This is a genomic window from Antricoccus suffuscus (assembly GCF_003003235.1).
GTDB classification, from domain to species: domain Bacteria; phylum Actinomycetota; class Actinomycetes; order Mycobacteriales; family Antricoccaceae; genus Antricoccus; species Antricoccus suffuscus.
In genome coordinates, this window is the sequence record NZ_PVUE01000007.1 from 1 (window position 1) to 56,977 (window position 56,977).

Annotated in this window: 53 protein-coding genes, 1 tRNA gene and 1 riboswitch (1 of these 55 cut by a window edge); of the genes, 27 read left to right on the forward strand and 27 right to left on the reverse strand. The window is 64.7% G+C overall.

Going from position 1 to position 56,977, the window contains the following annotated elements; all coding sequences use genetic code 11:
- Positions 1-235: 235 nt before the first annotated feature.
- Positions 236-826, forward strand: a complete 591-nt coding sequence (locus tag CLV47_RS09715) for a hypothetical protein (protein WP_106348848.1) — start codon at positions 236-238, stop codon at positions 824-826.
- Between the two features lie 58 nt (positions 827-884).
- Here CLV47_RS09715 and CLV47_RS09720 read toward each other — a convergent pair whose 3' ends face one another.
- Positions 885-3,173, reverse strand: a complete 2,289-nt coding sequence (locus CLV47_RS09720) for a CaiB/BaiF CoA-transferase family protein (RefSeq protein ID WP_106348849.1) — start codon at positions 3,171-3,173, stop codon at positions 885-887.
- A gap of 162 nt (positions 3,174-3,335) precedes the next feature.
- Here CLV47_RS09720 and CLV47_RS09725 point away from each other — a divergent pair, with 162 nt between their 5' ends.
- Complete coding sequence (locus CLV47_RS09725; RefSeq protein WP_170111021.1) at positions 3,336-3,962, forward strand: histidine phosphatase family protein; 627 nt, start codon at positions 3,336-3,338, stop codon at positions 3,960-3,962.
- On the opposite strand, the gene CLV47_RS09730 is transcribed toward CLV47_RS09725, so the two are convergent.
- The 3 genes from CLV47_RS09730 to thiM all read right to left on the reverse strand — a co-directional run bounded on the left by CLV47_RS09730 (position 3,963) and on the right by thiM (position 6,924).
- The gene (locus tag CLV47_RS09730; protein ID WP_106348851.1) at positions 3,963-5,468 is read right to left on the reverse strand and encodes a bifunctional hydroxymethylpyrimidine kinase/phosphomethylpyrimidine kinase; all 1,506 of its coding nucleotides are present in this window, start codon (positions 5,466-5,468) and stop codon (positions 3,963-3,965) included.
- Positions 5,465-6,118, reverse strand: coding sequence for a thiamine phosphate synthase (thiE, locus tag CLV47_RS09735; protein WP_106348852.1), 654 nt, complete (start codon positions 6,116-6,118; stop codon positions 5,465-5,467). Before thiE ends, CLV47_RS09730 begins: the two co-directional genes overlap by 4 nt.
- Positions 6,115-6,924 carry a hydroxyethylthiazole kinase gene (gene thiM, locus CLV47_RS09740; protein WP_106349017.1) on the reverse strand — a complete coding sequence of 270 codons (810 nt, stop codon included), beginning with the start codon at positions 6,922-6,924 and terminating at the stop codon, positions 6,115-6,117. Before thiM ends, thiE begins: the two co-directional genes overlap by 4 nt.
- A riboswitch (TPP riboswitch) is annotated at positions 6,918-7,012 on the reverse strand. Its footprint overlaps the gene before it by 7 nt.
- Positions 7,013-7,110: 98 nt before the next feature.
- Between thiM and CLV47_RS09745 the strand changes: the two genes are divergently transcribed.
- The gene (locus CLV47_RS09745; RefSeq protein WP_106348853.1) at positions 7,111-8,007 is read left to right on the forward strand and encodes an MBL fold metallo-hydrolase; all 897 of its coding nucleotides are present in this window, start codon (positions 7,111-7,113) and stop codon (positions 8,005-8,007) included.
- Positions 8,008-8,070: 63 nt separating this feature from the next.
- On the forward strand, positions 8,071-9,165 hold the full coding sequence (locus CLV47_RS09750) for a TIGR03617 family F420-dependent LLM class oxidoreductase (RefSeq protein ID WP_106348854.1): 1,095 nt from the start codon (positions 8,071-8,073) through the stop codon (positions 9,163-9,165).
- A gap of 71 nt (positions 9,166-9,236) precedes the next feature.
- Here CLV47_RS09750 and CLV47_RS09755 read toward each other — a convergent pair whose 3' ends face one another.
- Positions 9,237-10,679, reverse strand: a complete 1,443-nt coding sequence (locus tag CLV47_RS09755; RefSeq protein ID WP_106348855.1) for an HNH endonuclease signature motif containing protein — start codon at positions 10,677-10,679, stop codon at positions 9,237-9,239.
- A 213-nt stretch (positions 10,680-10,892) separates the two neighbouring features.
- Between CLV47_RS09755 and CLV47_RS09760 the strand changes: the two genes are divergently transcribed.
- The 3 genes from CLV47_RS09760 to CLV47_RS09770 all read left to right on the forward strand — a co-directional run bounded on the left by CLV47_RS09760 (position 10,893) and on the right by CLV47_RS09770 (position 14,198).
- Positions 10,893-11,672 carry an SDR family NAD(P)-dependent oxidoreductase gene (locus CLV47_RS09760; RefSeq protein WP_106348856.1) on the forward strand — a complete coding sequence of 260 codons (780 nt, stop codon included), beginning with the start codon at positions 10,893-10,895 and terminating at the stop codon, positions 11,670-11,672.
- A gap of 321 nt (positions 11,673-11,993) precedes the next feature.
- The gene (locus tag CLV47_RS09765; RefSeq protein WP_202862490.1) at positions 11,994-13,259 is read left to right on the forward strand and encodes an alpha/beta fold hydrolase; all 1,266 of its coding nucleotides are present in this window, start codon (positions 11,994-11,996) and stop codon (positions 13,257-13,259) included.
- Positions 13,260-13,664: 405 nt separating this feature from the next.
- Positions 13,665-14,198, forward strand: coding sequence for a PadR family transcriptional regulator (locus tag CLV47_RS09770; protein WP_106348857.1), 534 nt, complete (start codon positions 13,665-13,667; stop codon positions 14,196-14,198).
- A gap of 35 nt (positions 14,199-14,233) precedes the next feature.
- Here CLV47_RS09770 and CLV47_RS09775 read toward each other — a convergent pair whose 3' ends face one another.
- The 5 genes from CLV47_RS09775 to CLV47_RS09795 form a co-directional block, all read right to left on the reverse strand.
- Entirely contained in the window at positions 14,234-15,217 is a 984-nt protein-coding gene (locus CLV47_RS09775) for an NAD(P)H-dependent flavin oxidoreductase (RefSeq protein WP_106348858.1), read from the reverse strand.
- A 98-nt stretch (positions 15,218-15,315) separates the two neighbouring features.
- The gene (locus CLV47_RS09780; RefSeq protein WP_106348859.1) at positions 15,316-16,251 is read right to left on the reverse strand and encodes a PfkB family carbohydrate kinase; all 936 of its coding nucleotides are present in this window, start codon (positions 16,249-16,251) and stop codon (positions 15,316-15,318) included.
- Positions 16,248-17,738, reverse strand: a complete 1,491-nt coding sequence (locus CLV47_RS09785) for a purine-cytosine permease family protein (RefSeq protein ID WP_106349019.1) — start codon at positions 17,736-17,738, stop codon at positions 16,248-16,250. The genes CLV47_RS09780 and CLV47_RS09785 overlap by 4 nt, the downstream gene beginning before the upstream one ends.
- Before the next feature lie 54 nt (positions 17,739-17,792).
- Positions 17,793-18,794 carry an ADP-ribosylglycohydrolase family protein gene (locus CLV47_RS09790; RefSeq protein ID WP_106348860.1) on the reverse strand — a complete coding sequence of 334 codons (1,002 nt, stop codon included), beginning with the start codon at positions 18,792-18,794 and terminating at the stop codon, positions 17,793-17,795.
- On the reverse strand, positions 18,791-19,510 hold the full coding sequence (locus CLV47_RS09795; protein ID WP_106348861.1) for a GntR family transcriptional regulator: 720 nt from the start codon (positions 19,508-19,510) through the stop codon (positions 18,791-18,793). The genes CLV47_RS09790 and CLV47_RS09795 overlap by 4 nt, the downstream gene beginning before the upstream one ends.
- Before the next feature lie 199 nt (positions 19,511-19,709).
- Here CLV47_RS09795 and CLV47_RS09800 point away from each other — a divergent pair, with 199 nt between their 5' ends.
- Positions 19,710-21,218, forward strand: coding sequence for a hypothetical protein (locus CLV47_RS09800; RefSeq protein WP_238145306.1), 1,509 nt, complete (start codon positions 19,710-19,712; stop codon positions 21,216-21,218).
- Between the two features lie 5 nt (positions 21,219-21,223).
- Positions 21,224-21,766, forward strand: coding sequence for a DsbA family protein (locus CLV47_RS09805; protein ID WP_106348862.1), 543 nt, complete (start codon positions 21,224-21,226; stop codon positions 21,764-21,766).
- Here the strand turns inward: CLV47_RS09805 and nhaA are convergent.
- Positions 21,725-23,161: a Na+/H+ antiporter NhaA gene (gene nhaA, locus CLV47_RS09810; protein ID WP_202862491.1), complete on the reverse strand. Its 1,437-nt coding sequence runs from the start codon at positions 23,159-23,161 to the stop codon at positions 21,725-21,727. The two genes, CLV47_RS09805 and nhaA, sit on opposite strands and share 42 nt — an antisense overlap.
- Positions 23,162-23,336: 175 nt before the next feature.
- On the opposite strand from nhaA, the gene CLV47_RS09815 reads away from it, so the two are divergent.
- The 3 genes from CLV47_RS09815 to CLV47_RS09825 are packed head-to-tail and all read left to right on the forward strand — an operon-like array spanning position 23,337 to position 26,541.
- Complete coding sequence (locus CLV47_RS09815) at positions 23,337-24,095, forward strand: alpha/beta fold hydrolase (protein WP_106348863.1); 759 nt, start codon at positions 23,337-23,339, stop codon at positions 24,093-24,095.
- A 53-nt stretch (positions 24,096-24,148) separates the two neighbouring features.
- Positions 24,149-25,477 carry a cytochrome P450 gene (locus CLV47_RS09820; RefSeq protein ID WP_106348864.1) on the forward strand — a complete coding sequence of 443 codons (1,329 nt, stop codon included), beginning with the start codon at positions 24,149-24,151 and terminating at the stop codon, positions 25,475-25,477.
- A 56-nt stretch (positions 25,478-25,533) separates the two neighbouring features.
- Positions 25,534-26,541, forward strand: coding sequence for a zinc-binding dehydrogenase (locus CLV47_RS09825; RefSeq protein WP_170111022.1), 1,008 nt, complete (start codon positions 25,534-25,536; stop codon positions 26,539-26,541).
- A gap of 20 nt (positions 26,542-26,561) precedes the next feature.
- Here CLV47_RS09825 and CLV47_RS09830 read toward each other — a convergent pair whose 3' ends face one another.
- The gene (locus CLV47_RS09830; protein ID WP_177557522.1) at positions 26,562-27,206 is read right to left on the reverse strand and encodes an NUDIX hydrolase; all 645 of its coding nucleotides are present in this window, start codon (positions 27,204-27,206) and stop codon (positions 26,562-26,564) included.
- A 131-nt stretch (positions 27,207-27,337) separates the two neighbouring features.
- On the opposite strand from CLV47_RS09830, the gene CLV47_RS09835 reads away from it, so the two are divergent.
- The 4 genes from CLV47_RS09835 to CLV47_RS09850 all read left to right on the forward strand — a co-directional run bounded on the left by CLV47_RS09835 (position 27,338) and on the right by CLV47_RS09850 (position 30,290).
- Positions 27,338-27,778 carry a nitroreductase family deazaflavin-dependent oxidoreductase gene (locus CLV47_RS09835; protein WP_106348866.1) on the forward strand — a complete coding sequence of 147 codons (441 nt, stop codon included), beginning with the start codon at positions 27,338-27,340 and terminating at the stop codon, positions 27,776-27,778.
- A gap of 49 nt (positions 27,779-27,827) precedes the next feature.
- On the forward strand, positions 27,828-28,967 hold the full coding sequence (locus tag CLV47_RS09840) for an alkaline phosphatase family protein (protein ID WP_202862508.1): 1,140 nt from the start codon (positions 27,828-27,830) through the stop codon (positions 28,965-28,967).
- 121 nt (positions 28,968-29,088) lie between these two features.
- The gene (locus tag CLV47_RS09845) at positions 29,089-29,715 is read left to right on the forward strand and encodes a class I SAM-dependent methyltransferase (RefSeq protein ID WP_106348867.1); all 627 of its coding nucleotides are present in this window, start codon (positions 29,089-29,091) and stop codon (positions 29,713-29,715) included.
- Entirely contained in the window at positions 29,712-30,290 is a 579-nt protein-coding gene (locus CLV47_RS09850; RefSeq protein WP_106348868.1) for a TrmH family RNA methyltransferase, read from the forward strand. Before CLV47_RS09845 ends, CLV47_RS09850 begins: the two co-directional genes overlap by 4 nt.
- On the opposite strand, the gene CLV47_RS09855 is transcribed toward CLV47_RS09850, so the two are convergent.
- Complete coding sequence (locus CLV47_RS09855; protein WP_146135345.1) at positions 30,273-31,763, reverse strand: dolichyl-phosphate-mannose--protein mannosyltransferase; 1,491 nt, start codon at positions 31,761-31,763, stop codon at positions 30,273-30,275. The two genes, CLV47_RS09850 and CLV47_RS09855, sit on opposite strands and share 18 nt — an antisense overlap.
- A 23-nt stretch (positions 31,764-31,786) precedes the next feature.
- On the opposite strand from CLV47_RS09855, the gene rsmI reads away from it, so the two are divergent.
- Complete coding sequence (gene rsmI / locus CLV47_RS09860) at positions 31,787-32,674, forward strand: 16S rRNA (cytidine(1402)-2'-O)-methyltransferase (RefSeq protein WP_106348870.1); 888 nt, start codon at positions 31,787-31,789, stop codon at positions 32,672-32,674.
- A gap of 9 nt (positions 32,675-32,683) precedes the next feature.
- On the opposite strand, the gene CLV47_RS22610 is transcribed toward rsmI, so the two are convergent.
- From CLV47_RS22610 to CLV47_RS09910, 11 genes are all read right to left on the reverse strand, one after another.
- On the reverse strand, positions 32,684-32,875 hold the full coding sequence (locus CLV47_RS22610) for a CorA family divalent cation transporter (protein ID WP_106348871.1): 192 nt from the start codon (positions 32,873-32,875) through the stop codon (positions 32,684-32,686).
- 4 nt (positions 32,876-32,879) lie between these two features.
- The gene (locus CLV47_RS09870; RefSeq protein ID WP_106348872.1) at positions 32,880-33,146 is read right to left on the reverse strand and encodes a hypothetical protein; all 267 of its coding nucleotides are present in this window, start codon (positions 33,144-33,146) and stop codon (positions 32,880-32,882) included.
- Positions 33,143-34,414: a PKD domain-containing protein gene (locus tag CLV47_RS09875; protein ID WP_106348873.1), complete on the reverse strand. Its 1,272-nt coding sequence runs from the start codon at positions 34,412-34,414 to the stop codon at positions 33,143-33,145. Before CLV47_RS09875 ends, CLV47_RS09870 begins: the two co-directional genes overlap by 4 nt.
- An 81-nt stretch (positions 34,415-34,495) precedes the next feature.
- The gene (locus CLV47_RS09880; protein ID WP_106348874.1) at positions 34,496-35,326 is read right to left on the reverse strand and encodes a phage major capsid protein; all 831 of its coding nucleotides are present in this window, start codon (positions 35,324-35,326) and stop codon (positions 34,496-34,498) included.
- Positions 35,327-35,611: 285 nt separating this feature from the next.
- The gene (locus CLV47_RS22025) at positions 35,612-35,776 is read right to left on the reverse strand and encodes a hypothetical protein (RefSeq protein ID WP_170111023.1); all 165 of its coding nucleotides are present in this window, start codon (positions 35,774-35,776) and stop codon (positions 35,612-35,614) included.
- A 106-nt stretch (positions 35,777-35,882) separates the two neighbouring features.
- Positions 35,883-36,278 (reverse strand): hypothetical protein, encoded by a 396-nt coding sequence (locus tag CLV47_RS09885; protein ID WP_106348875.1) that lies wholly within the window; start codon positions 36,276-36,278, stop codon positions 35,883-35,885.
- A 435-nt stretch (positions 36,279-36,713) separates the two neighbouring features.
- Positions 36,714-37,265 carry a hypothetical protein gene (locus CLV47_RS09890; protein ID WP_106348876.1) on the reverse strand — a complete coding sequence of 184 codons (552 nt, stop codon included), beginning with the start codon at positions 37,263-37,265 and terminating at the stop codon, positions 36,714-36,716.
- Complete coding sequence (locus tag CLV47_RS09895) at positions 37,262-38,593, reverse strand: phage portal protein (RefSeq protein ID WP_202862492.1); 1,332 nt, start codon at positions 38,591-38,593, stop codon at positions 37,262-37,264. The genes CLV47_RS09890 and CLV47_RS09895 overlap by 4 nt, the downstream gene beginning before the upstream one ends.
- Positions 38,587-40,062, reverse strand: coding sequence for a terminase large subunit domain-containing protein (locus CLV47_RS09900; protein ID WP_106348877.1), 1,476 nt, complete (start codon positions 40,060-40,062; stop codon positions 38,587-38,589). Before CLV47_RS09900 ends, CLV47_RS09895 begins: the two co-directional genes overlap by 7 nt.
- A gap of 521 nt (positions 40,063-40,583) precedes the next feature.
- Positions 40,584-42,122 carry a recombinase family protein gene (locus CLV47_RS09905; RefSeq protein WP_106348878.1) on the reverse strand — a complete coding sequence of 513 codons (1,539 nt, stop codon included), beginning with the start codon at positions 42,120-42,122 and terminating at the stop codon, positions 40,584-40,586.
- 24 nt (positions 42,123-42,146) lie between these two features.
- Positions 42,147-43,145, reverse strand: a complete 999-nt coding sequence (locus tag CLV47_RS09910; protein ID WP_106348879.1) for a magnesium and cobalt transport protein CorA — start codon at positions 43,143-43,145, stop codon at positions 42,147-42,149.
- A gap of 139 nt (positions 43,146-43,284) precedes the next feature.
- On the opposite strand from CLV47_RS09910, the gene metG reads away from it, so the two are divergent.
- The 7 genes from metG to CLV47_RS09945 all read left to right on the forward strand — a co-directional run bounded on the left by metG (position 43,285) and on the right by CLV47_RS09945 (position 51,561).
- Complete coding sequence (gene metG / locus CLV47_RS09915) at positions 43,285-44,847, forward strand: methionine--tRNA ligase (protein WP_106348880.1); 1,563 nt, start codon at positions 43,285-43,287, stop codon at positions 44,845-44,847.
- Positions 44,847-45,701 carry a TatD family hydrolase gene (locus CLV47_RS09920; protein WP_106348881.1) on the forward strand — a complete coding sequence of 285 codons (855 nt, stop codon included), beginning with the start codon at positions 44,847-44,849 and terminating at the stop codon, positions 45,699-45,701. The genes metG and CLV47_RS09920 overlap by 1 nt, the downstream gene beginning before the upstream one ends.
- A 130-nt stretch (positions 45,702-45,831) precedes the next feature.
- Positions 45,832-46,737 (forward strand): hypothetical protein, encoded by a 906-nt coding sequence (locus tag CLV47_RS09925; protein ID WP_146135346.1) that lies wholly within the window; start codon positions 45,832-45,834, stop codon positions 46,735-46,737.
- A gap of 337 nt (positions 46,738-47,074) precedes the next feature.
- Positions 47,075-48,190: a resuscitation-promoting factor gene (locus CLV47_RS09930; RefSeq protein WP_146135347.1), complete on the forward strand. Its 1,116-nt coding sequence runs from the start codon at positions 47,075-47,077 to the stop codon at positions 48,188-48,190.
- A 129-nt stretch (positions 48,191-48,319) separates the two neighbouring features.
- Entirely contained in the window at positions 48,320-49,603 is a 1,284-nt protein-coding gene (locus CLV47_RS09935) for a resuscitation-promoting factor (RefSeq protein WP_106348884.1), read from the forward strand.
- Positions 49,604-49,672: 69 nt separating this feature from the next.
- The gene (gene rsmA / locus CLV47_RS09940; RefSeq protein ID WP_106348885.1) at positions 49,673-50,581 is read left to right on the forward strand and encodes a 16S rRNA (adenine(1518)-N(6)/adenine(1519)-N(6))-dimethyltransferase RsmA; all 909 of its coding nucleotides are present in this window, start codon (positions 49,673-49,675) and stop codon (positions 50,579-50,581) included.
- 59 nt (positions 50,582-50,640) lie between these two features.
- Positions 50,641-51,561, forward strand: coding sequence for a 4-(cytidine 5'-diphospho)-2-C-methyl-D-erythritol kinase (locus tag CLV47_RS09945; RefSeq protein ID WP_238145309.1), 921 nt, complete (start codon positions 50,641-50,643; stop codon positions 51,559-51,561).
- Positions 51,562-51,594: 33 nt separating this feature from the next.
- Here CLV47_RS09945 and CLV47_RS09950 read toward each other — a convergent pair whose 3' ends face one another.
- From CLV47_RS09950 to CLV47_RS09960, 3 genes are all read right to left on the reverse strand, one after another.
- Entirely contained in the window at positions 51,595-52,518 is a 924-nt protein-coding gene (locus tag CLV47_RS09950; RefSeq protein ID WP_106348886.1) for a siderophore-interacting protein, read from the reverse strand.
- A gap of 123 nt (positions 52,519-52,641) precedes the next feature.
- Positions 52,642-53,250, reverse strand: coding sequence for a TetR/AcrR family transcriptional regulator (locus CLV47_RS09955; RefSeq protein ID WP_106348887.1), 609 nt, complete (start codon positions 53,248-53,250; stop codon positions 52,642-52,644).
- An 80-nt stretch (positions 53,251-53,330) separates the two neighbouring features.
- Positions 53,331-54,311 (reverse strand): acyl-CoA desaturase, encoded by a 981-nt coding sequence (locus CLV47_RS09960; protein WP_106348888.1) that lies wholly within the window; start codon positions 54,309-54,311, stop codon positions 53,331-53,333.
- Positions 54,312-54,441: 130 nt separating this feature from the next.
- Between CLV47_RS09960 and CLV47_RS09965 the strand changes: the two genes are divergently transcribed.
- The 3 genes from CLV47_RS09965 to CLV47_RS09975 form a co-directional block, all read left to right on the forward strand.
- Positions 54,442-54,517, forward strand: a tRNA-Gln gene (locus CLV47_RS09965).
- Positions 54,518-54,543: 26 nt separating this feature from the next.
- A complete protein-coding gene (gene glmU / locus CLV47_RS09970) occupies positions 54,544-56,007 on the forward strand; it encodes a bifunctional UDP-N-acetylglucosamine diphosphorylase/glucosamine-1-phosphate N-acetyltransferase GlmU (protein ID WP_238145310.1) in 1,464 nt (487 codons plus the stop codon).
- 28 nt (positions 56,008-56,035) lie between these two features.
- A protein-coding gene (locus tag CLV47_RS09975) for a ribose-phosphate diphosphokinase (RefSeq protein ID WP_106348889.1) crosses the window boundary here: on the forward strand, positions 56,036-56,977 show its 5' portion. Its footprint extends 39 nt past the window's final position; 942 of the gene's 981 nt are visible here — the first part of the coding sequence; the start codon lies at positions 56,036-56,038; its stop codon lies beyond the right edge, outside the window.

A 56,977-nucleotide genomic window follows, 5' to 3' on the forward strand; every position in this document is an offset into this window, starting at 1 on the left:
GTCTGATCACTGCCTCACGCGCGTCTACCTCGATACCCATACCGGCCTCGATTCACGGTTTCAGGGTGTTGCGACAATCCCTTGACCGCACAGTCGCGTATGTCCCATGGTCCGTCACGAGTGTCTCGCGATCCGTCACGTATGTCCCGCGATCCGTCGCGTATGTCCCATGGTCCGTCGCGGCACCACCCCGCTGCGGTAGCGATCTGCGCCTTCGGTGCGACATGATGACCATGTGCTGTTTCCCAACTATGTGCTTACCGGCATTGTCACGGGCGAGATCGACCTGGCCTTTCGTCGATGGAAGCGTCCAATGCACGTCGCGGGCGGATCACAACGTACGTCGGTTGGGGTGATCGGCTTCGTCGCGGTCGATGCGGTCGACATCGACGAGATAAGCGAAGACGATGCAGGCCGCGCCGGAACCGACCTTGCCGACGTACGCGCGCTATTGGAGCGCAAGGCAGAAGGTCAGGTTTACCGAATCGAGGTCCGGTACGCCGGCCCCGACAAACGCGTCGCGCTGCGTAGCGAGGGCAAGCTGACCGCCAGCGAACGAAAGCAGATGGCACAGACGCTCGCGGGCATGGATTCGCGCAGCAAACGAGGTCCTTGGACGCGTCAGTACCTCGAGTTGATCAAGGCCCATCCCGGCGAGCTGGCCGAGACGATCGCGCACAGCATCGGCCGCGAGAAGCGCCCGTTCAAGGCCGACGTACGGCGCCTCAAGGAACTCGGACTGACGGAGAGCCTGCCGGTTGGCTATCGTCTATCGCCGCGCGGCATCGCCGTCCTACGCCACCTGCAGAAGCTGAGCTCTGCGTAGGGTCATACGTCCCGGTCGCTATGACCACCGGAACGTATGAGCTTATTCAGACCGGCCGTTAGCGGTAGCTGACGAAGGTCTCCAGCGCCATCGGCGGCCCCTCGATTGCCGCGCCGGTGCGCAGCAAAGTTTCGATCTGCGACTCGTCGTACCCGGCGTCGGCGAGAATCGCGCGGGTGTGCTCGCCGAGTCCGGGTGGCGACATCGCTCCGTCGCGCTGCGTGCGGCTGAAGAATGCCAGCCGTCCCGGCGCGAAATAGGGCTTGCCGTTGGGGCGGGTCTGCTCCTGCATCAGCTCGACGTCCATGATCTCGGGTTGATTCAGAAGTTCCGAGGTCGTACGTGCGCGTGCGACGGGTACGCCGCGGGCGGTGAGGGCGTCAACCACTTCGTCGCGGGACCGGTCGGCGAAGCTCTGCTCCAGTTCGCGTTCAGATACCGCGCCTTGAAGCAGACCCAACTCGACTAGTGCGGGCACGTGCTCCTGCGTCGCCTGGAGTCGGAGCCAGCCGTCTTTCGCGGCGTACAGCCGGTCGAGTGGTTCGGGACCGCGGTAGTCTGCGCCGCCGATGCGCGCCGGCGGACGGCCATCAAAGCGAGTCAGCTCACCGGACTGCATGGCTACTGAAGTGCCAGCCAGCGACCCCCAGATCCGCTGGCCGCGGCCGCTGTCGCGCCGCCGGTACAGCGCGAGCGCGACGCTGAGCGCGCCGAAAACGGCACTGGTGATGTCGTTGACCGCGACAGTGAGGAAAACCGGTTCGCTATCGCCGCCCTGCGCGGACATCATGCCGCTAGTGCCCTGCAAGATCGGATCGAAGCCGGGCTTGTTGCTGAGCGGGCCACCCTCGCCGTACCCGGTGAAGGACAAACAGATGATGCCCGGGTTGATCTTCGCGAGTGTCTCGTGATCGATCTTCAAACGCTGCAGTACGCCGGGGCGGTAGTTGTCGATCACTACGTCGGCGGACCGGACCAGCTCGTAGAAGGCGTCAAGGGCATCTTCATTACGCAGGTCGAGCGCGATCGAGCGCATGCCGCGGTTGTAGGCAAAGCCCTTGACGCGGAAGGAATCGCCGGCCGGTGGCTCGATCTTGAGTACGTCGGCGCCGAGTTCACAAAGTAGGTTTCCAGCGAGTGGTCCGGCGAGCACGGTGCCCAGGTTGAGCACCTTCAGCCCGGCGAGCGGGCCGGCCGATGCCGCGTCGTTAGCGGCCGCCGGTGTCTGTGACGGCCAGTCGACGGTGACCTCGGCCTGGGCGCGGTTGGGGGCGGGGGTACGCACCGCTCCCGGGCTTTCGGTGAGGACCATTGGTACGCCGGGCATCACGACCTTTCCGCGCTCGGGGTCGTCGACTTCGACGTGCATGCCGATCGCGCGGACCTGCGGATGGTCGAGCCAATCGTCACGTAGTTGCAAGGGCCCCGCCGGTACGTCGACCCGCTCGAGGGTGTCGAGCCATTCGCTGCGCGGTTTAGTGGCGAATACGTCGGCCAGTTTGGTGCGGACCCACTCCCGGTTGTCCACCAGGAGCATCCCGTCGAGGTCGCCACCAAGCCGCGGATCGGTCACGATGTCGGAGACACCGAGCGCATCAAACGCGGCGAGCTGGAACTTCTCGGTGAGCGCGCCGAGGAACAGCCATTCGCCGTCGCCGCACTGGTACCTCGTGTACGTCGGATTCGGGCCGCCTGGCCCGGCCGGTGGTGTGGCCGCGATCTGCGCCGGATCGATAATGAGCGTGGCGTAGCCGGCGATGGTCGCGCCGTGCGCTCCGCCGACGGTCACCGTTTGTCCGCGGCCGGACTCGGCGCGTTCGGACAGCGCCGCAACGGTGCACGCGGCGCTCCAGAGTCCCTGCAGGTAAAGGATGTGCGTGTAAACGGGATCGACCGGACCATCGGCGAACGACGACTGACGTAGCGATACGCCGAGTTCCGCGCTGAGCATCTCGTTGGACTCGTGACCGCCTGCCCACGGGCATTCGCCCAGGAATGCTGGCATCTCGACCCGGATTAGGCGGTCGTTGGCGGCGTCGTCGATCAACTGGCTCAAGGACGCAGGATCAACGACCTCACCTGGCAACCGGCCCGATACGCAAACGTCGGCACCGGCGACGAGCTTGGCCAGATTCGCGCGGCCGTCATCCGAAGTCGGGTCCACTACGACGAGGCGCTTGTTGCGATCCCACGTCGCGAAACCAGGGTTGTCACGAGGTGCGGCCCCGTCCGCAGGCTCGACACGTACGACGTCGGCGCCGTAGTCAGCGAGGTGCATAGTCGTAGCTGCGCTGGCGATACCGGTCGAGAAGTCGACGACGCGCAGGCCGTCAAGTGGTGCTACCACTTAGGTGTCCTTTCACTGGGGCCGCAGCCGACGGATGCATGAATGCCCGACGACTACCTGACACTCTCGCACGATCAGTGCCGGTGGCAAGCCGGCGCCTCAATCCTGCGGTGTAGACAGGGTGCCGCGGCGTACGCATGCGCCCTGCGATTGAATACCATCATGCAACTTCTGCTTATTCGTCATGCACTCCCGGTCCATCAAAAAGTCGATTCCGGGTCGGCCGACCCGGAGCTCGCGCCACACGGGCACCTGCAGGCGCAGGCGCTGGCCGACGGCCTCAGCAACGAGACGATCGACGCGATCTACTCCAGCACCATGGCACGCGCTAAGCAGACGGCAGCGCCTCTGGCCAAACTGCGTGACCTCGAGGTCACGCTTGATGCTCGTTTGGTAGAGGCGGACTCGAAGTCATCGCAATACACGCCGGTGCATATTTTGGCTAAGACCGATCCGGCGAAATGGGAGCGGATGAAGCAGGGCGCGCCGCCGGAGATGGAGGACTTCGGGAAGTTCAAGGAACGTGTCGTCGCATGCATGGAGTCGATCATCGCGGCGCACCCCGGCCGGCAGACCGTCGCGGTCTTCGCGCACGCGTGGGTGCTCAACGCCTACCTCGGGCACATCCTGAAAATTGACCAGTACCTTCCGTTCGTGATCGACTACACCGGCTTGTCCAAGGTGATCGCCACTCGTGGCGGCCGGCGGGTCACGATCGCGATCAACCAGTATGCCTACGGTTGGGGCTGCTCTGACTCGCCCGTGACGGTCCGCCCCGACGAGGAGTAGCTATTCAACGGCAGCGTGCGGCGCGGCGAAAAATGCGAGCTCGTGGTCGGCCGACGTGCGAAACGCTTCCCACATTGCCTGCTGCGTAGCGATATCCGCGCGCGCCGCCAGCCCGGTGACGATCTCGACCGCCTGCTTGCTGAGTGCCGCGAACTGCGGATCGGCGTAGGTCTGCAGCCAGGACCGATATGGGTGACCGGGCGTGGCCAACGGATGTAACCGCGCACCGACGTCGTCATAGATCCAGAAGCAGGGGAGCAGCGCGGCGATGAGTACGGCGTAGTCGCCGCGAGCCGCGCAGGCCAGCAGGTGGTTGAGGTACGCCGTTGTGGTCGCGCTTGGCGGCGTGTCGAATGTGTGCTCCGGCCCGAGCCAGCCTTCATGCAGCTGTAGCTCGGTCGCGAGCGCGCCATGCGCGTTAGCTGCCCAGAACGTCTGTTCGTCGGTAGTGGCCGCGAGTGCGCTGGCGTGGGCCAGCACTCGCGAGTAGTCACGAAGATACAGGGCGTCTTGTGCCAGGTACCAGGAAAACTGGTCGTGCCCCAGCGTGCCGTCGCCCAGCCCGCGCACGAAGGGAAGTGCGTCGATACCGTCTCGGACGGACCTAATCCCGGTCCACCACTTCTTGGCTACGTCGTCGGCGGTCGATCTGGTCACCGTTCCGCCGCGCGACCACATGCCGGCAAAGTGATGGACCGGCCCGTGCCCGTGGCCGACGTGCAGCCCGGCGCCGTTCGCGATGCTCTCCGTCAGCCAGGCTTTCACTTGTGCGACGGACTTCTCCCAGTTGCCGGTTTGCGGCTGCACCGTAGCCAGCGCTGAGGACAGAGAGCAGCCTGTGCCGTGCGTGTGTTTGGTCTTGATGCGCCGCCCTGGGAATTCGACGACCGTTCGCCGGCCGGACAGTGCCGCGGACGCGTCGACGAGGGCGTCTGGTGCCGCATCACCGTCGAGGTGCCCACCTTTTGCCAGAACGATCACGCTATGCGCCGCCGAGACACGGGTTGCTTGCGCTAGGACCGCTTCCCACGTCAACGCAGCGTCCTCCTCCGCTAGTACGGCGAGCTCGGGGATATTGGGCGTCACGAGGTCTACCCGGCTCAGCAGCGCACGCATCGCCGCCTCGGCTTCTGCATCGAGCAGCCGGTCGCCACTGGTGGCAACCATCACCGGGTCGAGTACGACGATCGGCGGGCGTGCCCTGTCGAGCCATCCGCGGACCGTATCGATGATTTCGACGTTGCCGAGCATCCCGATCTTGACCGCATCGATCGCCACGTCGTCGCTCACCGCGTCGAGCTGCTCGGTCAGGAACGATGAGGGTGGGACGTGCACCGACCGGACTCCCGTGGTGTTTTGGGCGACCAGCGCGGTGACGACGGCCATGCCGTAACCGCCGTTGGCGGCGATGCTTTTGAGGTCGGCTTGTATGCCGGCCCCGCCGGTGGGATCGGTCCCGGCGATGCTGAGCACGCGGGGAATCGATGTCGGGTTGTCGGTATTCATTCTGCGCCATTCCACCTTTGAGAGAGCTCGCGAGCGGCCACTTCGGGGTCCTCGGCGGCGCAGATGGCCGAGACGACGGCCGCGCCCGCGGCGCCGTTCGCCCGCAACAAAGCCATATCTGACGCCGTGATCCCGCCAATCGCGACGGCCGGCAAATCGATGAGACTGGCCAGCCGGGCGAACTCCTCGATGCCCAGTGCGTCGGGTGCGTCCGGTTTGGTGCTGGTCGGGTGTAGCGTGCCGATACCGACGTAGTCCACGCGCGCTGGATCGGCCGCCGCGGCCGCTAGCTGCTCGTCTGTGCGAGCACTGAGCCCGATTATGGCGTCGTCGCCGATGGCGCTCCGCACCGCTGACACGGTCTGGTCAGACTGCCCGACGTGTACGCCGCTCACCCGTATGCCGCGGGCCTGCGCTGCAAGGAAGACCTCCACGCGATCGTTGACAAACAATGCGACTGTCGGTGGCAGCGCCGCTGCTACTCTCGTCACGACGTCCAGAAACTCCTTGTCCGACGCGGTTTTTTCGCGGATTTGTACGGCGGTGACTCCGCCGGCGACGGCGAGCGAGACCGTGTCGACGATGTCGCGTCCACGCGCACGGGACTGCGCCGAGTCGGTCACCAAGTAGAGGGAGAGGTCGACCTTCACAAGATCGCCGCCCTCTGGGCGATCGCGTCGCCGTCGATCGCGGCCAGAGCATCGATAAAGCCGACCGCGAACGAACCGGGCCCGGTGCTTTTTTCGGCGGCAAGCTCCGCGGCAATCGTGTAAACCATGATCGCTGCGATCGTGGTGGACAGTCGATCTTCATCCACTGCGGCGAACGCGGCCATTACGGCGCCCAACGCACAGCCACCACCGGTCACCTGAGTCAGCAGCGGACTTCCGTTGGCGATCCGCACGGCCGACGTACCGTTGGTGACCAGGTCCACCGGCCCCGAGACCGCGACCACGCTGCCCGTCTGCGCTGCGAGCGCGGTGGCAGCGGGTAGTGCAGTCTCGACGTCATCGGTCGCATCGACGCCGCGGCCACCGGCGCCATCGCCGGCGAGGGCGATGACCTCGGAGGCGTTGCCGCGGATGATTGTTGGACGAAGGTCGCGAAGTTGGTAGCTGAACGGCGTGCGCACGGGCATCGATCCGATGGCGACCGGGTCCAGTACCCACGGCGTACCGGCCGTATTGGCGGCCACGGCTGCCTCGGTCATCGCCTCCCGCTGTTCGGCACGCGGAGTACCGAGGTTGATCAGTAGGCCCGACGCGATGCTGGCGAACGCGCCTGCTTCCTGTGGGATGTCCGCCATGGCAGGAGATGCGCCCAGCGCGAGCATTGCGTTGGCGGTGAAGTTGACGACGACGCTGTTGGTGATGCACTGGACGAGCGGCGCATCGGCGCGCACTCGGCTTAAGGCCGTTTGGGTAAAGCTGATGGGGTCTTCCGGCGTACGCGTCATATGCGCGACATCCCTTCGCTAGCACGAACTAGATCAGGTTCAACGGGTTTGTTCTCAGCCCGGCGAGCGGGCACCCCGTGTCACAAGGTATGAACCACTGTATACGGTCGGCGAGGCGCGATATGGGCGCGGAGCACTCACCAGCGATCAGGGCCGTAGGCAATACTGCAGCGAAAGGCAAACCCGATGACTCACACGGACACCTCTTATATCACTGAGCAGTACGGCGAGGTGACGGTGCTGGTTGGCGCGCAATCGGGCGCGTATCCGTTCGCCAACTCGCTATTAATACCTGGTGCCGATACAACAGCAGTCATCGATCCGTCGCTGTCGCTTGTCGGCAGCGCGCCGCCGGCAGATCTGGTACTGATCACTCACGCGCATGAGGACCACATCGCTGGCGTCGGCAAATATGATGTCCCGGTCCACGTGCATGATCGAGACCGTGAGCGGCTGCAATCGCCCGAAGCGTTGATCACCGGATTCGATACACCGCCGGACTCGTTCGAGTCATCGGTCGCCAAGATGCGCGACTTCTTCCATGTGGAAGGAATCCCGGACGCGCAGGGCTTTGAGGACGGGACCGTGTTCGACCTCGGCGGCCGTACCGTCACGGTCATCCACCTGCCCGGCCATACCGCGGGCCATAGCGGGTTTCTCATTGAGCCCGACGGATTCTTGTTTGTGGGTGATATCGACCTGACCGGGATCGGCCCGCTGTATTCCGATGTGGGCAGCAGTCTCACCGATTTCGAAGCGTCGGCTCGACGCTGCGTCGATATCGACGCACAGTGGTACGGCACATCGCACCAGAAGGGAGTGATCGACGGCGCCGGTGAGTTCCGGCGTCGGCTCGACGCATACATGGGCGTGGTCCAGCGCCGCGATGACACAATGCTGGCTTTTCTCCGCGAGCCCGCCTACTTTGACGAGATCGCCGAGCGGCGGCTCGTCTACCGCCCGCACGTCGAAGGAGCCCATGTTGCGCCAGTCGAGCGGTCCACGGCTCAGCAGCACCTCGAACGGCTGATCGGCCAAGGGCGAGTCGCGGAGGTCGAGCCCGGGCGATTCCGCGCCGTTTAACTTTGCGCGACGTCAGGGTCGGCAGTCGTGCATTCGGCTCGACATGAGAGAAGGATGTGCGATATGAGACTCGAGACGCTGCTTCCGCTTGGCAAGGTCGATCCCGGGTTGCGGGCCCCGGAGATACCGTTCGACATTTCGCAGGTCGGGCAAAGCGCGAAGCTGTTGGAGGATGCCGGCTATCACGGACTCGCATTCGAGGAGACCAAGGACGACCCGTTCATGGTCCTCGCACTTGCGGCGCAAGCCACGACGAGACTGCAGCTGACGACGGCGGTCGCGATCGCGTTTCCGCGCAGCCCCACGGTGACTGCCCTTAGCGCATGGACTCTGCAGAAGCTCTCCCGCGGCCGGTTTGTGCTGGGCCTCGGCACTCAGGTGCGCGGTCATATCCAGCGGCGTTACGGCATGACCTGGTCACCGCCGGCGCCCTGGATGCGCGAATACATCCACGCCGTACGCGCCGTCTGGGACTGCTGGCAGAACGGTACGCCGCTCAACGTCAGCGGAGAGCATTACAACCTCAACTTGATGGTGCCGCTGTTTAACCCCGGACCGATCGAGCATCCGCACATCCCGATCCACATGGCCTCGGTCAACAGAGTCATGTGCCGCGTGGCGGGGGAGGTCGCCGATGGCATCCGCCCGCACCCGGTCTGTACGCCGACGTACATCGAACAGGTCATGCTTCCGGCGGTGCGGGCTGGCGCCGAGAAGTCGGGCAGGTCACTCGAAGATTTTCGGGTTTGCATGAAACCGCTCGTTGCGAGCGCGGCGACCGAAGAAGAACTTGTCCCGAAGATCCGTGACGCGCGGGCTCGGATTGCCTTCTACGCCTCGACACCTGGCTACATCAAGGCGTTCGAACATCTCGGCCTTGGCGACCTCGCGCGCGAATGCGCGGTGTTGTCTAAAGCGCAGCGTTGGGAGGAGTTGCCGGCGTATATCTCCGACGAGGTACTCGACCAGTTCGCGGTGATTGGCACGTATGACGAGATCGGCCAACGGCTGGTCGAGCGATTCGGAAAGGTCGTCACCGACGTCGAGTTCTCGATCGCGGTCAACACCGATGAAGATCGCCAGACACTCGCGCGGCTCGCTGGTGACATTCAGGCCGACGATGGAAGGGCGGCTCGGCGCACGATCTTGGGGGCCTAGCGGTGCGTTCGTACGAACAGGTGCCGAGGGGTGTCGTGCGAATCATTGCTGAGATGTAAGGGTTCCGCTGCTTATTCGCGTCTGTTGTTGAGGGTGATGCGGTGGTGCAGGACCGGTACGCGGTCGGGGTCGATCCACGCAGGCGGGCGCCAGTGCGGTAGTCCGCCGATCATGACTGATTCCCAGCCGCGGTCTTCGTATTCGCGGTGGTGGTAGCCGCACGCGAGGGCCAGGTTGTCGATGTCGGTCGGGCCGCCGTCTTGCCATGCGGTGACGTGGTGGATTTGGCACCATTCCGGTGGTACGTCGCAGCCGGGGAAGGTGCAGCCACCGTCCCGGGCGACCAGGGCGGCGTATTGCCGGTCGGTGGCGAGCCGCACGGCGTGGCCCAGGTGCAGCACGACGCCGTTGCTGTTCAGGACGGCGGGCAGGAACTTCAGGTGCGCGGCTTCGGCGAGTAGGTCCCGCACCGGGACCTGCACGCCGTGGGTGCTGGTGGCGTATCCGCAGCCGGCCTTGAGGTCCTCGAGGCGGATGGTGGTGATCACGGTCCCGCGGGTCCCGCCGCGGCCACTCGGCACGCCACCACCGCCGGCGTTGCTGGTGCTGCCATTTCCGTTGCCGCTGCCACCATCGCTGCCGCCGTTGCTGCCAGCGTTGCCGGTGCCAGCACCACCGCCGCCGCCGTTGCCAGTGCTGTTCCTGTTGGTGTCGAGGAGTCGGTTGACTGCCGTGAGTAACGCGTCGTGCACGCGCTGCCCACCGCTGCGCGCGTCCCGCCCGGACGCGTCGGCCGGTCGCGGCGCGGCGAGCGGGTCGAGGACGGCGCGTAGTTTCGCGAGCAGTTCGGCGGTCACCTGACCGGTCACGGCGCCGTTGTCGTGTAGGTGCAGGGCGCGTTGCCGGGCGCGTTGTTCATCGCGGGGTTCGTCACCGTCGGGGTCTAGGCGCGCGATGATCTCGGCCGCGAGCCGGGTGAGGTCTTTCGGCCCGAGGGTGGTGGCGTGAGTGGTCAGGATGGTTTCTGCCTCGCCGCGGTCGGCGTCGGAGACGTCGGGCCGGTGGGCGAGGTGGTTCAGGCAGGTAGTGATCACGCGGGCTTGGGCCGGGGTGAGGCGTCCGGCGCGTTGCCGCGCCGCGAGGTACTCCCACCGTGGTGGCTGCGGCTGGCCGGTGAACGTGACCCGCGCGCCGAGGCTGGCGGCGGCCTCGACCCGGTGCCGCGCATCGGTATGCGTCACGTGCAGGGTGTCTGCGAGCAGGATCGCGATGGTCCGTTTCGACGCTATCTGCGCGGCGCTGGTGTCCTCCAGCGCGCCGATGACCGCGTGATCGACCGCGGCGAGGGCGTTACGGGCTTGTTCGAGGGTACTGGCGAACTGCATCAACCCGGCCGGCCCGAGCCCGGACAGGCTGGCCCGGTCGGCGGTGTCGATCAACTCCCGCGTGGCCTCAGTGAACGCGTGCTGGACGGTGGCGAGGCGTTCGGGTGCGGGGAGGTAGGCCACGCTCACGACTACTCACCTCACTCCATCTCTCAGTCACTTCATTCATTAGCACGTACGTTCGATTATAAGCGATCACCGCGACATTTGTCTAGAGGTCAGGGTCGGGATTGACGCGATATTTGATGTCGGCAGGACGCGGTGCCGCGATGGGGTAATTGACGGAGCCGGTTAGCAGGATACGTTGATCGCAAAACATTTCATCTCACGAAGGACTTATCGATGGCTGACACATTCCCACTGCCCAATGCCTCCATTGATCTGAAGGGTGAGGTCGCGATCGTTACCGGCGCCACCTCGGGTCTCGGCCGCCGCTTCGCGAAAGTGCTCGCCGCCGCTGGCGCGAGTGTCGTAGCCACGGGTCGGCGCACTGAGAGGCTTGAGGAGGTCGTCGCTGAGATCACGGCTGACGGCGGCCTGGCAGTCGGCGTCGCAGTCGACGTCCTCGACGCCGACTCGATCGTGCACGCGGTCGATGAATGCGAAAAAGCCTTTGGTACGGCGACAATTTTAGTCAACAACGCCGGGATTCCGGACGCGCAACGGGCCGTGAAGATGTCCGTCGATCTCGTTGACCGAGTGATCGGCACTAACCTGCGTGGTCCGTACCTGCTCGCCTGCGAGGTGGCGAAGCGGCTTATTGCCGAGAAACGTGGGGGCCGGATCGTCAACATCTCGTCGATGGGCGCCTTCGAGTACGGCGGCAACGGAGCGGCGCTCTACTCCATCACCAAGGCCGCGGTAAACCGGATGACCGAAGCGCTATCGGTGGAGTGGGCTCGGTTTGGGATCAACGTCAACGGGATCGCACCCGGTGCATTCTCCTCCGAGATGATGGACGGCATGCTCGAGCGGATGGGCGATATCGCGCAGTACTACCCACGCAAGCGACTCGGTGATCCGGCGCAGATGGACAGCACGCTGCTGTACCTGGTTGCACCGTCGTCGGAGTTCGTGACTGGCACCGTCGTCAAGATCGACGATGGGCAGCACAACCGCTAGCTATTGAGCGTTCGTTGCCTTGGCTGCCACGTCGTGCTCGCGTGGATAATTGACTCGGAAAACCGGATCGCCAACCGAAGCGCCCCGGGCCCGATTAACAAGTAACTGTCCTTCGCGACGTCGCCCCGGCCACCGTGGCCGGGGCATGCTCGTGCCCGATGATCGTCTGACGTTGACCGAGAAGTGCTCGCCCAATGTCCGGTTGGCTATCGGTAGTGTTGCCCGGCGCTGAATGGTGCACACAGCCGCGACCCTGTAGCGTTCGCGTCGTTCGGATCTCGACGTAGGACCAGGGACGACTCGCGGTGACGGAGGATCACGATGTCAGCACACACATCAGCTAGCGATGACTGGACTCGGTTTGTAGACCAATGGGTCGAACGGGCTCGCGCCGACGACCGGCTGCGTTACCTCGCGCGCGACGTCGAAGTCGCATTTACCTGGCGATACGGCGATCGCGCGCTGTGGATGAGTTTCCGCGATGGGCGCCTGGACGAAGTCGCCAGTGACGCGCACCTATCGCGGACGAACGCGTTCGACCTAGTTGCGCCCGCGCATGTGTGGGACAAGGTCTGGCAGCAGGTGCCGCCGCGACACTTCCAAGGCATATTCGCGATCATGATGCGCTGCCCCGAGTTCCACCTGGCCGGCGACCACCTTGCGTTCGCACAGAACGCGCACATTGTGCGCCGGCTCATCGACCTCGCCCGTGAACCGGGCCTACCTTACGAGGCGCCCGCACTCGATAACAGCGGTCTCTCCAACATCATCGGGCGTTACCTTCGTGTCGACCTCGCGGATGGTCCGCACCGCATTTATGTAGAGGAAGCGGGTGAGGGGCAGCCGCTCCTGATGCTGCACACGGCCGGGTCGGACAGTCGACAGTTCCAGCACCTGATGGCGAATCCTGGCCTGCAGAAGAATTACCGGATGATTGCGTTTGACCTGCCGCTGCATGGGCGAAGCGACCCCGAGTGTGAGGTCGTGGCGGGGAAGTGGTCGCTCACCACGTCGTACTACCACGACGCGATCCTGCGGGTCGTCGAGGAACTCGGCCTGCGTGATCCGATCGCGATCGGATCGTCGATGGGAGGCGAAATCTGTCTGGAACTGGCTATCAGCGGTGCGAGTGTCTTTCGTGGCGTGGTCGCTTGTCAGGCGTCGTCGCACATAGATGGCCGGATGGTCCGGTGGGCTGGGCACCCGCAGGTAAACGAGTCGCTCTTCAACGCCACGTGGGTTGCCGACCTGATGTCGCCATCGTCGCCAGAGCGCTACCGCGACGAGGTGTGGTGGCAGTATTCGCAAGGCGGGCACGGCATCTTTCGCGGTGACATCGACTTCTACAGCGGCGACTGGGATGCGCGTGATCGGGTTAGTCAGATCGACACCGCAGAATGCAAGGTCGTGATTCTCAACGGCGAGTACGACTACTCGTGTACTGCCGAGCATTCCAAGGAGACTGCCGACCAGATCGCGGGTGCTCAGTTCACTGTCATGAAAAACCTCGGCCATTTCCCGATGTCCGAGAATCCGGCGCTGTTCCTGGAGTATCTTGAGCCGGCGCTGGAGCACATTCAGTCCTGAAATCTGCGTCGCCTGGTCGACGACGTGCATATGCCGTAGAGCGGCGCCGCGCAGCCGGTCATTGAGCGGCGTCCCGTATGGTCCGTGATCTCGTGTCGGTCCGATTAGGCTGCGGTGGCCCCGCCAATCTCGCGACGGCACACACGTGTGTCGTTCTGCAGCCCTCGGGGCGAAATCTTGCTGTCAAACAGCACAAATGTACGATTCATAGACGGATGGTCGGACATTCGTGACGGATGGTCGGACATTCGTGACGGACCGCCGGACATTCGTGACGGACCGCCGGACATTCGTGACGGACCGCCGGACATTCGTGACGGACCGCCGGACATTCGTGACGGATCGCGGGGCACGAACTCGCGGATGGTCGGGGCGGGAGTGGCGCATCGACTAGGATTTCCAGCAATGTCGATTCAGCACGCGTTACTCACGTCTTTACTTGAGAAGCCTTCATCCGGTTATGACTTGGCGCGCCGCTTTGACCGCTCCATAGGGCACTTTTGGAAGGCGTCGCACCAGCAGATCTACCGGGAGCTGGGTCGGATGTCCGACGCCGGGTGGGTGGCCACGATCGACACGGACGACGGCAACTCGCGTCGCAAGGTCTATGAGGTACTCGCGGACGGGCGTGCCGAACTACTGCGCTGGACTTCTGAGCCGTTGGCGACACCTGCGACCCGCGAAGCTTGGCTGGTGAAGCTGCGTGCTGAGGCGGTGATCGGCCCCGTCGGTCTCGGCGATGAGCTGTGCGGCTTGATTGAGACACACTCCGAGGTACTGGCTGGATACCGCAAGATCGAGCAGCGCGACTTCTCTGACCCGAAGATGAGCAGGCAGCAACAGTTGCAGTACGCCGTGCTGCGCCTTGGCATCGCTAACGAGGAGTCATGGCTCCAGTGGGCAGAAACCATTAAGCCGCTGTTGCTGCCACCCAGGTAGGTAGTCAGCAACAGCGGCCTTAGTGTTGGACTTTGCTAAACGGCCATTACGGCGGGGTTGATGCCCACCCGTTCACGGGCCTGCTGGTACTCGTCTTGCAGGCGCTGCACGAGTTCTGCCACCGGCACAACCTGCTTGACGGCGCCGACGCCCTGACCCGAGCCCCAGATGTCGCGCCAAGCTTTGGCTTTGGCGTTGCCGCCGGAGCCGAAGTTCATCTTCGACGGGTCGGACTGCGGCAGGTCGTCGGGGTTGAGACCGCTTTTGCTGATGCTCTCGCGCAGGTAATTGCCGTGTACGCCGGTGAATAGGTTGCTGTAGACGATGTCGTCGGCTCCGCTGCCAACGATCATGTCTTTGTAACCTTCCGCGGCATTTGCCTCCTTGGTCGCGATGAACGCCGAACCGATGTAGGCGAGATCGGCTCCAGCGGCCTGCGCCGCGAGGATCGCGTTACCGTTTCCGATCGCGCCCGAGAGCAGCAGCGGCCCATCGAACCATTCGCGGATCTCATGTATAAGTGCGAATGGAGACTGGGTGCCTGCGTGTCCGCCGGCGCCGGCGGCAACGGCGATGAGCCCGTCCGCGCCTTTCTCGATTGCCTTATGCGCGAACTTGTTATTGATGACGTCGTGCAGCACGATGCCGCCGTACGAATGGATCGCTTCGTTGACCTCTTCGCGAGCGCCGAGCGAGGTGATCACGATCGGTGCCTTGTATTTGACGCACATCTCGATGTCGTGATCGAGACGATTGTTGGAGCGATGCACGATTTGGTTAACGGCGTACGGCGCAGATGGGCGGTCCGGGTTTGCTTTGTCGTACTCGGCGAGCTCGGACTCGATCCGCGACAGCCATTCGTCGAGTGCCGGTTCAGGCCGCGCATTGAGCGAGGGGAAGGACCCGACGACGCCAGCCTTGCACTGGGCGATGACCAGTTCGGGTCCGGAAATGATGAAGAGGGGCGAGGCGACGGCCGGTATGGCCAACCGATTTTCGAGAATGGTGGGAATCGACATCCAGGACTCCTGAGCTGATCAATGCAGGTTGCATTTGTGGATGATTTAAATTAGCAACCTTCGGAGTCACTATGCAATTAGTTGCATAGTGACTCCGGTTACTCGCCGATCAGCTCATCGATCTCGGTGCGCGTAGGGGAGGTGGCCGGCCCTCGGCGGGATACGGCGATTGCCGCCGCGACATTGGCCCGACGCAGCGCCGTACGGACGTCGATCCCGAGGCTGAGGTCGGCGCACAGTACGCCGGTGTGCGCATCACCAGCTCCGTTAGTGTCGATCGCCTTAACGCCGATGCTCGGAATCAGTTCGGTCGCGAGTCCGGGTCCGGCCACCCAGCAGCCATCGGCGCCGACTCGAACGATGACGGTTGCCGTCAGGTGGTCGGCGAGTCGGTTGACAATTTCTTCTGGCGAGGTCGCCGAGGAATCGGTGAGCCGGGTAAGAAGGATTCGGGCTTCTCGCTCGTTGGCGGTGCAGGCCGCGGCGCGCGCGAGCGTCTGGGCCAGGACGCGGTCAGGGATTTCGCCGACCATCGGCGAAGGATCGATGACAACCGATGCCCCGATCGGCACGGTAGGGAGCCACTTCCCAAGCGTCGCGGCATTGTTGGTGTGGTAGAGCGAGTAGCCGGTTATATAGACGATGTCGTCGGCAGTCACCTTTGCGGACTCGAGGTGATCGGCCGTGATGTGTCCTTCGGCGCCAAACGTTGAGACAAAGGTCCGCTCGGCGTTCGCGTCAATCAGCGCGACGCAGAACCCGGTGTCACAATCGGCAGCCTGAGGCGAGGAGACACGCACGCCCTCGCTGTTCATCGCTTGTCGTACGACGTCCGCGAACGGTCCGGTCCCATGACCGCCGGCGTAGATGACCTCCGCCCCTTCCCGGCGGGCCGCAGCCATCACATTGAAACCGCCGCCGGCCAAGAGCGCGTAGTGATCGGCGAAGACATCGCCGCCGATTGGCGGTAGCGTGTCGACGTTCATCACCAGGTCGACGATGGCCTGCCCGGTGTGGATGACCCGGCCGGTCATCGGCGTGCCGCCAGCTTCGGCCGAATCGTCGTGCCGGCACCGCGCGCACCACCGAGGATCAGGTACAAGCCGGCACCGATCACAAACGTGATGACCCAGCCGAGGCCGTTGTGTCCCAGCCAGGTGTCGGCGAATGGGCCGCTGAACCACACCTCATCGGCTGACACTTGCGCGGTCGTGAAGAGGTAGCCGACGACCAGAGCGACCGCCCACGAGCCGAACGCGCGCCATTCGATGCCTCCGGCGTACCAGTACGTCGAGGTCGATCGCAGGTCCATCAGACCTTCCGCGTCGTACGTCTTGCGCCGGAGCATGTCAACCAGGAACACCGCGACCCAGGCGGTGATGGGCACCGCGAGCAGTGAAATGAATGTGATGAACGGGCCGTAGAAGCCAGTGGCGATGAGCATGAAGTAGATCGAGCCGGCGGTCGTCACGACGACATCGACGACCACGGCGTACACGCGACGCAGACGCACTCCGAGGGTCAGGGTCGTAAGGCCGGCCGAATAGACCGACAGATGATTAGACAGCAACAGCCCGCCGAACGCCGTGATCAGGTAGGGCACCGCCACCCACGAGGGCAGCATCGCGCGAATCGCCGCGACCGGGTCGCCGGCTCCCGACAGGCTCGGGTCGCCAGCCGACAACAGGCTACCGAGCCCGATGACAAACACAAGCGGAATCCCGGCACCGGCCGCGGCCGAGGCGACTAGATGGCCCGACTTCGCGAGCGGCGACTGATATCGGGACATGTCGGCGCCCGCGTTGGCCCATCCGATACCCGTTCCGGCGGCGATGGTCCCGATGCCGATGACCATCGCGGATGCGGGTCCGGCGGGGGCGTCGGCGACCGCTGTCCAGTTGACGGTCGCAAATAGGAACACCGCGACGAAGATGTTCAGTGCGCCGAAGACCCAGGTCGCGTACTTCTGCACGACAAGCAGGATCGCGTGCCCCATGCCCGACACCGCTACGGTGAAGGCGACGAAAATGAGGATGCATACGACCGCCAGGACGGGGGTCTTGTGTGCGTCCGACTCGGTGTTGAAGACAATGGCGCTGAGTGACAGCAGTGCAAACGCCGCGGTTGTCGTGTTGACCGTCTCCCAACCGAGCCGCGAACACAGCGATACGATTGTGGGGCCGATATTGCCTCGTACGCCGAAGATCGCGCGCGACAGGGTCAGGCTCGGCGCACCGCCTCGTCGGCCGGCGATAGAAATCAGGCCAACGAGCGCGAAGGAACCGAAGGCTCCGATGATCGCGACGATCAGAGACTGCCAAATGTTCATTCCGAGGGCGACCAACGTCGCGCCGAGCGGGATGCCAAGTATCGAGATGTTGGCGGCGAACCATACCCAGAACAGTTGGAGTGGTCGGCCAGTGCGTTCGGCTTCAGGGACCGGCTCGATCCCACGCTGCTCCACGGCGCCGAGGACGCGGTTGTCCGATGGCTCGGTTTCTGAGAATTTTGTCGGTTGCATGGGATCTCCTTCTGGTGCGCGCGGCGACGCGGCGGCCATGCGGATCGGTTGTAGTTAGCGGGGCGTTATCTGACTGCGACGGACATCAAGTAGGGCGTCGACCACCGGGGCTAGTTTGAGGCGTGAAACATCAAGGACCGTGGTCACCGTGTCTTGGGGAAACGCGGACGCGCCAAGGGAGGCGCCGAGTACGGCGCCGCACATGGCAGCGATTGTGTCCGTGTCGCCGCCGAGCGCAGCCGCTTGGCATAGCCCTTCGTACGGACGGTCTCGGTAGCGGTAGGCGAGTAAGAGCGCGGCCACCACGGACTCCTGGCTGTGTACCGATGTGCCGATGACCTGCTCGACGAAATCCAGGAGCTCGGCATCGCTCAGGTCGGCCGCCGCGCGCAGGGCCCACCGGCCGCGTGCGGCGATTGACGCGCCGGCAATCCAGTGCCCCTCTTGGCTTGCTTGCTCGGCCAGATCGAGCCCAGCCTGGATGGCGTGATCGACTGGGGCGCAGTCGATCCCTGCGCCGACCGCACCAGCGATCGCGGCGGCGCCGGAGATCCCAAGGCCCGTGTTGTGCGTGACATAACTGGACTCGACGACGGCCTTGATGAGCGACTCCGTGGGCGTCGCTATCGCGACCGGGGTGATGCGCATAGCCGCGCCATTGGTCGTACCGTAGCGTCCTGTCTTCGACGGATCGTCTCCCGCGACAATCGCGTCGATGGCTGCTTTCGTCGAGGGGCCGAGCAAGTCGCGACTGCCCCGCTCGCGCATGGAACTCTCCCACGCGATCAGCGCCTTGGAGAACGACTCGGGATTGATTGTGCCGTGACCGTCGATCAGTAGACCGGCTACCAGGATCGCCTGCTCGGTGTCGTCGGTGACGGATCCAGCCTGCATGGACGGAGCGATCGGCTGGTCCGCGGTGGCATCACGCAATCCGTCGATTGCCCCGTATCGCTGGAATATCTGCGACCTGTTGAATGCTTGGGTGGGCATTCCGAGGGCATCGCCGAGGGCGAGTCCGGTCATGGCGCCGAGGGCGCGGTCGCGAATGCTCACGGCTGCTCACCGAAGGTGAAGTGCACGCTGAAGTGATCGGGATCGAGCAGCGAGACGACGTGCTCGACGAGGCTGCCATCGGCGGCGTACGCCGTGCGGACCGTCCGTAGGAACGGCGTGCGGATCTTGCGACCTAGGATGCGTGACTCTCGTCGATCAAGCTTCGACAGTCGCACGTCCTGGGCGCCGTACTGTGCGATGAGCCCAGCAGCGCGCAGCGACGTCGTAAGCGAGCCGTCCACGAGACCGGTGCTCGGGAGGTCCCGCAACGGACCAACGAACGGTACCGACGAACACTCGTAGGACACCGCCACGCCATTTTCGGCGCGTCGAATGCGGCGGACAGCGATAGCCTCGGTGAGCGTCACTTCGCCTGGTAGGTCTGGTATATCTTCCCGACCGATTCGGTCTATGGACATCAGTTCGGCGGTTATCTGGGTGCCGGTATCGGCAAGAGCGCGTCCCCAGCCGACCTCGGCATCGAGCGCGACGCCGTCAAACGTGACGAACGAGCCGATCCCAGTGTGCGTCGCAATCATGTTGCGCCGCTGAAGTTCGCTCAGTGCCTGCCGAATCGTGCCGCGCGAGACCGCGAACTCGGCTGCGAGCCGTAGCTCGCCGTCAAGTCGATCGCCGGGCCGCAACTCGCCCGACCGCATGCGGTAGGTGAGTGCGTCCACGACTTGTTGCCGACGGGAGAACCCTGCATTCTTCATGTAGACATGTTCATACCTGTCCACTCCAATGTCAAGCCCTGTTTTGTCGTACGCCCGCCGTGCGCATATCCACGCCAAGGGTGCAGGATTAGACGCGCCGCTCGGCAAGCCCCGAACGGTACAAATTCACGGATGAACGCTTACTTCTCGCGGATAGGCGGTAACTTTCTCACGGACGGACGGTAGGTAGGGAAGAACGGTGGGTGACGTGCAGCGGGTAGAGATCGTCGTACCGGCGACGGGCGGCAAGCGGAGTACGTCGGCGCTCGGTCGCGCCGTCGTCGCCGATGCACTGGCCGGACCGGATCCAGTGGGCTCGCGGGCGGTGTCACGCGAGACGGATTGGCGTCGCGGGTACGGCGCCCATTTTGTGCGACTAGTTGAGGCTGGCCTGCAGTCCCAGGAAGCGGCAGTAGATATCGCGCAGCATGGACTGGAGTCGCTGCATGCTCGGATGCGTGCCACCGTGCGCAAAGACGCCGTGGCCAACGAGAGCACCGCGCCCACCGCCGAGGGCGACACAGATGACGAGATTCCTCTCAAGGAGGTATTCGCGATCCCACGCGGCGGCTCGGACCTGCAGACCGCGACGGTGCAGGGAGAGCGCGAGCCTGAGCGAGAGCTGACGATCCCGTTCAGGGGTGACCGGCTGAAAGGGGCCTCGCTCGACCGCCAGCTCGACAGCTGGGTCGAGCGTGGATCGATGGAACCGTCGGCAGCGAAAGCGATCCGCGAAGTTGCCGCTAACCCGGACTGGCTGGCGATGCCGGGTCGACGGCTCGTCGTGCTTGGTGCCTCTGCAGAGATGGGTCCGCTGCGGGCGGCATTGCGGTGGGGCGTCGAAGCGATCGCGATGGACCTGCCGAAGCCGGCGGTATGGCGCGAGATCATAGATATCGCGAGAGACTCCGCCGGGACTCTGCATCTTCCAGTCGGCGCGGACTCGTCGCAGATCGCCGACCACGCGGGGGCTGATCTATTGTCGAATCTTCCCGGAGTCGCGAGTTGGCTCAGGCAGTTCGACGGGCAGCTCGTGCTCGGCAACTACGTGTACGCCGACGGAGCGACGAACCTGCGGGTGTCGAGCGCGGTCGATGCGCTGACCGCCCACCTGCTGAACGATCGCGATGACGTTGCACTCGCTTTCCTTGCGACCCCGACCGACGTATTCGCAGTGCCAACCGAGGTTGTGGAGTTCTCAAAGAAGGCCTATGAGAACAGGAAACTGCGCTACGTGCGGCCGATCGCTCGTGCCGTGAGCGCCGGCCGACTGTTACGCCGCAACTATGCGCCCGGGCCCGCCCCCGGAATCAACGACAGCATCGTCGTACAACAAGGCCCCAACTACATTCTGGCCAAACGGTTGCAGCGTTGGCGGGCGACGGCGGCTTGCCGCGCTGGTGTCGAAGTTTCGCTCAATGTCGCGCCTCCTACTCGGACCCGGTCGGTGCTCAAGAACCGCGCGCTGGCCGCGGCGTACGCCGGAGCGCATCGCTTCGGCGTAGAGGTATTCGCGCCGTCGACCAGCAACACGTTGATGGCGGCACTTCTGATCCACGACCTGTACTCGGGAACCCCGTCGCCGCAAGACCCATGGCGCGCGGAGGCCGATAACGCCGTACACGGTGGGCTCTGGCGCGGCCCTTACAGTCCACGCAGCGCGCTCGGAATCGCCGCCGCGTTGGGCATCGGATCAGCGAGGACGTAACCGACATGGAGGACGAAGAATTCGCCGTCCGGCACGTTTACGGAGCGCTGGATGCGCCCGTGACGGTCGTAGAGTTCGCCGATTTCGAATGTCCCTATTGCGCGGCGGCAGCTCCGGTCCTGCGCGCGCTTGTCGATACGTCCGAAAACCAGGTGCGCTTGGCGTTCCGGCATTTTCCGCTCTTTCAGCCGCATCCTTACGCGTTGACTGCGGCGCTCGCTTCCGAGGCCGCAAGTGAGCAGGGCGCATTCTGGCCGATGCACGGGCTACTCTTCAAACATCAGGATCGGCTGGCTGACCGCGACCTTGTGCGGTACGCCGCAGAGCTCGACCTCGATACGAGCAGCCTCGTAGGTGCGCCGGCGCAGCGATTCGGCGCCGCGATCGAGCGCGACTACAGGGAGGCTGCGAATCTCGGCGTACACGGCACGCCGACGGTGTTCCTGGGTCAGGATCCATACACAGGGCGGATTGAGCTCGGTGCCCTTCGCGCCGAGATCGGCCGGCTAGGTCGCCGCCGAGGGGTCGAGCCAAGGTCGAGGGGGTAGCGGCGGGATCACCGTTTCGTCCTCCGGCGTACACATCGGTAACCGTTCCCCGAGATAGCGCACGAGCACAGAACCGAGCACCGCGGCCAGCAGCGACCCGACCAGTACGCCGATCTTGGCCTGGTCGCGAAGTTCCGAAGAATCAAACGCGAGGTCGGTAATGAACAGCGAGATCGTGAACCCGATCCCGGCCAGTACGGCACCGCTGATGAGGTGCCCGTAGCGGACGCCCCCGGGCAAGGTGCCGAGTCCGGTGCGCAAGGCGGCGGTCGCGCCGAGTGTGATTCCAACTGTTTTTCCGACGACGAGCGCCACGACGATGCCGATCGTGATCTGCGACGTAACGGCGTTGGCGAGCGTTTTGCCACTCAGGTGTACGCCGGCATTAGCGAGGCCGAAGATGGGTACGACGACGTAGGCGCTGATCGGGTGCAATGCCTCTTGCAGGCGGTCGTTTACCGGTACGACGGAGCGAGCGGCTGACACCGCGAGACGAGCGCGGGTCGGATCGGCGCGCTCGATTAACGCGCGAGCGTAGAAGCGGATCCGTTCGCCGGGCGCCGACTGTGTCGAGCGGGACGGCACCATCAGGCCGACGAGGACGCCGGCAAGCGTCGGGTGTACCCCGCTCGCGCTGACCGCGAGCCACAGCGCAATTCCTACCGCGACATAAGGGCCCAATCGCCAGACCCGCAGCCACCGCAGGACTCCGAGTGCCACTACCAAGGCGAGCGCGATCACCAACGCCGTCACCGAGACGTGCTTGGTATAGAACAGGCCGAGAACCGCTATCGCGCCTACATCGTCCACGATGGCCAGCGTCAACAGAAACAAGCGCAGCCGGTCCGGGCAGCGCGGGCCGAACAACGCAAGCACGCCAACGATAAACGCAGTATCGGTCGAGATCGGGATTCCCCAACCGGCCACGCCCGGACCGCCGCCGGCGATGAGTAAATACAACACGGCAGGCAGCGCGAGGCCGCCCAGGGCGCCGAGTGCGGGCGCCGCGATCGACCGGATGCTGCGCAGATCACCGATGCTCATCTCGCGGTTGATCTCGAGGCCGACCACGAGGAAGAAGATCGCCATCCCGGCGTCGTTCACCCAATGCCGAAGGTCAAGACTCAGACCTAGATCGCCGATCCTGATCGAGGCAACGGTCGACCAGACTGACTCGTAGCTGGCCCAACCGGGTACGTTCGCCCAGACCAATGCGACGAGTGCGGCGCCCAGCAGAAATAGCGCGCTGCCCGCTTCCGTGGCGAGGAATCTGCGGGTAGACGACGACGCTCGTGGCAATGGGATTGCCGCTCTAAGTGGACTGCCCGGTCGGGCCGGCTGGCTCACCGGTGCGGGATCGACGCCGCGTGACTGTGCCGATGACGGTTCTGCCATCGCACCTCCTCGACCGGCCCGACACGCTTCCCGTGCGACCGAAACCATCGTTGCAGACGCGTCCGCATGAGCATCTCCCGGAGGCGCAGGTTGGGCGCTAGCATGTGGCGAACGGTCGTGGTCTGAAAACGCGCCCAGCAAACGAGTGTGCTCCCAACAATGAAGGCGGGCTTTCATGAGTAGTTCGATGAGACGTATTGGCGAGGGCGATCATGCGGTGCTTTGTCTGCATGGCTGGTTTGGCTCCGGTGAGGGATGGGGATTCCTGCCCGAGGTTGCCGATTTGCAGAACTTCACCTATTACTTCCCTGAGATGCGCGGATACGGCGCACGGGGGCGTGAGACGGGCACATTCTCCATGGAGGAGTACGCCGCGGACACGCTCGCGGCCGCCGACGCCGCGGGCTTGCACAATTTTTCTGTCGTCGGACACTCCATGGGCGGCAAAGCCGCTGCCGCACTGCTGATCGAGTCGCCGGAGCGAGTACGTGCGCTGGTCGGTATCAGCCCCGTTGCGCCTGCCCCAGTGCCGCTGGACGAGGACTCCCACGGTTTGTTCTTCGGCGCCGCGGAGGATCACGGCAAGCGCAAGGCGATTCTCGATTTCACGACTGGCAACCAGCACTCCTCGGCTTGGCTCGACAGCATGGTCAAACGCTCGGTCGAGAATTCGACGGTCCCGGCTTTTGCCGGCGCCGTACAGTCCTGGGTGAACGACGACTACAGCGACCGACTTGGTACGCCCGACACCTCAATCCTGGTGATGGCCGGCGAGCACGACCCGGCACTGTCCGCGGACGTGATGCGCCAAAGCTGGCTGCAGATGTATAAAAACGTGGAGGTCGTCGAGATGCCGGCGTGTGGTCACTACGCGATGTACGAGACGCCGGTAGCTCTGGTGACGCGGATCGAGTCGTTCCTCGCCGAACACTAGAGCGACCGTGTGGACATAGCGTGTGAGGACAAGCGCGTGAGGGCAGGGAGACGATGACAGCACACGCGGCCGCGCCCGGTGCGCACCTCATCCACGACCCGCAGACCTTTGTGAGCGGTGCGCCCCTGGACACTCTTGCCGCCCTCCGGGAGAACGCCGCCGTGGTCTGGGTCGACGAGCCGCCGGCAGCCGGATTCCCTGGCGGACCGGGCTACTGGCTCGTGCTGCGGCACGCCGAAGTCCAGTCGGTGATGCGTGATCCGGCGACGTTCTCGTCGTACGCCGGCGCCACCCAGGTGCGCGATCCGACGACGAAGGAAGATCTGGCCTACGTCCAGCGCATGATGCTCAACATGGACCCACCCGAGCACACTCGGCTGCGTCGTCCGCTGCAGCGCTCGTTCACGGCCCGTGCGGTGAGCAGGCTCGAGGAACAGATATACGGGCACGTCACGGACATCCTCGACCGGGCGCTGACCGCGCCGGGCGAGCTCGACTTCGCCAAAGAGATCGCGGCGGACCTCCCGCTTTTGACGCTTGCCGACGTACTTGGTGTTCCTCCCCAGGACCGCAAGCTGATGTTCGACTGGTCTAACAGGGTCATCGGTTTCCAAGACCCGGACTATGCGACGAGCGCAGACTTCGACGCGGCAGCAGGCACCGCGATGGCACGCGCGGCCATCGCGGTGCGCCCCGAGCCCGCATCGGACGGCACAATGCCTGACCCACGCAGCCGCGCTGGCATGCCCGACCTCTACAAATACGCGCATCTGCTGGGAGAAACCAAGCGGGCCGAACCGGGTAACGACGTGATGTCGATCCTCATGGGACAGGCGCAGTCCGACGAGGGCCACATCAGCGTCGAAGAGTTCGAGAACATGTTCTGGCTGTTCGCGGTCGCGGGCAACGAAACGCTGCGCAACGGACTGCCGGGCGGAATGTATGGCTTGCTTCAGCATCCGGACAGTCAGCGGCGGTTGCGAGACGACCCTGCGTTGATCGAATCCGCGGTCGAGGAGATGCTGCGCTGGTGGACCCCGGTGATGGTCTTTCGGCGTACGGCGACACAGGACTGCGTGATCGGCGATCAACCAGTCGAGGCGGGGGACAAGGTCGTCGTCAGCTTCCTGTCGGCGAACCGCGATCCGCGGGTGTTTGACCAGCCCGACGCATTCCTGATCGACCGCAGCAGTCGAGATCACCTTGTCTTCGGGCACGGACCGCACTTCTGCCTGGGCGCCCACCTCGCGCGAGTGCAGATGCGCACGATGTTCACCCAGCTGCTGAAACGTACGTCGTGGATCGAGCAGGCGGGCGAGCCGGCGTTGCTACGTTCGTCGTTCCAGCGCGGGATCAAACGGCTGCCGATCTGCTGGCGCTGAATGTCGTCTCGCCGAAGCGTCGTAGGGTTCTCGGAAGCCGACGATTGGAGAACCTGGTGAAGGCAGCGGTTGCAGAAGACGGAACGATTCGGATTGACGACGTCGCCGTACCAGAACCCGGTGCCGGCGAGGTCCAGATTAAGGTCGCCGCCGCCGGACTCAACGCGGCCGACAAAGGCCTGATTACGGGGCACTACATCCGCGGCACGTCGATTACTAAACCCACAGCCAGCGAGACTGCGACCGGTCCGATTCGTTTCGGGATGGAGGTCTCTGGCGTCGTCAGCGCAGTTGGCGCGGACGTCTCGGGATCCGCCGTCGGAGACGAGGTGATGGCACGCGCAAACGGCGCCTTTGCCGAGTACGTCGTGACTCCCGCGGCGGATATCTTCGCCAAACCGGCCGGTTTGAGCTTCACCGACGCGGCCGCTGTGCCGGTCACGTTCATTACCGCGCATGACGCGCTCTCGACCCTCGGCGGACTGCAAGAAGGACAGCACGTGCTGGTCAACGCGGTGTCCTCCGGGGTCGGTGTTGCCGCACTGCAGCTGGCGAAGCTGCTCGGGGCGGCCACAATCGTCGGCACGGCGCGCAACCGTGATCGCTTGGCCGACCTTGCCGAGCATGGCATCGCGACCGACCTGGCACTGGATACCGCCGACCCTCAATTCATCGACAAGGTCCTCGATGCGACCGATGGCCACGGTATCGACGTGATCGTCGATAGCGTCGGTTCACCAGAGTGGGCGCAACATTTGCAGGTGCTCGCGATTGGTGGCCGGCTGGTGTCGGTCGGTCGGTCCGGAGGTACGTCGGCCGACGTCGATCTCGACGAGGTGGCTCGCAAACGGGTGTCGCTTATCGGTGCGACCTTTCGGACCCGCAGTCGCGAGGAGACCAGCGCCGTCGTACGGCGTGCCGCCGACGTGATCGTCGATGGATTTGCCGCAGGCAACCTCAAGGTCATCGTCGATCGGGTCTTCCCACTTGAGGACGTCGCCCAGGCCGAAAGCTGGATGACAAGCGGTAAACGGATCGGGAAGGTCGTCGTCGAACTATCCTGAGACCCGCGGTAGCCGAGCCGCTACTTCCAGGCGAATACGGGCTGTTCGAAATGGGACACTCGGGTGGGTCGACCCTGCAGCGCAACTTCGCGGAACTGGTAGAGCACGGCGGCTGTTGGTGCGTGGATCAGCGACGAGAGCAACGGCATCTGGATGACCGGGCGGTCGGACTCCGGAATGGTGAGCAGCCGCGGTTCGACGTCGAGCTGCGGGAACGGTATGAAGTGCAGCCTCGCGACCTCTGCGGCGCTGAGCTTTACCTCTGGCGCCTCCCCGATCCAGACCACGATCGGCGTCATGGCGTATCCGGATCGGGTGACGTAGTCGTCGAGCCGGCCGAGAATATCGGCTGGCCGCGCGCTGACGCCGATCTCTTCCTCGAGTTCGCGGAGCGCAGCCTGCTGCGGGGTCTCGCCTTCGTCGATCCGTCCACCGGGCAGTGCCCACTGTCCCGAGTGGGCTCGCAGAGTCGGGGCGCGTTTGGTGATCCAGATGCCTCGTACCCCGTCAACCTCGACGATCGGAATGGCAACCGCGGCGGCTCGTCTGGCTCCGGGCGCCGCCACGACGTGCTCGAAGCTCTTCATGCGCTCGGTGATGACCTCGCGCGTCAGATGCGCGATTGGGTCGGACCTATAGCGGTCGTTGTTGTTGACACTGGACATCGGCTAGGCCTCATTTCTATGCGAACCTCGGCTGACATTACGTCACGTCTTGCCTGGGTCGTTAGTCGCGCTAAGCATGTCGATTCGTCGGCCGGTGTCGCGATCGGTGACTTCGCGGCATACTGGGTGTCATGACATTGCAAGGTGAATACGTACCCAGCCCGTCCAAGCGCTCCCGCGATCAAGTAGAAGTCTACGAATCGAGCAACGGTCGCGAAGGTAACGACCTGAATGGCATGCCGGTCATCATCGTGACCTGCAAGGGCGCCCAGAGTGGGGCGTTGCGGAAGGTGCCGCTGATGCGGGTCGAGCACGACGGTGAATACCTCGCGGTGGCATCCATGGGAGGAGCGCCGAAAAATCCGGTTTGGTACTACAACCTGAAGGCCAACCCGGATGTGCAGTTGCAGGACCAAGGCGACAAATGGGACATGACGGCCACCGAGCTTCCTGAGGGTGACGAACGCGCCGCATGGTGGGACCGCGCGGTCGCGGCCTACCCGCCGTACGCCGACTACCAGAAGAAGACGGACCGACGGATACCAGTTTTCCTGCTGAGTAAGAAGTCTTAGCCCCTGACCGTCCCGCGGTTCATCGGACGCACGATAGCCTGACGGCGTGATGCTGACTCCGCGGTACGGCGAACGCTCGCTCGCCGACCTCATGCCCTCCGTGCTTGCCGGGCTCGGTGTACCGGGGGAACGCGATGTACTGGGGCTCGATCTTGCTGGGGTGCGCCAGGTGTGTGTGCTGCTTGTCGACGGGCTGGGGGCGCTATTGCTGCGCGCGCACCAAGCGGCCGCGCCCTTTCTATCGACAGCACTAGGTCCGCAGATCACTGCCGGCTTCCCGAGTACGACCGCGGCCAGCCTCGGCTCGCTCGGCACCGGGCTCCCGCCGGGCGAGCACGGCCTCGTCGGCTACCTGCTCGCGGTGGACGGGTACGACCGACCGATGAACCCACTACTCTGGCGGTTGCACGGGCCTGGTGACCATGTCGACTTGGTCAAAACCGTTGTCCCAGAGGTATTCCAGCCGGCGCCAACCACGTTCGAGCGCGCCGTGGCCGATGGCATCGAAGTCGTGCGAGTGGGGCCCCGCTACCAGCAGAAGTCGGGGCTCACCCGCGCCGTGTTGCGCGGCGGCGACTTCCGTCCGGCGGTGTCATATGGGGACCTGGCCGCCGAGACGATTGCCGCGATGGCCGGGGATCGGACTCTGGTTTATGCCTATCACGGCGATCTCGACTTGACCGGTCACGTGCGTGGACCTAGCTCGGCCGGATGGCGGGCCGAGCTCGCGCACGTCGATCAGATTGCTCGCGATATCGCCGAGGGGCTGCCGCCGGGCGGCGTGCTGATCGTCACCGCAGATCACGGGATGGTCGAGGTCGGTTCAAGCATCGATATCGACGCCGACGCCGAGCTCCAGGACGGCGTGCGCATCATTGGCGGTGAACCGCGTGCTCGTCACCTTTACGCCGAAGACGGTGCGGCGCAGGACGTCTATGACCTGTGGCGCGAGCGGCTCGGCGATGAGTACGGCGTCTACCGCAAGGCCGAGCTCGTCGAGGACGGATGGTTCGGGCCGACGATTACGTCGGCGTCGTACGACCGGATCGGCGACGTCATCGCCATCGCGCTTACCGACGGCGCGCTGTTTCGGAGTGGCGCCGAGCCCATGCAGTCCTCGCTGAAAGGGCACCACGGTTCGCTCACCGAGGACGAGCTCCTGGTGCCGCTGCTGGTTTTTCGCCGTTAACCAGTCGGATCGAGTCGCGTGCGGGTCCCGTAGTGACGGATCAGTCGACTTTTCTGACGGATCAGCGGACTTTTGTGACGGATGGCGAAGGTGTCTGTGCCGGGTCACCTAGGATGGCCGGGTGAATCCATCCTCGCCCGACGGGCACTACTTCAGCCCCGAGCCCAGCGTGGCGAGCGACCCTCGCGTGGTCGACGTACTTCTCGACGGAGTCGACTTGCAGTTGCAGTCTGACGCGGGAGTCTTCTCGCACGGACAGCTCGATGAGGCGACCCGGATCTTCCTCGATGGTGTCCCATCTCCTCCGGCGCACGGAAATTTGTTGGACCTGGGTTGTGGTTACGGCCCGATCGCGTTGACGCTGGCGACATGGTCGCCTGGAGCTCGGGTCTACGCCATCGACGTCAACGAACGCGCTTGCGACCTGACCCGCGACAACGCCAGACGCGCGAAGCTCGATAACGTGCACGTGAGTACGCCGCAGCAGACTCCCGCCGATGTCGTGTTCGACGCGATCTACTCCAACCCGCCCATCCGGATCGGCAAGCAGGCACTGCACGAGCTGCTCGCCACCTGGTTGCAGCGTCTCGCTCCGACAGGGGTCTGCTATCTCGTCGTCGGGAAGCATCTCGGCGCCGACTCGATCGCGAAATGGCTTACGTCGCAAGGACTCCGGGTCGACCGGCTGTCATCTAAGCAGAGCTATCGCGTCCTCGAAGTACGCCGCACAGACAGGGAACAGATATGAGCCAGTTTCGCGGCACCGACCTCAAGCGGTTGCACCGCGGGTGGAAACGCACCTACCCCGAACCGCTCGGCCTGATCCTCGAGTCGGTCGCCTCGCCGTGGAACGTCGGAGCGCTTGTCCGTACGGCGGCCGCGATGGGCATCGATCACCTCTATCTCGTGGGCGACACCGCGACCCCGCGCTCGCCGAAGACCCAGAAGACGGCGCTCGGCACCGACCGCTACCTGAAGTGGACGACGTACGACGACATCGCCGCGGCGATCGCGGCCGCTCGGGCCGACGGCTACTACATCGTGGCGCTGGAGTTAGCGAGCGAGTCAAAGCCCTTGCATACTCTCGATCTGGACCGCCCGGTGGCGATCTTGTCCGGACACGAGGATCGCGGTGTGACACCCGCAGCGTTAGCCGCCGCCGATGCAGTCGGGTTCGTCCCGCAGGTCGGTAGGGTCGGCTCGCTCAACGTCGCGACCGCCACGTCGATCGCCATCTATGAGGCCAGACGGCAACACTGGGCCAAGCTCAGCACCCCGCCGGTGTTCGGAGACCACGGCGACGAGTCAGCTCCAGAGGTTTAGCCACATTCGCAGGTCCCAGGCGGACATAGACAGTGTGGTGCCGTTGAGCACCGGCAGGAAGAAGCCGAACATGACCACTACGAGCCCGAGGTAGACCGCGACGGCCGCGGCGCCCCACTTGCGTCGGCGTACTGAGTCGGTACGCCGGCCGAGGACGTCGGTGAGCACGAACGTCACGGCCATGATGAAAAATGGCACGACGGGCGCCATGTAGAACATGAACATCGTGCGTTCGGTGTCAATCAACCAGGCACCCCAACCGGCCGCGATCGCTACTAGGACTGCGATCGCGCGCCAGTCCATCCGAGAGATCGCCCACCAGATCATCCATAGGCCGGCCAGCGCAAACGCCCACCACAGTGGCGGTGTGCCGATCATCGTGATCGTGCGCATGTGCTGCGCCCCGGCGATAGTGACCGTGTCGTTGACCATTAGTACCGGGCGGCCGGTGAGCAGCCAGGACCAGGGGTTGGAGTCCCACGGATGCGGCGTGGTCAGGTGCGTGTGGAAGTTGAGCCACTCGGCATGCATGTGCCATAGCGAACGCAATGCCTCCGGGATCCACGGGTACGACGTCGCGCGGCCTTCTGCCCAGTACCGGCCTTGCGCCGTCTCGCCGGCAAACCAGCCGGCCCAGGTCACGAGGTAGGCGAGCACCGGGACGATGCCGAGATCCCAAAACGCGGTGGGGAGGCTACGCCGCATGGTCGCGACGAAGGGCCGGCGCAGCCCGATAGAGCGGTAGGCGCCCCAGTCCCAGACCAGGCACAGGATCGCGAACAGGGCGAGGAAGTAGACGCCGCTCCATTTCACGCTCGCGGACAGCCCGAACGTAATCCCGGCGGCAAGGCGCCACCACCGGAATCCCACCCTCGGGCCCCAGGTGCCGATTACCCCGCTCTGACACGCGCGCCACAACTGCGTGCGGAATCTGTCCCGATCCACGATCAGGAACCAAAAGCCAAGTAACGTCCAGAACTGCAAGAAGATGTCGAGGATCCCGGTCCGGCTGATAGTGAACGAGAACCCGTCGGCGGCCAGCAGAATCGCGGCAAATAGTCCGCAGAGCGTAGATCGGGTCATCCGGCGTACGACGAAGCTCAGCAGCACGATCGCGGCACACCCGACTACCACTCCGGATATCCGCCAGGCAAAAGAGTTGTAGCCAAACAGCCACTCGCCGACCGCTATGTTCCATTTGCCGAACGGCGGATGGACGATGAAGTAGTAGGCGCGGTTCTCCTCGAAGCCGTAGTGCAGCAGCTGGTGCGCCTCGGGCACGTAATAAGCCTCGTCGAAGACCAACCTGTTGGGCCAGCCAAGATTCGCCACTCGGACCAGAAGCGCAAGCGCGCCGATGAGCAACGTAAATACCCACGCCGCCAGTCCGTCGCGCGGCATCGGCGGATCCAGTCGCGGTACGTCGAGCCCATCGACGTCGTCTTGGGGCGTCGTCTGGGTCGGTTCCGGCACGGCAATGATCGTAGGCTGATCGAATGACGAATGGTGAGACGACGTCCGGCGGCCCGGCGCGACCTGCGTGGTCGCCGTCACCTGGGGTGCTCGTCATCGCTGGTACGCCGCTGGGCAACGCCGGCGATGCCACCGATCGGCTGCGCACGGCGATCCGATCGGTCGACCTGATCGCGGCCGAGGACACCAGGCGTTTTCGTCGGCTCGCGCGCGACCTTGGAGTCGAGCTCAGCGCGCCGGTCACGTCGTACTTCGACCAAAACGAGAAGGACCGGCAGCCGGAGCTCATCGACGCATTGCGCAGCGGAAAGAGCGTGTTGCTCGTGACCGACGCCGGTATGCCCTCGGTGTCAGACCCCGGTTACCGGCTGGTGTCGGCGGCGATCGACGCCAACCTCGCGGTCACCTGCCTGCCGGGGCCGTCGTCGGTGACCGTCGCCCTAGCCCTGAGCGGGCTACCGTGCGACCGCTTCTGTTTCGAGGGTTTTCTGCCGCGCAAGCCAGGGGAGCGGCAGCGCGCGCTCGCGCCGCTGGCTACCGAGCGCCGCACGATGGTGTTCTTCGAGGCGCCGCACCGGCTCCTTCCGATGCTTGAGGCCGTCCGCGACGTCTTTGGTGCGGACCGCCGCGCAGCGGTGTGCCGCGAGCTGACCAAGACTTACGAGGAGGTACGCCGCGGCACTCTCGGGGAGCTCGCTGAGTGGGCGGCGGACGGCGTGCGCGGGGAGATCACGGTGGTGATCGAAGGCGCCGGCGACGTACGGCGGGAGTACGCCGCGGATGAGCTGGCCGCGCTGGTCGCGGACGAGGTGGCCAAGGGGATGTCGAAGAAGGACGCGGTCGTGCTGGTTGCGACCACCACGGGTACGCCGAAGCGCACCGTATTCGACGCATTCCACGCGCTCCGGTAATCTGCGGCCTTAAAGCCAGTGGTTGCGCTTGAATCCGCGATAGAGCAGCAAACAGATCGTTACGATCACGAGAATGACCGCGGGATAGCCAAACTTCCAGTGCAGTTCCGGCATGAAGTCGAAGTTCATCCCGTATATCCCTGCCACTGCAGTCGGCACCGCAAAGATCGCCGCCCATGCCACTATTCGATAAACACGCATGTAACTACGACGTGGTACGAGCGACCATGTAGCGCGTGTGGTGCCGACTCGGTCGGACCTGCGTAACCCTGTACGTACCCGCGAGAGGGCCAGTGAGGACGCGGACAGAATCGGTGGTGCCGAGCACCGCGAAGCCCGGAGGCACGCGGACGCTCACATCGGTAACGAGGAACACCTCGTAAGCCTCCTGAGCGGACACCAGGGCGACGGTGGCGGGCGCCTCCACCTCGCTAGCGCCGGAGACGAGCGCGACACGCTCTAGGTAGTTCACGCGGACCTCCGGCGGTAGCGGTGCAGGATCGCTTGCTCGGCGAGAGAGAACGACTCGAAACGGCCGCGTGCGGCGTAGCCGTCCGCGCTCTCGCTCTCCAGTTGCGCCGGGTTATTGAGGAGACGCGCGGACGCGGTCATGGTCACGGCGCGGAGGTCTGGCGGGAAGTCGAACTCTCCGAGCCCGGATCCGGTGCGCGTCGGTCCGTTGCCGCGAACGTAAGCGTTGACGATCTCGGCCATGACTGGCACATGCTCGGCGGCCAGCGCTTCGAGCGCCGCGTCGCCGGTACGGCCCATGAACGCGACGACCTCGGCGATAAGCGCGGTGATCGGACCGGAGCCGGGCTCGGGGTCGGGCGTCGGATCGGTGCCGGTTACGGCGGAGACGTGCGCGGTCTTCGTGGAGCCTGCGGCGTTACCGGCCGTGTCCGTCACGGTGAGTGTGACGACGTAGGCGCCGTCGGCCGCGTAGGTATGCGATGCGGTCACGCCGGATCCTGTGGCACCGTCGCCGAAGTCCCAGCCGTAGGAGAGCGTCGATTCCTCGGGGTCGCTAGAGGCGGACGCGTCGACGTCGAGGGTTAGGTCGGTGGCGGCGGCGATGAACGCGGCGGTAGGCGCCTCGTCTGCGGACGCCGTGGGGTATGCGGTGAGAGCGGTAGCGGTCGACGCGGACCGATTAGTCGTCGCGGTCCAGCCGAAGTCCCAGTCGGTCGTATCTGTCGCGTCGCCGTCAAGGCGGCCGGAGATAGGGGAGCCGGGCTCGTCGAGGCGGACCATTGCGAAGCCGATAGCGACCGCCGACGTCGCGGTGATGATGAGATCCATGGCGGTCGGCGTGAATGGAGTGCCTAGCGAGTTGCGCCATTGCTTATCAGGCGTCGTTACGTTGACTTCGACCCACTGATAGCCAGAGTTGGGCGGGATCGTGACGTCGTAGCCCGCGACGGGCGCGGTGTCGTTGCCACCATTCGCGACAATGCCGACCTTCACGGTCTGCGCCGGGTCAGACACAAACGCGAGCATGCGCAGTACGTACTGGCGGCCGGACTCTATGGGTAGCCCGTCGAGTTTGATCCTGGTCAGGGTGAAACTGGCGAGCCGGTTAATCGTCCCCAGCCCGTTTGCGACGTCGCGCTGTCCGAGTGTGCCGGACGTCCAGGGCGCGATGTCAGTTGTCGACGAGCCCGCGTCCATCCAGTGGGGGCGCGGCACGTAGTTACGGCCGAGGACGTCGCCGGGTTGCCAGGTAAGCGGATAGGTCATACGAGCCTCCAGGGGGTCGCGTAGACAACGCAAACGGCCGTCGTCTCCACGCGGGAGACGACGGCCGAGAGGGTCGATTAGTTAGGCAGCGGGCGCGACGGTGATCTTGACGATCGACTTAGGGCTCGGGAAAGCGAGGTCGGCGCGCATGGTCACCTTGACGGCGACCTCGTCCGTCGAGAAGTAGGCCTCGTTGGAGACCTCCACCTTGGCGCGGTCGCGGATGATGAGCAGCGCCTTGGAGGTGTCCGCGCCGTAGACGACGTCGTCGGCGAGATCCTCGGTCACGTGGACCGGCACGCCGTTGATGGCGAACTGGGTCTCCAGGAGGCCGACATTAGAGGCGTCCGCCTGCTTGATGCCCGCGAAACGGAGGTAGGTAGCCGCGTTCATGTACCAGGCGGTCACCTGCGCACGAGCGCCCAGCACCTTAACCTGCGCCTCGGTGAACGCGTCCAGGTCGGCAGCGTCGCTCGCAACCGTGAGAGCACCAGTGACGCCAGGCAGGCCCTTAGGCGCCTTAGCGATCTGGGCACCGCTGTTGGTGAAGTAGGCCTTATCGAGCGCAACGGCGACCGAGCGGGTCAGGCTGTCGCCGACAAGCTTGGTCGCGGCCGGGCTGGAGTCCTGCGCGAGTTCGCGCGAAACCTTGATGACTCCACCGACCTTTTTGGGCGTCGAGGCGATCTCGTCGAGTGCCGGATTACCGACCTCCAGGTCTTCGCCTTCCAGCGCCCATACGGCGGTCGTATCTGCCGTGATGCGCGGAATGTTCAGCGTCGCGGCCGAGGTGTTAACCACTGCGACGCCGGACGCGGCGGCGATGGACTCGGTCTGGAGACCTTCGAGGATGAGGTCGTGGTACTCGTCAGGCTTGACCGAGTCGGGAACGTTTGCAGCGTAGATAGCCATCTGGCCGTCTCCTTAGATTTGATGAAGATGGGGGAAGCGCGACGCCGCCAGGGCGTCGAGCGACTCCGGAGAGCGGCCAGCGCTATACGGAGGAGAATTAGGGGGATGCCCAGCGAGGGCGCGGTGTACGGAGGTCGTGGGCGGCTATCCCTGCCGCCTCTCTCGACGTACATGCACGCGAGTGAATGACTAGAAGCCTCACGTGACGCCCTCGCTGGGCTGTTTAGGGCCGTGGCCCTCTGTCGGACTGCCCCGTACGATCAGGGGCCACGGTGGTTTAGGGGGTTATGCGGGCAGTCCGCGACGCGGCGGCGGGTAACCGAATACCTCGGTCCAAAACTCGCGTGCCTCGGAACGAAGTTGTCTGTAGTAGTCGATGGCCTCCATCTCGGCGACTTCGAGGAGGAACTCCTCGTCGTTGAGGTCGGCGTCGGCGGTTGCGTCGATCATTGGTGACTCCTAGCGTCTCGGTTGTGGTGCCGATGACGCTAGTACATATCTTTGAAAAATGTCACCGCAACAATCTCTGTGACGCATATATACAAGGAAAGTAGCCTCAAGTCTGCTTGAAGAGCGAGCCCCAACCTTTGGGGGCGTCGGGGGTCTCGCGGATGCCTTGATCGACGTCGCCGCGTGGGATCCGCGACGCGAGGTGAGGCTTGGACGCGATGAGGTCATCCAGCGCGGCCGTTAGTGCCGCGTCGTCGTCGAGGAGGTCCTCGGCGTAGGGCAGGTCTGCGGGGTCGGCCAGGCGGCCGGTAGCGGCCACACGTGCCGCGTGCAGTTTGGCGGCTAGGTCGTCTGCACGCTTGGCGCGGACGCGATGCTCGGCGCTCTCTGCGCGGAGACGTTCGACGTAGTCGCGGGGGAACGTGTCGGCGTCGTCGGCCGACTCGGGGGAGGTGGGGTTATCCGGGAGATCCGGCGTGATCGGGGCGTCTGGGGCAGTCATGCAATTGGGCCTTTCGAGGGGCGTGAAGGGGTCTTATCCTCTAGGTCTGCGAAATGCTCCTGATTTATTCACGGGAGTATCCGGACGCGGCGGAGCGGCGGCGGATTAGAGGAACTTAACCAAAGGTGGGATTGGTGGACTGTTTACTATTACCCCTTTAAGAGGAGGTCTCTATAAAGGGCTAATAGGCTATAGACCGCCAATCCCACCTTTGGTTAAGTTCATGAGGCGTCGCGAGCGTGTAAACGGTCTATAACTGCCTAACGCGTCGCCGCCGCGTGCGTCCGACGACCGTTCGGACGCGGCGGAACGGGTGTTCTGGGGTGAACTTCACCAAAAGTGGGATTGGTGGACTGTTTACTATTACCCCTTTAAGAAGAGGTCTCTATAAAGGGCTAATAGGCTATAGTCCGCCAATCCCACCTTTGGTTAAGTTCAGAGGGCTAACACAGGCTCCGGATGGCATCCGCACCCTGGATGGCGGTGAAACGGCTTGCTCGCGGCCCACACGTAGCCGTCGCGATAGAGCCAGTGGCACAGTTCGCACGCCGCGACGTTGAGCCTTCGCGTGTATCCACCGACCTCCGGCCGCGACCGCATACCGTCCGAGTAGGCATCCTGGAATGCACCGGCCGTCTCAGCGCGCCCATACCGAGCGACGCGGGGCCCCGGCTCGTCATGGTCGACGACACTAATAAGCGTGGTGAGACCGTCGCGGAGTCTGTCGACGTTGACGGACGCGAGGAGGCCGAGCGTCGGCGCGGCCGTGCCGGTCTGAGCGGTGACCCACGCGGCGAGTGACAGGTCAGCGAGCGCGTATGCCTGAGCCTGAGCGCGACCGACGAGCGCGGCCGCAAGGGCTATGAACTGCTCGCGGCTCAACTCGCCAGCGAGGAGGCGCGCATGGAGGCCTACGAGTCGCTCGGCCGTGGCGTCCGCGTGACCCATGAAAGCAACGTAGAGCGCGGACTCGTCCGTCGGCGTCACGGCAGGAGGGCAGCGAGGTCTACGCCGGACGCGTCGAGCGCCTCAGAGCGGCGTGCGACGCGGTCGGCTTCGATCTGTTCGGGTGTCCATCCAAGCGAGATGTCTTGCACAGTAGACAAAGCGACGCCTACGCCGCGCAACTTAGCGGCCGCGTCGGCGGACTGTGCCGGTGTGCGGGTCTCGGGATCCGACCAGACAGTGTCCACTTCGAGCGTGTCCACGTCGACGCCGTGACGTACCGCGTAGATGAGGCGGGCGACGTCGGCCCAATCGTCGCCGAACGTGCGCATACGAGCGCGAGCGATGGCGACGAGCGACGCCTCGGCGCTGCGGATAGCGTCGGCGGAGGGTGGCTGGTCGCCGTTGAGGCCGAGGTAATGCGGCGGAAGTCCAGCTAGGGCGCCGATCTGCTGCGTGAGAGTCGCGAGGCTGTCTGAGTAGCCGTCGAGGCGTGCGCCGTCGAACTGGCCGTATCGGGTCTCCGGGCTCTCGCTCTGCCAGACGCGGTCCGGGCCGTCGGTGAAGGGGTTAACAGGGTTGCCCTCGTCGTCCTCCATGATCTCTAGGCCGGTCGCCCAGCGACGCGGCCGCGCGTAGAACTCCGACGTGACGAGCATGTCCGAGGTGACCTTGTTTACGGCGTCGGCTAGTCCCATGACGTCTGACATCTCGGAGCGACCGAGCGTGTCGAGGAGACGGCCACGGTTGATGAAGGGGACGACGGGTACGACGCCGAGCGGATTGTCGAGGGTCTCGCGGACCTGCCAGCCGCCCGTTGGAATCGCGGTGCCGGACGTGATGGTCTCGGCCGAGATAAGGCGGGTGATGTGGTCGCGCTCGTAGAGGGTCATGTAGGCGCGATCGCCTGCGACCCAACGCTTAGCGGCCGCGACGACCTCGCCGGTAGCGGGATCTCGCGTCACGGCGACCTGCCGCGCGGACTCGACGGTGACGAGTGGGGTCTCTGGCGTGCGGCCTGCCCAGACGATCACAAACGATCGGCCGAGGGCGAGCGCCTCCATGTGCGCCGTCGCCGCGCCGTCGATCATCCGGTTACGTTTCATGACGCGCCAGAGTTCGGAGCCGACGGCGGGATCCTCGGTACGGAAGCCTTCTAGGTTGAGACGCTCGGCGATGGAGGTTACGACCAGGCGGGGGAAGTTGACCGAGAGCACCTGGAGCCGGTTACCGAGTGCCTTACGGCTCTCGGGCGATAGGAACGCGGCGGGCTGGGTGCCCTCTAGGTACTGGTCTAGCGCCGCGAGGTCGGACGCCTGCGCGTCGAGTTGATCGGAGAATGTGGCGGCGAGGTCGATTGGATTTACCAAGACACGGCTCGTTTCTTAGGTTTATGGGTCAGGTAGTGATGGGCGCGCGCGTGCGCGACGACGGCCGCTATGGCGGCGTCGATACGGCGCTTACGTTTGCGCTCGTCCTTCTGCAAAACGTCGCCCTGCGCCGTCGTCACGGCCTGCGCGTTGCTGATGTGTGCTCGTAGCGTCGGGTCCGCGTCATGAGAGACGCGGCCGTCCTGGATTGCCTGGTACATAAGGTCTGTAGCCGGTGCCATGCGTTTGCGGTAGCCGGTGTTGAACTCGACGACGCGGCGCTCGCCGTACGTCTCGGCCCACGATTGCAACTCGGATTGCCAGCCCCACGGGTCAGCGGCGAGTTCGACGACGTCGTACGTCGAGAACGCGCGGTCGACGGCGGCGCGTACCTCGGCGCGTGGCACCTTCCAGTCGTCGGAGCCGGGGTTATTCCAGACGCCGACGAGGAAGATGTGCGGGCGTGCTTCGATGGTCGCGCCATAGAGCGCGGTCGAGTCGCCGGAGACGGAGCCGTCAAAGCCAAGGGCCACACGAGAGCCGGGGGCAACGACGCGGTCGGGATTCGCGAGCCCGTCCCAGACGCCGAACTTAAGCCAGGTGTCCTCGGAGCCGACCCACTGGCCGAGGCGGTAGCGACGGAACGCGGGCTCGCGGATAGTGCGGGACTGTGCGCGCATGGCGTCGATGTGGAGGAAGTCGTCGAGCGCTGGATTGGCTGTGTACCAGGCGGTCTCGTCGTCGAGGGCGCAACCTGCGGGCGCCGCGTACTCCTTGAAGTAGAACGACGCGTCGTCGTCGGCGCGGCCGTACTCCACGAGTTTGAACATGACCGACTCGACGGAATCGGACGGCGTGGAGATGGCGAGCGTTAGCGACGTCTCGCGTTTGCCGGACGCCGAGGAGACGGCCTCCCAGACGTCTTCGGTGACGACGTGGAGCTCGTCCACGATCATGAGTGACGGGTCCCAGCCTTGCAGCGCGCCGACGTCGGCGGGCAGCGTGCGAAGTTCGGATCCGGTGTGCGGGACGACGATACGGTCCGTGTAAACGTGCACTTGCTCGTCGAGACTCGGGGCTAGTTCGATCATGCGGCGCGCGGCGGTGAATACGTGCCGCGCTTGCCTCTCGTCCGATGCGACGATGAGCACCTGAGCCGACGCCGTATCGTCTGCGAACAGCGCGTAGAGCGCGAGCACGGCAGCGAGGGCGGTCTTGCCGTTGCCGCGAGGCAGGCTTAGCAGACCTTGACGCGGCCGCGTCTCGGTGCACTGGGGGAATAGGCCCTTGATGATGTCGAGTTGCCACGGCCGGAGTAGAAACGGGTCACCGGCTCCTGTGCCCTTGGGTACTTTGAGGTATCTGGTCGCGAACGCCTCGACGCGCTCCCATCCGCGCGGCGGTAGGTGTGAGAAGTCGAGCGGCGGCGCTGTGATTGGGGCCTTTGGCCCAGGGCGTGAAGGGGCCATCTGTAAGGCTCCAGGATTCTAGGGGGTACCTGAGGTACCGGTCGCCATATCTAGGCGATTCTGAGAGAGCGACACCCCCTCTGACCTGCGGAAACGCGGAGGCTTAATACGGCTCTGGGAGAGAGTTAGACATCGGTCCTCTCTCCTCCGGTCTCTAAGAGGGTCGAGAGGGCCACGTCCCCTGGTCTTGAGCGACGACCGACGCCGCGCGCGCCTCGGATCGGCTCGCGTTTCGAGTTACAGGAACGACAGACGACGTCGACGTCGACGAGTGAGAGGGCAGGAAATACGAGATGGTCGGCGGTCAAGTCCTCGCCGGTTCCGCAATCGGAGCACCAAGGTTGCAGTCGTCGCGCCTCTCGCGAGAGCGCTTGCCAACTGTGACCGTAGCCTCGACGATGCGCGCTCGGTCTGTTCGGTTCGTCGGTGCGACGCGGCGTGTGAGAAGGGCAGCGCGTCGAGGTCGAGAGGTCGCCGCAAACGGCGCACGCTTTAAGCAATGAGTCTCCGGTAGGTAGCGCCTACCCGTCGACTACGGCGCCGCCTCTGCGGTAGGGCTCGGCGCTTACGCCTGCGATGTGGGGAGGCTGGGCGATCATGGTCACGCGGCGAGGGTCGAGCGTGCGGAAGCCGCGACCTCCAGGACGTACGACGATGGTGCTGTAGTTAGTGGCTAGGAGAGCGGTACGCCCGGGTATGTCGGACTCCCCCCATGCCTCGGCCACCGTCCGCCCGGTGGGGGTCAGGGTGACTACCGCCTCTTGGGGTACGGCGGTGGCCTCCGTGCGTACCGCCTGGGCGGCCTGGAGAGCGGCGAATGCCTCGGGCGTCGCGTCGGCCGCGAGGTCAGATAGCGCGGCCGCGACGGCCACCTCTGCGGCGGCGATGTTGGCAGCGCCAGCGACCGAGGCGTGCCGGACGTACTCGGGCGAGTCGCCCCACGCGGTCAGGAACTCCGCCTCGACGTACTCGTCGATGAATCGCGCCGTTACCGAGACGCTACGAGGACAGGTGCCGGGTTGCCCTTGGTTGATCTGGCAGCGGTAGGTGGCGTGTCCATCGCTGCGCACGGCTACCTGTAGCGGCGTGTCGCATGAGGCGCACCGGAGGATGCCGGACAAGATACGGGTCGGCGTACGGGTCCACTGGGCGCGGGTGCCGGACTTCGGCGCGATGGCCGCCGTGACCGCCGCGCTCTCGTCGGGCGTTAGGATCGCGGGAATAGTCACCGGGTCGCCATGAGCGTCGACTACGGGCGACGTACGGCCATCCACCGTATGCACTACACGGCCAGCCACCGCGTTGCCAGTGAGGACCTGTCGGAGTGCGACGCGCGACCACCGAGCCGCCTTACGGGGGGCATGCCCATCGGGGCCGTTCGCCCAGCGGAGAACCGAGACCATCGGCTCACCAGTAAGCACACGCTGCGCCGCCTCACGGACGAACGCGGCCTCCGACGGAGCCTGAGCTAGAACCTTGCCGGGGCCGTTTGGGTTGGGGATCGTGCGGAAGCCGAACGGTGGGACTCCGCCCGAGTGGCGACCGGAGGATGCAAGACGGCGATAGGCGGCGCGCGTGCGCTCACGCATCCGCTCTCGCTCTGCCCTTGCCACCTCTGCGGCGATCACGAACGAGAAGCGGAACGACGTATCGTCGCCGGACGAGTCCATTCCGCGCGTATCGACCAGGCGGACCGGGGCGCCGACGACACGGCCAGTGCGTACGTCCTTGGACTCTAGGACGTCGAGAATCATGGCGGCCACGTTGACGCCCTCACGGGTCAGGCGATCGACCGCCCACGTAACGAGGGTGTCGGCGCGTAGCGAGCGAGCATCGTCCAGCCAGGCAACGAACTCGGAGCGGTCGCGCACGGCGCCAGAGATGCCGTCGTCGATGTGGACGGCGACCACGGCCAGACCGAGACGCTCGGCGGTCGCGCGACAGTCCGCCTCCATGCCACCCTTCGAGAGGTTCTCCTCGCGGGCCTCGCGGGACAGGCGGACGTAGATGGAGGCGGTGGCGCTAGGTGCGGCTGGCGGTAGGCGCTTCGGCGATCTCATGCCGAGAAGTTATCAGATGCGTGTTTAGCGAATACCGGCCCACGACGTAATTTTGCGCATGTCTTCGTTTTCGGACAGTGACAGTCGCGCGATCGAGGCCTGCAGGATCGAGGAGAGCAATTCGTCAAGTCCCGAGACGGTGTCGCGGACCCGGGACAGGTGGTCTTCTACGTCGCGGAAATACTCTCGGATCGGCTCGGGGACCAGCGGCAGTGACCGATTCGAAAGGGTCTGCAGAGGTATGGCGAGCGGTGAGACTGCCCTTTTCAGCTCCAGGAGCTCCCGCTTGAGTTGATAGATACGGGACGGTTCCTGAGTCCGATTGGGCGCGAAGACACTTTCCTCCAGTTCGTCCAGGTCGATCTCGACGTCATTGGCGACCTCGAGGTAGCGGTCGACCACGGTGTCGGCGACGGCGTACATTATCGCCGCCGGGCCGAGCTCGAGCAGGCCGTTGTCGTCGTGTTCGAGGCGGCGGCGCATATCGCCGAGCTCGCCGAAATCGCCGTGCCGGACGGTGATGACGAAGTTGGCGCCGAGGAACACCATCACCTCGCTGGTGGCGATGACCTCACTGCTGGCGGTGAGCGTCTCGTGCTCGACGTACCGGCAGGTCTTGAGTACCAAGAACAGCGTGTCGTCGTACCGCTCGAGCTTCGGGCGCTGATGCGCCATGACCGCGTCTTCGACGGCAAGCGGGTGTAGTCCGAACTCGTCGGCGATTGCCTCGAACTCGAGCGCGGTCGGCTCGTGCAGTCCCATCCAGACGAATCCGTCGCATTCCTTGGCGATGCGGCTGGCCTCGCGAAAGGGCGCATCGTGACTGATGATCTTGCCCTTGGCATAGACGGCGCATCGGACGATCGGATCGTGGGCGGGTCCGGCGATCTCCGGACCGGTGCGGGTGGCCGAGCTTTTGCGCCGTACCAATGCGGCCGGGTTGGGAATATTGCGCGGAATGCTGAGCGGGATTCGATGCCGCGATGGAGCTTGATGCTGAGATGACGGTTCGCGCGCAGCCATGGGCATACCTCCGCACAAGGGTTCGACGGGTGTCTGTGTGAGGTTATCAGCGACGTGCGATCCAACCTGAGAAATCGATGAGGATGCGCTCCGCGGACCGGTGCCAAATCACGTTGCCGGGGCGAATAGCCTAGTAGGCATGCTAGGTAAGAGCTTCTTCATCACGACGCCGATCTACTACGTGACGGCCGCGCCGCATATTGGCAGCGCCTACACAACGACGGCCGCCGACGTACTGACGCGGTGGCACAGGCAGCGCGGCGAGATGGCCTACATGCTCACCGGCACCGATGAGCACGGACAAAAGGTGCTGCGCAGCGCCGAAAAGAACGGCAAGAGCCCGCAGCAGTTTGTCGATGACCTGGTCCGCGATGAGTGGAAGCCCGCGTGGGACCTGCTCGACATCACGCCGGACCGGTTCATCCGTACGACAGACCCGGACCACGTCGCGCAGGTCCAGGAGTTCTGGCAGCGGCTGTACGACGCGGGCTTCGTCTATGAGGGCCAGTACACCGGGCTGTATTGCGTTGACTGCGAGGAGTTCAAGCAGGAAGCCGACCTGACCGAAGATGGCCTCTGCCTCATTCACGAACGGCCGGTCGAGGAGATCAGCGAGAAGAACTACTTCTTCAAGCTCAGCGAGTTCGGGGACCGACTACTGGCTCTGTACGACGAGCAGCCGGACTTCGTCGGCCCGTCGGCCGCGCGCAACGAGATCCGCAACTATGTCGAAGCGGGCCTGCAGGATCTGTCTATCAGCCGGTCGACGTTCGACTGGGGAATCCAGGTTCCTTGGGACCACAGCCAGGTGCTTTACGTCTGGATCGATGCGCTGCTCAACTACACCAGTGCCGTCGGGGTATACGACGACCCGGAGAAATTCGCGAAGTTCTGGCCGCCGGTCCACCTGATGAGCCGCGACATCCTGCGCTTCCACTCGGTCATCTGGCCGGCGATGCTGATGGCTGCTGGTCTGCCGGTGCCGCAGCGGGTCTTTGCGCACGGTTACCTACTCGTCGGCGGCAAAAAGATGGCCAAGAGCAACGCGACCGCGATCCACCCGCGCGAGATCACCGATACCTTCGGGGTGGACGCCTACCGCTACTACTTCATGAAGACCATCGCGTTCGGCTCCGACGCGTCGTTCTCGTGGGAGCACATCAGCGCCGTGTACGCCGACGAGCTGGCCAACAATCTCGGCAACCTCGCCTCCCGGGTAGCGGCCATGGTCGGCAAGTACCACGGAGGGATCCTCGCCGAGCCAGGTGCGCTTGGGGAGGCGGAGGACGCGCTCGCGGAGTCGTTGCGCAAGACTGTCGAGGTCGCCGATGACGCCATGGAGCGGCTGGCGATCCATGAGGCCATTACCGCTACTCACGACCTGGTCACGCGTGTCAACGGCTACATCACCGAACAGCAGCCGTGGAAGGTCGCCAAAGACGAGTCGGCCGACGCGCAGTCCCGGTTGGCGACGATTCTCTACGCATGTGCCGAGGTGCTGCGGGCCGTCGCCGTGCTGCATAACGCGGTGATGCCGCAGGCGTCGGCCAAGCTCTGGGCATCGCTCGGCGCCGACCGGTCGATCGGCGCGCTCGACGACCAGCCGCTCACCTCGGCCGGCAAGTGGGGTCAACTGCCGGCGGGTACGACCGTGACCAAGGGCGACGTACTGTTTCCCCGGATCGAGGAGTCAGCCAGTTGATGGCCAACAAGCGCTCGCATGGCCGCGCGGGCGATCCACCACCCCTGCCAGAAGCGCTACCGGTGCCGGTCGTGGACAACCACACGCACCTTGACATCGTGCTCGACGCCGTACCCGGTACGCCGGAAGAGGCGCTCGCCAAGGCCGCGAGCGTCGGCATCGACCGGGTCGTCCAGGTCGGCGTCGACGTCGCGTCTTCTCGGTGGAGCGCCGACCTCGCCGATGCGCACCCGGGCGTCCTGGCGGCGGTCGCCGTGCACCCTAACGAGGCGCCGATGCTGATCGGCGAACGGTTCGAAGCGGCGCTCGCCGAGATCGACGAACTCGCCTCGCGTCCGCGGGTGCGCGCGGTAGGGGAGACCGGGATGGACTTCTTCCGCACGCAAGGCAGCGACGAGCTTGCGCGGCAGGAGCTGTCCTTCCGCCGTCACATCGACATCGCCAAACGGCACGACCTGGCATTGATGATCCACGATCGCGACGCCCACGACGATGTGTTCCGGGTGCTCGCTGAGGAGGGCGCGCCGCGCACGGTGGTCTTCCACTGCTATTCCGGGGACGTGTCGATGGCGCACAAATGCGCCGAGCATGGCTATTACATGAGCTTCGCCGGTAACTCGACGTTTGCGAAGGCGCAGAATCTGCGTGACGCGGCCACCGCGGCCCCGCGAGACCTGCTGCTTGTGGAGACGGATGCGCCGTTCCTGACGCCGTCGCCGTACCGCGGGCGGCCCAACGCCTCCTACCTCGTGCCGCTCACCGTTCGCGCGCTCGCCGAAGCGCGCGGCGAAGATCTGACCGAACTGTGTACGGCGCTGAGTGACAACTCTGAACGAGTTTACGGACCCTGGTAAACGCCGAAGGCGACCGCAAGTAGTCGCGCGCGCAATTGTGGGAGATAATCACCAATAGCGGTCTCTACGACGCATCGAATTTCAGCATGTGTCGGCTGGCAGTCAGCCACGACGGACGGGAGGGGCGATCGTGGGCCGATTTATCGTCGCCGTGTTCGTGATTATTGCGATCATTCCCGCCGTCGTGCTCGCTCGGCTCTGGTTCGCAGCGGCCGGCAGGCGCACGATGGACTATGAGGCGCTGAGTTTCCTGCGCCCCACGGCCGAGGCCGACGCGACGATGGCTGCCTCGGTACGTCGCCGCGGCCGCAGCAGTTATCTGGGCGTGGCCGTTGCGCTGGTGGTCGTCGTGATCATGGGGGTCTACGGCGGCGAGTCGACCGTATTCTTCTGGATCCCGACGCTGGTCATCGGTGGCGTCTTCGGCGTACTCATCGGCACCGCCGTACCGCTCCGAGTCAAATGGAAATTGACGAGCGGTAAACGTCCGATCAACGTCAGCGAGCTCGGCTGGGCGATGCGCGTGACGGCGCTCGTCGGGTCCGGGGTGGCGGTGGTCGGCTATCTCGACAGCGCGCCGCGATTTCTGCTGACGTCCGGCTGCACCATTCAGACCAGCTCCGGTCCCAGCGACAGTGTCAGCCTGACCATCCTTGGGCTCGTCGTGCTCGCGTGGCTGGTCGGCGAGGCTGCGTTACTGCGGCTGGTACCCGGCCGCAGAATCCCGGTAGATGGAGCGGACGTGATGGTCGACGACGCGGCCCGGTCGGCCATCGCGCACACCGCTGTTGGTGCCGTGACGCTGCTGTCGCTCGGCTCGCTTGCGATCGTCGGTATCGGCACCGGCCTGTCGGCGTCCGCCAACGGCTGCGGAAATGGCGCGGTGGGCGCCGGCCTTCTGACCCTGGGCCTGGCGGCCGCAATCGCCGCCGTACTCATCGCCGGGTTCCTCATCCAGTGGGGGATCCAGCTGCGCAAGATCGCCGAGTATGTGCACCGCGCCGCGAGCGAGGATGCCGTCCCCAGCGGACGTTAGATAGACCACTATGTGGGATCGTTTCGCGCGGCCAGCGGATTGCGAACTTAGGTTAACCCTCGAAATGCGGTCCGTACTGTAGCCCGATATACACATCTCCGTTATGCTCTTGTGACCGAACGCCAGGGTGGGGAAGCCCTAACAATCACGGAACGAGTTTGTCGCTGTGGTGAGCCACGTCGACATGTCGGGCGCATAGATCGCGATATTGCGGCACAGACGTGCTCGAGTCGGGCGCGTACGACAAGTGCACGCGTGTGACCGTGACATTCCCCTGCCTGGGAACACCGACCATCGGAGAACTGTGCGCCGATCGTACAAAGTAGGCCTTAGCGTTTTGGCCGTCGCAGCAATTGCCGGCGGCACCTTCGCATTCAAAGCGCTCGACAAATCTGTAAAGCTCGTTGTAGATGGCAAGACCCAAAGCGTTTCGACGTATGCCTCCAACGTGGAAGGTGTCCTCAAGGACGCCAACGTAAAGGTCGTCAAGCGCGACGACCTCACCCCGAAGCTCACCGCCGCAGTGGCCGATGGCGGGACCATCGTGCTCAACCGCGCGCGTCCTCTCGCCATCGATATCGATGGGGTTCACTCTAAAAAATGGGTGACCGCGTACACCGTTGAAGAAGCTCTTTCGCAGCTTGGCATCGACGGCGGGGCCGATGTATCGGCGTCCCGCTCGCAGCGCCTGCCGCTCAAGGGTGCCTCGCTCGAGGTCACCACACCGAAGACCGTGGCGATCAACGTCGACGGCCAGGCGATTTCCGTGGTTTCTACCGGCGCGACCGTAAAGGACGTGCTCGACGCGCAGAGCATCTCGCTCGTCGAAGGCGACTTCACCACCCCAGCCGTCGACACACCAGTGACGTCCGGCATGCAGGTCGATGTGACGCGGGTGCGTACGACGACCACTCAGGAAGCTCAGCCGGTGCCCTACAGCACTAGCGAGCAGCCTGACGGCACGATGAACAAGGGCGACAAGAAGGTCGTCACCAAGGGCGTCGCGGGCGAGCAGGTCGTCACCTACACCGTGACCACGACCAACGGCGTCGTGTCCGCCAAGACGCAGGTCTCGGCGCAGGTTACCGTGGCCCCGGTCAACGAAGTGGTCAATGTCGGTACCAAGGAAGCCCCGGTCGCCGCTGCTCCGGCGCCCAGCGGCTCCGGCGCAGGCAGTTCCGGCGGAGGCAGTAATGCCGGCGCGATTCCCAGCTCCGGCGGCCTCAACTGGCCGGCGCTCGCGCAGTGCGAGTCCAGCGGCAACCCGAAGGCAGTCAGCCCGGCCGGTTACATGGGCCTCTACCAGTTTGACCAGAGGACCTGGAACGCCAACGGCGGCAGCGGCTCCCCGCTGGATGCCTCCGCGGCTCAGCAGACTGCCATCGCGCAGAACCTCTACAACGCTCGCGGCATCTCGCCGTGGCCGTCCTGTGGACCGAAGCTGCTTTCGTAGCACTTAACGAAGGGCGGCGGTTGACCGAAAATCGGTCAGCCGCCGCTCCTCGTGTTTTGTGACGCCGTTTAACAGGTGTCACGTCTTGAGAACAATCCAAAGAAATTTTGAGTGAGGTAGGTGTCGACGATGGGCAAGCACAGCGCGCCACGCCCTCGTGCGTTCGACCGGATTCACGGCCAGACGACCGACAAATCAGCAGATGTTCTAGAGTCTGCTACATCGGTCGACGTCGAGACCGATGTAGCGCACGACGAGACCGACGTAGCGCACGACGAACCCGATGTAGCGCACGACGAGGCGGCTGAGCCGGCCTTGGCCCCGACGCGGGCTCGGCGTCGGTCGGTGCTCCGGCACGCGTTGTTCGCGGTCGTTACCGCCGCGTTGGTCGCCGGCACGCTCGCGTTCGCGAGCCTCTCCAAGTCGGTAAAGCTGGACGTGGACGGCAAGACTCAGACCGTCTCGACGTACGCCGCTGACGTGAGCGGCGTACTAGCCGACTCTGGCGTGAAGGCGTCCAACAAAGACCTGGTGAGCCCCACGAAGTCGGCCGTGATCAAGGACGGCCAGACGGTCACCGTGACCCACGCCCGCCCGCTCACGCTCAATATTGACGGCAAGAAGTCGGTCAAGTGGGTCGCCGCCCTGACCGTTAACGAGGCTCTCGACCAGCTCGGGCTGAATGATCACGGCGTGAGCGCCTCACGTGGCACCCGTATCCCGGTCGGTGGGGAGTCACTGACACTGACCGCGCCGAAGCCGATCACGGTCACCGCAGACGGCCAGACGCAGACGGTCCTGACGACCGCCACCACCGCCGCCGAGGCGATCACGCGCGCCGGCATCCCGCTCAGCGAGACCGATGAGCTGTCCGTGCCCCGCGACACTCCGGTCACCGCCGGTCTGCAAGTGTCCGTCACCCGTGTCTCACTGAGCACGGTCACCGAGCAGCGCGTGCTGCCTTATGCGACCACTCAGCAGCCTGACCCCAACCAGTACGTCGGCCTTCAGTCCGTGCTGACCGCCGGAGTCAATGGTCTCGCGGCGGTGACGGTGCAAGTGCAGTCGACCAACGGCGTGCAGACATCCCGGACGGATCTTGCGACCGCCGTACTCACGCCGCCGGTTAACGCGGTCGTGTCGGTCGGCGCGAAGGAGTTCCCGGCCAACGTCAACGCGCTCAACTGGAATGCGTTGAGCATGTGCGAGTCGACGAACAACCCCAAAGCGGTTAACAAGACCAACGGCAAGTACTTCGGCCTCTATCAGTTCTCGGTTGCGACCTGGGCGAGCGTCGGTGGATCGGGCAACCCGGTCGATGCCGCCCCTGAGGAACAGCTCGCTCGCGCCAAGATGCTCTACATGCGCTCCGGCGCAGGCCAATGGGAGTGCGGAAGCCACCTCTCCGACTGACCCGCGCCGTGCCCGTGGTCGGCGGGCGTGCGGAAGCCACCTCTCCGGCTCCTCGCGCCGTGCTGTTGGATGGTCAGTGTGAATGACGTCGCCGTACCTGGAAGACTCCTCGGGGCGACCCGCATTCGAGAGCTGGCCGCCGAGCTGGGTATTCGTCCTACCAAGACGCTGGGCCAGAACTTCGTCCACGACGGCAATACGGTGCGTCGTATCGTGTCTGCGGCGCGCCTTCTGCCGGACGACGTCGTGCTGGAAGTTGGCCCTGGACTCGGATCGCTCACCTTAGGCTTGCTCGATGCCGGGCACCGCGTGGTGGCGGTGGAGATTGACTCCGCGCTGGCCGGTCGACTCGCGCAGACGGTACAAGAACTGCAGCCGGACAACGCCGCGCGTCTTGTCGTCGTACCGGATGATGCGATGACCATTCGCAGCCTCCCTGAGCCGGTGCCGACGGCTCTCGTGGCGAACCTGCCTTACAACATCTCCGTGCCGGTGCTGCTGCACATGCTGGCAACTTTTCCCTCGATCGATCGAATCTTGGTCATGGTGCAGTCCGAGGTCGCCCGACGGCTGGCGGCCAAGCCCGGCTCCAAGGTCTACGGCTCGCCGTCTGCGAAGGCTGCCTGGTACGCCGATGTCTCGCTCTCGATCACGGTCAGCCGGTCGATCTTCTGGCCGGCGCCGAACGTCGACTCGTCGCTGGTTTCGCTCGTGCGGCGCGCCACCCCGCCCGGGTCGATTGACCGCGCCAAGGTGTTCGCGATCGTTGACCTCGCCTTCGCGCAGCGGCGAAAGATGCTCCGGTCCGCTCTCGCGGCGCTCGACGGGCTCGGCGGATCGTCGGCCCGCGCCTCTGAGTTGCTGGTCAGCGCCGGTGTCGACCCAATGGCGCGCGGTGAGACGCTCGGCATCGAGCAGTTCGTGGCGATCGCCATGGCGCACGACCGGCGGACCGACAATGATGAAGGGACGAACTGACGTGTCGGCGACCGCCGATGCCGTAGTGTTCGCGGCAAACTTAGGCAGAGGAGAAGTGCGTGACCGCACCCATTCGCGTGGATGACGTCGTGCTCGCGCGCGCGCCGGCCAAGCTGAATCTGCACCTGGGCGTCGGCCCGCTTCGAAAAGACAAGTTTCACGAGTTGCTGACCGTTTTCTGTGCCTTGTCGATCTCGGATGAGGTTGTCGCCAGCGAGTCCGAGGGGCTGAGCCTTGAGGTGACGGGCGAAGGCGTCAAGGATGTGCCGAGAGACAAGCGCAACTTGGCGTGGCAGGCGGCGGCGCTGCTGGCAAAACAGGCCGGTATAGATCCTGACGTGCATCTGGAGATCCGCAAGTCGATCCCCGTCGCTGCTGGGCTTGCCGGGGGCAGTGCCGATGCGGCCGCGACGCTGATCGCCTGCGATGCACTCTGGCAGACCGGCGCCGACCGTGACGACCTCGTGGGGCTCGGTGCGCAGCTAGGTAGTGACGTGGTCTTCTCGCTGACGGGCGGGCTCTCGCTCGGCACCGGTCGTGGGGAGCGGCTTTCGCCGGTTCTTGCCTCCGGGAAGTGGAACTGGGTGCTGGCGATCGCGAAGTCGGGCCTGTCGACAGCGACGGTGTATGCCGAGTTGGACAGGATCCGGGACGGGCAGGACGACGTCGAGCTTCAGACGCCGACCGATCTGATGAACGCGCTGCGCTCACGAGACCTCGACCTGCTCGCCGAATCGTTGAGTAACGACATGGAACCTGCCGCGATCTCGCTGATGCCGTCGTTGCGCCAGACGAAGCGGGCCGGTCTGGACGAGGGCGCTAGAGCGGCGTTGCTGTGTGGCTCGGGCCCGACGTACGCCTTCCTGGTGCAAAACGAGGAGGACGCTGTGGATGTTGCCGCTCGCGTCGCGGGCGCCGGCGTGTGCCGGACGGTGCGTACGGCGACCGGTCCCGTGACCGGGGCCCGCATCATCGGTTGACGGTCACTACTCGAGCGGACCAGCCGGGGTGGGCTAGTCGAGTGCGCGGCCTTCGCGCCAGTAGCCCATGAAGGCAACCGATCGGCGATCGATGCCGAGTTCGCCCACCAACTGACGGCGTAGCGAGGTGATACATCCGGCCTCGCCGGCCAGCCAGAAGTAGGGTCCGCTATTCGCGGTGATCTCGGGGATCTCCCACACCATTTCCTCGGCGCTTGGCGCGGGCAACGTCTCGGCACCGACGAGGGCTGGCATCCGGCGCTCCGCGCGTCGGTGTGCGGCAATCCGGTAGATCGCCTCCTGGAGTGAGCCAAACCCACTGTTCTGCTCCATCCGGTCGCGAGGCACCCAGTGCACCCTGACACCGGGTGGCGCCTCCACCGCGCGCTCGTCGAGGGTGCTCGGCACCTCGAGCACCGCAGTTCCCTCGGCGTTCTCGGCCAGTGACTTGAGAATGTTGAGCGCCGCTGGCACGGCGGTCTCGTCGGCGCCGATGACGAACTCGGTGCCGCCTGAGGGTGGGTTCCAGCCGACGCCCGCGTTGGGTGGGCCATCGAGGGTGACGTCCGGTCCGACGATGAAGATGGGGTCACCCGGTTGCGCCGCGATGGCGTACGCCGAGGCCGGACCGCCATCACCATGGACCGCGAAGTCGACGTCGAGCTCGTTGCGATGGGGACGGACGGCGCTAATCGTGAAGGTGCGGATCGGGTTTCGGGCGTTCGCCGGGACCGCTTGCCAGACGGGGTACCAATTGTCGGTGTCGACGGGAAACGTTGAGAATCCGGTCGCCGCGTGTGGCAGCACGAGCTTGATCCGTTGGTCGGGGCCGTCGTGTGCCATCGCGCTGAGCTGTGGGCCTCGGAACGTGATCCGTCGGAACGATGGCGACAGGTCTTGCACCGTGCCGATACGCAGGTCGGTAAACAGTCGGTAGCCGCTCAAGGTTTCCTCCATAGGTAACGCTATTAGGTTAGCCTAACTGATCCTCGAATGGAAAACCGTCGCCTGTCGCGAAATCCCGCCAGCGGGAGGAGCGACGCGACAGGCGCGCGGCCGGCGTACCGGCGCGGAGGTGGCTTACTTCACGCTGCGGGTGATGACTTTCGGCTTGCTCTCAAGGTGCCGCAAGCCGTTCCACGACAGGTTGACCAAGTGCGCGGCGACTTCGTTCTTCTTGGGCTTGCGCTCTTCCAACCACCACTGGCCCGTCATCGCGACCATGCCGACGAGGGCCTGCGCGTAGAGGCCGGCGAGCTTGGTCTCGTAGCCGCGGGACTTGAACTCCCGGTCGAGGATGTACTCGACCTTGCTGGCGACGTCGTTAATTAGGCTTGAGAAGCCGCCGGTGGAGCTGGTGACCGGGGAGTCGCGGATCAGAATGCGGAACCCGTCGGTCTCTTCCTCGATGTAGTCCAGCAGCGCGAGGGCGGCGTGTTCGAGCAGCTGGCGCGGGTGCCCTCTGCCGAGGGCCGCCTCGAAGCGGCCGAGCAGGTTGGCGATCTCACGGTCTACGACGACGGCGTACAGGCCTTCCTTGCCGCCGAAGTGTTCGTAGACAACGGGCTTGCTCACGTGCGCCCGAGCCGCAATCTCCTCGATCGACGAACCATCGAAACCGCGCTCTGCGAACAGAGCGCGGCCGATGCTGATCAGTTGTTGGCGCCGTTCGGCACCCGTCATACGCATTTCAAACAGTCGCCCTGTCGTTGGTGGTTGGCGGCGTTGTGGTTGAGGGCAGAGGTGGCGATTCAGTGAACAGTGTCCTGCTAGCCCTCGGCTACGAGCTTGGCCGCGATACGTTCTTTCGACGGCCACTTGACACTACTCGCCCAGCCGAGCTTCTCGAAGATCCAGATAGTGCGTGCCGAGATGTCGATCTGTCCGCGCATGACCCCATGCCGCGCGGCGGTGGGGTCGGCGTGGTGCAGGTTGTGCCATGACTCACCGAAGCTCAAAATGGCCAGCGGCCAGAAGTTCGAGGACATGTCACGCGAGGAGAAGGGGCGCTCGCCGACTGCATGGCAGATCGAGTTGATCGACCAGGTGACGTGATGAAGTACGCCGATCCGCACGAAGCCGGCCCAGAACAGGGCCGACAGCGCGCCGCCCCAGGACCACGTCACGAGGCCGCCGATGAGTGCCGGCAGGCCGAGGCTGACGATGACCCACAGGCCGAACAGGTCAGAGGTGCGCTTGAGCGTCTTGTTGCCGATGAGGTCCGGCGCGAATCGCTCCTTGTTTGTTTGCTCGCGTTCGAACAGCCACCCGACGTGCGCGTGCAGCAAGCCCTTGGTCAGCGCGCCGACGCTGGTCCCATAACGCCACGGCGAGTGCGGGTCGCCGTCACGATCTGAATAGGCGTGGTGACGCCGGTGGTCGGCGACCCACTGGATTATCGGGCCTTGTACGGCGAGCGATCCGGCGATGCCGAGGAAGACGCGTAGCGGCATCTTCGCCTTGAATGAGCCGTGGGTGAAATGCCGGTGGTATCCGACCGTGATGCCCATCCCGCTGACCACGTAGAAGACGAGCGCAATGACGACATCGGTCCAGCTCAGCCACTTGCCCCAAGCCAACGGAATTGCCGCGATCAGCGCCAAGAACGGCAAGATGACGACGGCGTACAAGGCGATCTGCTCGGCAAGACCCTTGCGTTCGTCGCTGATTGGCCGCTTCGCACCGGATCCGCCACTTACGCGAGTCGGGGCGGGTGCCGGAGCTACGGCAGTAGCGCTGGAAGGGGGCATATGACGGCCTTCGATTCAAGGAGACAACGGTTACGTTTGCGTAAGTTACGGTACCGTAGCCAGTCTTTCGTGTACACCTTTTCGACTGTGAGGTAGCGGCACGTTAGGCTTACGTGTCCGCATCCGCGAATGGGGGATGGGGTAATCGGCAGCCCGCAGGCCTTTGGAGCCTTGCAGTCTCGGTTCGAGTCCGAGTCCCCCAGCCACATCAGAGCGACCGCAGGAGTTACTAGTGATCGGTGCGCCCACCGCCGTCGTCGTACTCGCCGCAGGCGCGGGTACCCGCATGAAGTCCAAAATGCCCAAGGTTCTGCACAGCATCGGCGGCCGTAGCCTCCTTGGACACGTACTCGCCGCGGCATCACCACTCCAGGCGAGACACACCGTCGTTGTCGTCGGCGCCGGTCGCGAATCGGTCACGGAGCATTTGATGGAGATCGCGCCATCCAGCGAGCCGGTCGTGCAGGATGTGCAGAACGGCTCCGGTCATGCGACTCGGCTGGCACTGGCCGCGATCGATGATCCGGCCGGCACGATTCTTGTGCTCAACGGTGATGTACCGCTGCTGGGCCCGGACACACTCGCGGCGCTGTGCCGGGCGCATGAGGACGCCGGGAACGCCATGACGATCCTCAGCGCCGACGTACCGAACCCGGACGGGCTCGGCCGGATCATGCGCGACGGTGACCAGGTCCGTGCCGTGATCGAGCACAAGGACGCCACCGCAGAACAGCTCGCGATTACCGAGATCAACGCCGGTGCATACGCGTTCGAAGGCGCGATCCTCGGCGACGTGCTGGCCCGGTTGAGCACGGACAACGCGCAGGGCGAGGAATACCTGACCGAGGCCGTCACCCTGCTTCTCGAGCAAAACAGGCAGGTCGGCGCGTATGTCGCACCGGATTTCGAGGAGACCTTAGGCTGCAACGACCGGGTGGAGCTCGCCGAACGTGGCCGCCAGCTCAACGCGCGGACCGTGACCAAGTGGATGCGCGAGGGTGTCACGGTCGTCGACCCGCAGACAACCTGGATCGACGTCGACGTACAGCTCGCCCCCGACGTCACCCTCCAGCCCAACGTCCAGCTGCTCGGTGCCACCGCGGTCGACACAGGGGCTCAGATAGGTCCGGACTGCACATTGATCGACACCGAGGTGGGCGCGGACGCGGTGATCATTCGTACGCATGCCAACCTCGCCGTCGTCGGGCCGGAGGTTTCGGTCGGGCCGTTCGCCTACCTGCGACCGAAGGCGATTCTGCGCAAGGGGGCCAAGGCGGGCACCTTCGTCGAGATGAAGAACGCTGATATCGGCGAGGGCGCCAAGGTGCCGCATCTGACGTACGTCGGAGACGCGACGATCGGAGAGGGCACCAACATCGGCGCCTCGAGCGTGTTCGTCAACTACGACGGGGTCAACAAGCACCACACGATCGTCGGCGCGCACTGCCGGATGGGCTCGGACAATATGTACGTCGCGCCGGTCGAGATCGGTGACGGTTCGGCGAGCGGCGCGGGCGCTGTTATTCGCCACAATGTACCCCCGGGCTCGCTCGCAGTTTCAGGGGGACCACAGCGAAACATCCCAGACTGGGTAGTGAAAAATCGGGCGGGTACGCCGACGGCGAAAGCCGCGCTCGCGGCCGGTGCGGGATCCGACTCGGCCGATCAGGCGACGGGCTCAGAGCCGGTCGAATGACCTTCGACGAAGGATTGGAACTAACTGTATGAGCACTCTGGAGGCTCCCAGCCAGAAGAGTCTGATGGTCTTCTCGGGCCGGGCATATCCGGAACTTGCCGAGGAAATCGCTCGCAGTATCGGAGTTACGGTGACTCCGACCTCGTCGTACGCCTTCGCCAATGGCGAGCTCTACGTACGTTCAGAGGAGTCCGCGCGTGGTTCTGATGCGTTCGTCATCCAGTGCCACACGGCACCGATCAACGACTGGCTCATGGAGCAGTTGATCCTCGTCGACGCGCTCAAGCGCGCCTCGGCGAAGCGCATCACCGTCGTAGCGCCGTTCTATCCCTATGCGCGCCAGGACAAGAAGAGCCGCGGACGTGAGCCGATCACCGCGCGCCTGGTCGCCGATATGTACAAAGTCGCTGGCGCCGACCGGATTATGACGGTCGACCTGCACACTGCCCAGATCCAAGGCTTCTTCGACGGTCCCGTCGACCACCTCTACGCCACGCCGATCCTCACTAGCTACATCGCCAAGAAGTACGCCGACCGCGACATCACCGTCGTCTCGCCGGACTCCGGCCGGGTGCGTCTGTCGGAGCGCTGGAGTGAGTCCCTTGGCGGTACGCCGATCGCGTTCATCCACAAGACTCGCGATGTCACTCGCGCCAACCATGCGGTCGCCAACCGGGTGGTCGGCGAGGTCAAGGGCCGGCTGTGCATCTTGATCGACGACATGATCGACACCGGGGGCACGATCTGCCAGGCCGCCGACGCGCTGATGGAAGACGGCGCCGCAGACGTCGTCATCGCTGCGACGCACGGCGTGCTGTCCGGTCCCGCGGCCGAGCGGCTACGAGCGTCGAAGGCACGCGAGGTCATCATCACCAACACGCTGCCGATCCCAGAGGACATGCGGATGGACAAGTTGACGGTGCTGTCTATTGCCCCCCTTGTTGGGCGGGCGATCAAGGAGATCTTCGAA

Bases quoted from the DNA above. Each gene is read 5' to 3' on its own strand.
- CLV47_RS09900 (WP_106348877.1), bottom strand. From the start codon at position 40,062: ATGGCCCCTTCACGCCCTGGGCCAAAGGCCCCAATCACAGCGCCGCCG.
- CLV47_RS09780 (WP_106348859.1), bottom strand. From the start codon at position 16,251: ATGACCGGCCGGGTCATCCACACCGGGCAGGCCATCGTCGACCTGGTG.
- CLV47_RS09770 (WP_106348857.1), top strand. From the start codon at position 13,665: ATGTCGATTCAGCACGCGTTACTCACGTCTTTACTTGAGAAGCCTTCA.
- CLV47_RS09950 (WP_106348886.1), bottom strand. From the start codon at position 52,518: ATGGAGGAAACCTTGAGCGGCTACCGACTGTTTACCGACCTGCGTATC.
- CLV47_RS09805 (WP_106348862.1), top strand. From the start codon at position 21,224: ATGGAGGACGAAGAATTCGCCGTCCGGCACGTTTACGGAGCGCTGGAT.
- CLV47_RS09905 (WP_106348878.1), bottom strand. From the start codon at position 42,122: ATGAGATCGCCGAAGCGCCTACCGCCAGCCGCACCTAGCGCCACCGCC.
- CLV47_RS09880 (WP_106348874.1), bottom strand. From the start codon at position 35,326: ATGGCTATCTACGCTGCAAACGTTCCCGACTCGGTCAAGCCTGACGAG.
- nhaA (WP_202862491.1), bottom strand. From the start codon at position 23,161: ATGGCAGAACCGTCATCGGCACAGTCACGCGGCGTCGATCCCGCACCG.
- CLV47_RS09960 (WP_106348888.1), bottom strand. From the start codon at position 54,311: ATGCCCCCTTCCAGCGCTACTGCCGTAGCTCCGGCACCCGCCCCGACT.
- CLV47_RS09920 (WP_106348881.1), top strand. From the start codon at position 44,847: ATGGCCAACAAGCGCTCGCATGGCCGCGCGGGCGATCCACCACCCCTG.
- rsmI (WP_106348870.1), top strand. From the start codon at position 31,787: ATGACGAATGGTGAGACGACGTCCGGCGGCCCGGCGCGACCTGCGTGG.
- CLV47_RS22025 (WP_170111023.1), bottom strand. From the start codon at position 35,776: ATGATCGACGCAACCGCCGACGCCGACCTCAACGACGAGGAGTTCCTC.
- CLV47_RS09935 (WP_106348884.1), top strand. From the start codon at position 48,320: ATGGGCAAGCACAGCGCGCCACGCCCTCGTGCGTTCGACCGGATTCAC.
- CLV47_RS09835 (WP_106348866.1), top strand. From the start codon at position 27,338: ATGACATTGCAAGGTGAATACGTACCCAGCCCGTCCAAGCGCTCCCGC.
- CLV47_RS09875 (WP_106348873.1), bottom strand. From the start codon at position 34,414: ATGACCTATCCGCTTACCTGGCAACCCGGCGACGTCCTCGGCCGTAAC.
- CLV47_RS09775 (WP_106348858.1), bottom strand. From the start codon at position 15,217: ATGTCGATTCCCACCATTCTCGAAAATCGGTTGGCCATACCGGCCGTC.
- CLV47_RS09750 (WP_106348854.1), top strand. From the start codon at position 8,071: ATGAGACTCGAGACGCTGCTTCCGCTTGGCAAGGTCGATCCCGGGTTG.
- CLV47_RS09955 (WP_106348887.1), bottom strand. From the start codon at position 53,250: ATGCGTATGACGGGTGCCGAACGGCGCCAACAACTGATCAGCATCGGC.
- CLV47_RS09765 (WP_202862490.1), top strand. From the start codon at position 11,994: ATGTCAGCACACACATCAGCTAGCGATGACTGGACTCGGTTTGTAGAC.
- CLV47_RS09850 (WP_106348868.1), top strand. From the start codon at position 29,712: ATGAGCCAGTTTCGCGGCACCGACCTCAAGCGGTTGCACCGCGGGTGG.
- CLV47_RS09785 (WP_106349019.1), bottom strand. From the start codon at position 17,738: ATGCAACCGACAAAATTCTCAGAAACCGAGCCATCGGACAACCGCGTC.
- CLV47_RS09745 (WP_106348853.1), top strand. From the start codon at position 7,111: ATGACTCACACGGACACCTCTTATATCACTGAGCAGTACGGCGAGGTG.
- CLV47_RS09725 (WP_170111021.1), top strand. From the start codon at position 3,336: ATGCAACTTCTGCTTATTCGTCATGCACTCCCGGTCCATCAAAAAGTC.
- metG (WP_106348880.1), top strand. From the start codon at position 43,285: ATGCTAGGTAAGAGCTTCTTCATCACGACGCCGATCTACTACGTGACG.
- CLV47_RS22610 (WP_106348871.1), bottom strand. From the start codon at position 32,875: ATGCGTGTTTATCGAATAGTGGCATGGGCGGCGATCTTTGCGGTGCCG.
- CLV47_RS09815 (WP_106348863.1), top strand. From the start codon at position 23,337: ATGAGTAGTTCGATGAGACGTATTGGCGAGGGCGATCATGCGGTGCTT.
- CLV47_RS09840 (WP_202862508.1), top strand. From the start codon at position 27,828: ATGCTGACTCCGCGGTACGGCGAACGCTCGCTCGCCGACCTCATGCCC.
- thiM (WP_106349017.1), bottom strand. From the start codon at position 6,924: ATGACGCGTACGCCGGAAGACCCCATCAGCTTTACCCAAACGGCCTTA.
- CLV47_RS09910 (WP_106348879.1), bottom strand. From the start codon at position 43,145: ATGGCTGCGCGCGAACCGTCATCTCAGCATCAAGCTCCATCGCGGCAT.
- CLV47_RS09830 (WP_177557522.1), bottom strand. From the start codon at position 27,206: ATGTCCAGTGTCAACAACAACGACCGCTATAGGTCCGACCCAATCGCG.
- CLV47_RS09730 (WP_106348851.1), bottom strand. From the start codon at position 5,468: ATGAATACCGACAACCCGACATCGATTCCCCGCGTGCTCAGCATCGCC.
- CLV47_RS09885 (WP_106348875.1), bottom strand. From the start codon at position 36,278: ATGACTGCCCCAGACGCCCCGATCACGCCGGATCTCCCGGATAACCCC.
- CLV47_RS09820 (WP_106348864.1), top strand. From the start codon at position 24,149: ATGACAGCACACGCGGCCGCGCCCGGTGCGCACCTCATCCACGACCCG.
- rsmA (WP_106348885.1), top strand. From the start codon at position 49,673: ATGGTCAGTGTGAATGACGTCGCCGTACCTGGAAGACTCCTCGGGGCG.
- CLV47_RS09760 (WP_106348856.1), top strand. From the start codon at position 10,893: ATGGCTGACACATTCCCACTGCCCAATGCCTCCATTGATCTGAAGGGT.
- CLV47_RS09795 (WP_106348861.1), bottom strand. From the start codon at position 19,510: ATGAAGAATGCAGGGTTCTCCCGTCGGCAACAAGTCGTGGACGCACTC.